The sequence below is a fragment of the Rubrivirga litoralis genome, from assembly GCF_031846415.1.
Taxonomy (GTDB): domain Bacteria; phylum Bacteroidota; class Rhodothermia; order Rhodothermales; family Rubricoccaceae; genus Rubrivirga; species Rubrivirga litoralis.
Map to the genome: position 1 here is coordinate 1 of NZ_JAVRHT010000011.1, position 56,970 is coordinate 56,970.

50 protein-coding genes and 1 pseudogene are annotated in these 56,970 nt (G+C 71.1%); 18 read left to right on the forward strand and 33 right to left on the reverse strand.

Annotation, left to right across the window (positions count from 1 at the left end; genetic code table 11):
- Positions 1-382 (forward strand): annotated as a pseudogene (locus RM540_RS06085) (hypothetical protein); the annotation flags it as partial.
- A gap of 47 nt (positions 383-429) precedes the next feature.
- On the opposite strand, the gene RM540_RS06090 reads toward RM540_RS06085, so the two are convergent.
- The 8 genes from RM540_RS06090 to RM540_RS06125 form a co-directional block, all read right to left on the reverse strand.
- The gene (locus tag RM540_RS06090) at positions 430-990 is read right to left on the reverse strand and encodes a hypothetical protein (RefSeq protein ID WP_311662659.1); all 561 of its coding nucleotides are present in this window, start codon (positions 988-990) and stop codon (positions 430-432) included.
- Between the two features lie 57 nt (positions 991-1,047).
- Positions 1,048-2,034, reverse strand: coding sequence for a hypothetical protein (locus RM540_RS06095; protein ID WP_311662660.1), 987 nt, complete (start codon positions 2,032-2,034; stop codon positions 1,048-1,050).
- Between the two features lie 101 nt (positions 2,035-2,135).
- Positions 2,136-3,317 carry a hypothetical protein gene (locus RM540_RS06100; protein ID WP_311662661.1) on the reverse strand — a complete coding sequence of 394 codons (1,182 nt, stop codon included), beginning with the start codon at positions 3,315-3,317 and terminating at the stop codon, positions 2,136-2,138.
- Between the two features lie 25 nt (positions 3,318-3,342).
- Positions 3,343-3,633 (reverse strand): hypothetical protein, encoded by a 291-nt coding sequence (locus tag RM540_RS06105; RefSeq protein WP_311662662.1) that lies wholly within the window; start codon positions 3,631-3,633, stop codon positions 3,343-3,345.
- Positions 3,634-3,755: 122 nt separating this feature from the next.
- Positions 3,756-4,508 (reverse strand): abortive infection family protein, encoded by a 753-nt coding sequence (locus tag RM540_RS06110; RefSeq protein ID WP_311662663.1) that lies wholly within the window; start codon positions 4,506-4,508, stop codon positions 3,756-3,758.
- Positions 4,509-4,598: 90 nt separating this feature from the next.
- Complete coding sequence (locus RM540_RS06115; protein ID WP_311662664.1) at positions 4,599-4,820, reverse strand: DUF2188 domain-containing protein; 222 nt, start codon at positions 4,818-4,820, stop codon at positions 4,599-4,601.
- A gap of 80 nt (positions 4,821-4,900) precedes the next feature.
- Entirely contained in the window at positions 4,901-5,029 is a 129-nt protein-coding gene (locus RM540_RS06120; protein ID WP_311662665.1) for a hypothetical protein, read from the reverse strand.
- A 215-nt stretch (positions 5,030-5,244) separates the two neighbouring features.
- Positions 5,245-8,277: an Eco57I restriction-modification methylase domain-containing protein gene (locus RM540_RS06125; RefSeq protein WP_311662666.1), complete on the reverse strand. Its 3,033-nt coding sequence runs from the start codon at positions 8,275-8,277 to the stop codon at positions 5,245-5,247.
- A gap of 732 nt (positions 8,278-9,009) precedes the next feature.
- Between RM540_RS06125 and RM540_RS06130 the strand changes: the two genes are divergently transcribed.
- Positions 9,010-10,614: a hypothetical protein gene (locus tag RM540_RS06130; protein ID WP_311662667.1), complete on the forward strand. Its 1,605-nt coding sequence runs from the start codon at positions 9,010-9,012 to the stop codon at positions 10,612-10,614.
- 143 nt (positions 10,615-10,757) lie between these two features.
- Here the strand turns inward: RM540_RS06130 and RM540_RS06135 are convergent, their stop codons facing one another.
- The 3 genes from RM540_RS06135 to RM540_RS06145 all read right to left on the reverse strand — a co-directional run bounded on the left by RM540_RS06135 (position 10,758) and on the right by RM540_RS06145 (position 13,435).
- A complete protein-coding gene (locus RM540_RS06135; RefSeq protein ID WP_311662668.1) occupies positions 10,758-11,840 on the reverse strand; it encodes a tyrosine-type recombinase/integrase in 1,083 nt (360 codons plus the stop codon).
- A 347-nt stretch (positions 11,841-12,187) separates the two neighbouring features.
- Positions 12,188-12,871 (reverse strand): phosphoribosylanthranilate isomerase, encoded by a 684-nt coding sequence (locus RM540_RS06140; protein WP_311662669.1) that lies wholly within the window; start codon positions 12,869-12,871, stop codon positions 12,188-12,190.
- A 6-nt stretch (positions 12,872-12,877) separates the two neighbouring features.
- Positions 12,878-13,435 (reverse strand): rhodanese-like domain-containing protein, encoded by a 558-nt coding sequence (locus RM540_RS06145; protein ID WP_311662670.1) that lies wholly within the window; start codon positions 13,433-13,435, stop codon positions 12,878-12,880.
- 250 nt (positions 13,436-13,685) lie between these two features.
- On the opposite strand from RM540_RS06145, the gene RM540_RS06150 reads away from it, so the two are divergent.
- From RM540_RS06150 to ybeY, 3 genes are all read left to right on the forward strand, one after another.
- Entirely contained in the window at positions 13,686-16,610 is a 2,925-nt protein-coding gene (locus RM540_RS06150; protein WP_311662671.1) for a glycosyltransferase family 117 protein, read from the forward strand.
- 100 nt (positions 16,611-16,710) lie between these two features.
- The gene (locus RM540_RS06155) at positions 16,711-17,166 is read left to right on the forward strand and encodes a hypothetical protein (protein WP_311662672.1); all 456 of its coding nucleotides are present in this window, start codon (positions 16,711-16,713) and stop codon (positions 17,164-17,166) included.
- Positions 17,167-17,313: 147 nt separating this feature from the next.
- Entirely contained in the window at positions 17,314-17,739 is a 426-nt protein-coding gene (gene ybeY, locus RM540_RS06160; RefSeq protein ID WP_311662673.1) for an rRNA maturation RNase YbeY, read from the forward strand.
- A gap of 340 nt (positions 17,740-18,079) precedes the next feature.
- Here ybeY and RM540_RS06165 read toward each other — a convergent pair whose 3' ends face one another.
- From RM540_RS06165 to RM540_RS06235, 15 genes are all read right to left on the reverse strand, one after another.
- Positions 18,080-19,036, reverse strand: a complete 957-nt coding sequence (locus RM540_RS06165) for a methylenetetrahydrofolate reductase (RefSeq protein WP_311662674.1) — start codon at positions 19,034-19,036, stop codon at positions 18,080-18,082.
- Between the two features lie 60 nt (positions 19,037-19,096).
- Positions 19,097-19,405, reverse strand: a complete 309-nt coding sequence (locus RM540_RS06170) for a hypothetical protein (protein WP_311662675.1) — start codon at positions 19,403-19,405, stop codon at positions 19,097-19,099.
- Positions 19,406-19,430: 25 nt separating this feature from the next.
- Positions 19,431-20,057 (reverse strand): cytochrome C oxidase subunit IV family protein, encoded by a 627-nt coding sequence (locus RM540_RS06175; RefSeq protein ID WP_311662676.1) that lies wholly within the window; start codon positions 20,055-20,057, stop codon positions 19,431-19,433.
- Between the two features lie 35 nt (positions 20,058-20,092).
- Positions 20,093-21,304 carry a cytochrome c oxidase subunit 3 gene (locus tag RM540_RS06180; protein ID WP_311662677.1) on the reverse strand — a complete coding sequence of 404 codons (1,212 nt, stop codon included), beginning with the start codon at positions 21,302-21,304 and terminating at the stop codon, positions 20,093-20,095.
- Between the two features lie 72 nt (positions 21,305-21,376).
- Positions 21,377-23,245, reverse strand: a complete 1,869-nt coding sequence (gene ctaD / locus RM540_RS06185) for a cytochrome c oxidase subunit I (protein ID WP_311662678.1) — start codon at positions 23,243-23,245, stop codon at positions 21,377-21,379.
- A gap of 105 nt (positions 23,246-23,350) precedes the next feature.
- Positions 23,351-24,508 carry a cytochrome c oxidase subunit II gene (gene coxB / locus RM540_RS06190; protein WP_311662679.1) on the reverse strand — a complete coding sequence of 386 codons (1,158 nt, stop codon included), beginning with the start codon at positions 24,506-24,508 and terminating at the stop codon, positions 23,351-23,353.
- A complete protein-coding gene (locus tag RM540_RS06195) occupies positions 24,505-25,461 on the reverse strand; it encodes an SCO family protein (protein ID WP_311662680.1) in 957 nt (318 codons plus the stop codon). Before RM540_RS06195 ends, coxB begins: the two co-directional genes overlap by 4 nt.
- 1 nt (position 25,462) lies before the next feature.
- Positions 25,463-26,266, reverse strand: coding sequence for a hypothetical protein (locus tag RM540_RS06200; RefSeq protein ID WP_311662681.1), 804 nt, complete (start codon positions 26,264-26,266; stop codon positions 25,463-25,465).
- A 133-nt stretch (positions 26,267-26,399) separates the two neighbouring features.
- Positions 26,400-27,824 (reverse strand): hypothetical protein, encoded by a 1,425-nt coding sequence (locus RM540_RS06205; protein WP_311662682.1) that lies wholly within the window; start codon positions 27,822-27,824, stop codon positions 26,400-26,402.
- Between the two features lie 31 nt (positions 27,825-27,855).
- Complete coding sequence (locus RM540_RS06210; protein ID WP_311662683.1) at positions 27,856-28,506, reverse strand: c-type cytochrome; 651 nt, start codon at positions 28,504-28,506, stop codon at positions 27,856-27,858.
- Between the two features lie 63 nt (positions 28,507-28,569).
- Positions 28,570-29,250 (reverse strand): DUF3341 domain-containing protein, encoded by a 681-nt coding sequence (locus RM540_RS06215; RefSeq protein ID WP_311662684.1) that lies wholly within the window; start codon positions 29,248-29,250, stop codon positions 28,570-28,572.
- 16 nt (positions 29,251-29,266) lie between these two features.
- Entirely contained in the window at positions 29,267-30,847 is a 1,581-nt protein-coding gene (nrfD, locus tag RM540_RS06220; RefSeq protein WP_311662685.1) for an NrfD/PsrC family molybdoenzyme membrane anchor subunit, read from the reverse strand.
- 94 nt (positions 30,848-30,941) lie between these two features.
- Positions 30,942-34,166, reverse strand: coding sequence for a 4Fe-4S dicluster domain-containing protein (locus tag RM540_RS06225; RefSeq protein WP_311662686.1), 3,225 nt, complete (start codon positions 34,164-34,166; stop codon positions 30,942-30,944).
- A 77-nt stretch (positions 34,167-34,243) separates the two neighbouring features.
- Positions 34,244-34,915, reverse strand: a complete 672-nt coding sequence (locus RM540_RS06230) for a cytochrome c3 family protein (RefSeq protein WP_311662687.1) — start codon at positions 34,913-34,915, stop codon at positions 34,244-34,246.
- Positions 34,916-35,147: 232 nt separating this feature from the next.
- A complete protein-coding gene (locus RM540_RS06235) occupies positions 35,148-36,506 on the reverse strand; it encodes an MATE family efflux transporter (RefSeq protein WP_311662688.1) in 1,359 nt (452 codons plus the stop codon).
- A gap of 260 nt (positions 36,507-36,766) precedes the next feature.
- Between RM540_RS06235 and RM540_RS06240 the strand changes: the two genes are divergently transcribed.
- The 3 genes from RM540_RS06240 (at position 36,767) to RM540_RS06250 (ending at position 40,555) form a co-directional block, all read left to right on the forward strand.
- The gene (locus RM540_RS06240; RefSeq protein WP_311662689.1) at positions 36,767-38,935 is read left to right on the forward strand and encodes a glycosyltransferase family 2 protein; all 2,169 of its coding nucleotides are present in this window, start codon (positions 36,767-36,769) and stop codon (positions 38,933-38,935) included.
- 145 nt (positions 38,936-39,080) lie between these two features.
- Positions 39,081-40,073, forward strand: a complete 993-nt coding sequence (locus tag RM540_RS06245; protein WP_311662690.1) for an acetyl-CoA carboxylase carboxyltransferase subunit alpha — start codon at positions 39,081-39,083, stop codon at positions 40,071-40,073.
- Positions 40,070-40,555 (forward strand): acyl-CoA thioesterase, encoded by a 486-nt coding sequence (locus tag RM540_RS06250; protein WP_311662691.1) that lies wholly within the window; start codon positions 40,070-40,072, stop codon positions 40,553-40,555. The genes RM540_RS06245 and RM540_RS06250 overlap by 4 nt, the downstream gene beginning before the upstream one ends.
- Before the next feature lie 19 nt (positions 40,556-40,574).
- Here the strand turns inward: RM540_RS06250 and RM540_RS06255 are convergent, their stop codons facing one another.
- The gene (locus RM540_RS06255; protein WP_311662692.1) at positions 40,575-41,498 is read right to left on the reverse strand and encodes a cation diffusion facilitator family transporter; all 924 of its coding nucleotides are present in this window, start codon (positions 41,496-41,498) and stop codon (positions 40,575-40,577) included.
- Between the two features lie 196 nt (positions 41,499-41,694).
- On the opposite strand from RM540_RS06255, the gene RM540_RS06260 reads away from it, so the two are divergent.
- The gene (locus RM540_RS06260; RefSeq protein ID WP_311662693.1) at positions 41,695-43,035 is read left to right on the forward strand and encodes a M24 family metallopeptidase; all 1,341 of its coding nucleotides are present in this window, start codon (positions 41,695-41,697) and stop codon (positions 43,033-43,035) included.
- An 85-nt stretch (positions 43,036-43,120) separates the two neighbouring features.
- Here RM540_RS06260 and RM540_RS06265 read toward each other — a convergent pair whose 3' ends face one another.
- Positions 43,121-43,396 (reverse strand): DUF2442 domain-containing protein, encoded by a 276-nt coding sequence (locus RM540_RS06265; RefSeq protein ID WP_311662694.1) that lies wholly within the window; start codon positions 43,394-43,396, stop codon positions 43,121-43,123.
- A gap of 315 nt (positions 43,397-43,711) precedes the next feature.
- On the opposite strand from RM540_RS06265, the gene dinB reads away from it, so the two are divergent.
- The 6 genes from dinB to RM540_RS06295 all read left to right on the forward strand — a co-directional run bounded on the left by dinB (position 43,712) and on the right by RM540_RS06295 (position 49,232).
- Positions 43,712-44,770, forward strand: a complete 1,059-nt coding sequence (dinB, locus tag RM540_RS06270) for a DNA polymerase IV (protein WP_311662695.1) — start codon at positions 43,712-43,714, stop codon at positions 44,768-44,770.
- Between the two features lie 107 nt (positions 44,771-44,877).
- Entirely contained in the window at positions 44,878-45,615 is a 738-nt protein-coding gene (locus RM540_RS06275; RefSeq protein ID WP_311662696.1) for a Nif3-like dinuclear metal center hexameric protein, read from the forward strand.
- Between the two features lie 167 nt (positions 45,616-45,782).
- The gene (locus RM540_RS06280) at positions 45,783-46,820 is read left to right on the forward strand and encodes an LLM class flavin-dependent oxidoreductase (protein ID WP_311662697.1); all 1,038 of its coding nucleotides are present in this window, start codon (positions 45,783-45,785) and stop codon (positions 46,818-46,820) included.
- Positions 46,821-46,834: 14 nt separating this feature from the next.
- Positions 46,835-48,118 carry a BaiN/RdsA family NAD(P)/FAD-dependent oxidoreductase gene (locus RM540_RS06285; RefSeq protein WP_311662698.1) on the forward strand — a complete coding sequence of 428 codons (1,284 nt, stop codon included), beginning with the start codon at positions 46,835-46,837 and terminating at the stop codon, positions 48,116-48,118.
- A gap of 99 nt (positions 48,119-48,217) precedes the next feature.
- Positions 48,218-48,478, forward strand: coding sequence for a GlsB/YeaQ/YmgE family stress response membrane protein (locus tag RM540_RS06290; RefSeq protein WP_311662699.1), 261 nt, complete (start codon positions 48,218-48,220; stop codon positions 48,476-48,478).
- 70 nt (positions 48,479-48,548) lie between these two features.
- On the forward strand, positions 48,549-49,232 hold the full coding sequence (locus tag RM540_RS06295) for a hypothetical protein (RefSeq protein ID WP_311662700.1): 684 nt from the start codon (positions 48,549-48,551) through the stop codon (positions 49,230-49,232).
- A 92-nt stretch (positions 49,233-49,324) separates the two neighbouring features.
- On the opposite strand, the gene RM540_RS06300 is transcribed toward RM540_RS06295, so the two are convergent.
- The 3 genes from RM540_RS06300 to RM540_RS06310 all read right to left on the reverse strand — a co-directional run bounded on the left by RM540_RS06300 (position 49,325) and on the right by RM540_RS06310 (position 53,443).
- Positions 49,325-50,746, reverse strand: coding sequence for a phosphoglucomutase/phosphomannomutase family protein (locus RM540_RS06300; RefSeq protein ID WP_311662701.1), 1,422 nt, complete (start codon positions 50,744-50,746; stop codon positions 49,325-49,327).
- Between the two features lie 316 nt (positions 50,747-51,062).
- Positions 51,063-52,733: an energy-dependent translational throttle protein EttA gene (ettA, locus tag RM540_RS06305; protein WP_311662702.1), complete on the reverse strand. Its 1,671-nt coding sequence runs from the start codon at positions 52,731-52,733 to the stop codon at positions 51,063-51,065.
- Positions 52,734-53,029: 296 nt separating this feature from the next.
- Positions 53,030-53,443, reverse strand: coding sequence for a TerB family tellurite resistance protein (locus RM540_RS06310; protein ID WP_311662703.1), 414 nt, complete (start codon positions 53,441-53,443; stop codon positions 53,030-53,032).
- A gap of 364 nt (positions 53,444-53,807) precedes the next feature.
- Between RM540_RS06310 and RM540_RS06315 the strand changes: the two genes are divergently transcribed.
- The 3 genes from RM540_RS06315 to RM540_RS06325 all read left to right on the forward strand — a co-directional run bounded on the left by RM540_RS06315 (position 53,808) and on the right by RM540_RS06325 (position 56,295).
- Positions 53,808-54,440 (forward strand): NAD(P)-dependent oxidoreductase, encoded by a 633-nt coding sequence (locus RM540_RS06315; protein ID WP_311662704.1) that lies wholly within the window; start codon positions 53,808-53,810, stop codon positions 54,438-54,440.
- Positions 54,441-54,560: 120 nt separating this feature from the next.
- The gene (locus tag RM540_RS06320; RefSeq protein ID WP_311662705.1) at positions 54,561-55,427 is read left to right on the forward strand and encodes an SDR family oxidoreductase; all 867 of its coding nucleotides are present in this window, start codon (positions 54,561-54,563) and stop codon (positions 55,425-55,427) included.
- Between the two features lie 121 nt (positions 55,428-55,548).
- Positions 55,549-56,295 (forward strand): glycosyltransferase family 2 protein, encoded by a 747-nt coding sequence (locus RM540_RS06325; protein ID WP_311662706.1) that lies wholly within the window; start codon positions 55,549-55,551, stop codon positions 56,293-56,295.
- Here RM540_RS06325 and RM540_RS06330 read toward each other — a convergent pair whose 3' ends face one another.
- Together RM540_RS06330 and RM540_RS06335 are read right to left on the reverse strand one after the other, a co-directional pair.
- Positions 56,296-56,478 (reverse strand): hypothetical protein, encoded by a 183-nt coding sequence (locus RM540_RS06330; RefSeq protein ID WP_311662707.1) that lies wholly within the window; start codon positions 56,476-56,478, stop codon positions 56,296-56,298.
- A 158-nt stretch (positions 56,479-56,636) separates the two neighbouring features.
- Positions 56,637-56,774 (reverse strand): hypothetical protein, encoded by a 138-nt coding sequence (locus RM540_RS06335; protein ID WP_311662708.1) that lies wholly within the window; start codon positions 56,772-56,774, stop codon positions 56,637-56,639.
- Positions 56,775-56,970 lie beyond the last annotated feature (196 nt).

The following is a 56,970-nucleotide window of genomic DNA, read 5'->3' on the forward strand; positions in this document are numbered from 1 at the left end:
TCTGGACGCCGAGACGGACCGGGCGGCGTACGAGGAGGCCCTTCGGGAGGCCGAGTCCATCATTCGGGCGGCGACGCCGGTTGACCAGGGCTCTCCTAACTCCAAGTCCGTGCGGGGCCGGAAGTCTGGCCGCCGTGCGTACGTCTCCAAGCCTTCCCCTTCCGCGTCGGGGTTCTGCATCCGGTGTGGGACGGGGACTGACTATGACACGGCGAAGCCGTACTGCGGGAAATGCTTTCGCCAGTGGCTCCGGTTCAAAAGCCCCGCATACGCGGACGACCGCTGCCACGGGTGTGGGGCAGAGAACGAGAAGGCGTTCTCGCTAGAGAAGCCGGAATGCTACCCCTGCTATAAGCGGAACGCGAAGGCTGCTATGGCTTGACGGTATCTGACGAGCCACAGGGTTCTGTGAGGAACGGCTAGCGCCCCTCATTTCCCGTCCGGCTCCGGCGGTTGAACGTGGAGCCTTAGGAGTTCTGCGACTCGTTTGACGACCATGATGAGGCTCAACACGAAGTGGATGAGCCCGGTGAAAAGCACCGCCCTCAGGGTGAGGTCTAGCCAGTAAAGCCCGGTGGCTACCGAGTTGTCCCCTTCCCCCACCCTGGTGTCGGTCACAAGCAGGAGCACTGAGAGGACGATGAGGCCAACGCCGACGATAATGCAGTAGGCGATGTTAGCCTGCGACTGCTGTACCAGTCTTCCCTGATCCCTTGGGTATTTGTACCGCTCGGGCTCCTTCGCCATATTGAACATCACGACGAGCATGTTCAATAGGAGACCCGAAAAAATCGAGAGTGCTGTTACCGTAGTCTGAAGTGCTGGTGTGTTGAGGTCTACCAGGAATGCGAACGCAACCCCTGAGACCAGCGGGAATCCGTAAAACAGGAGCCGGTCACGCCCTAAAACGCGACCATCTCGCTCAGATACGAGCGTTGCGTGGTGTGCCCTGATCAGAGCCGACACGTCGATCTTCTCGATGATCCACATGGAGTCGCTGAGGGCTAAGAAGGGGAGGGGAAGCCTACGACAACCGAGGCGCCCATCCTACTGGGGGATTTCGAGGTCTTCGTAGATGTCGTCAGCGAGGGAGCGGGCGGCGGCAAGGAGGTCTCCGGTGTCGGCGTGCCCGTCCTTCCCCTCGCTCACGTCTTTAGAGACATCCCAGTATGCGTTGACGCTGCGACGACCATCTGTCAGCCTCATCACGCGCTCTCGCCCGCCGAGCTTGATCTTCACGCTTGCTACGTCTGCTTCGACGGTTTCGATTGAGACGAGTTCGGAGACAGGGCGACCGCCCATGACCTTGTTGATCCGGTCCTTCATCGGGAGCAGCTTGCCTTTCTTAGCCTTGACGATGACTTGGACCTCTTGAATGTCGTCCTCGTAGCCTCGAAGTCCGAACTTGCTAGCGAGATCAGCGGGGACCTTGTGTTGCGTCACCCGGAGGTTGCGCACTCCAGCGGTGATCGCCTTCTCGATGAGGCGTTCTGGCACCTCTTGGCCGTAACGGAGAGTGAGGTCTCGCCCGTTCCGGTTCATGAACCAGTCCTGGAATAGCCGGATGAACGTGGACTTGATTCCTCGCCCACCGATTCGCTGGAGGATCATCAAGCCGTGAGCTACATCCTCATGAAAGTCGAAGTAGAAGAAGAAAGGCTCTTCTCTCGCATGGTCCTTCGTCTGTTTGAAATCTACTGTCCTCGCTTGTACATGTGTAATATCATACTCTGCTCCATACTGTGCGTACTGAACCACACCGTATGTAATATGTCGCTTACCTACTTTGGTCACCGTGTGGGAGCCGGTGTAGAACACTTCTTTTGTTCCTGGAACTGAAGGCTGACCAGCGGTTGCCTTTAGGAATACGTCGATCTCACCCGGAAGGCTTCGGCCGTTCTTGAAGTCAAACGGGTTTAGGGGCGTGCGGCCATGTTTCTTATAGACCCGGATCGAGTAGGTAGCCAGTACTGCTGGTGACATTGCCTGTGAGCGAGTGAGCCTCCCAACATACCCGCACGGGTCGGCTCGCACTAGCCGCGAGAGAGGCGACGCTCACAGAGCCCTGTAACTACGGGACGGCTTCCACCGCCCCAAACCCGCTCACCGCGAGCTACAGGGTCCTGTAGGGATAGCTATTGGGCCACTCGGGCGTCTTCCCGTACCCGAGCGGAGAACCGCAGGAGGTTCGACACAGCGAGATCAGCCCGGCTCGCCTCCGGCCTCGGCTCATACCTGTTTCCCTCGGCGTCCAGCCCCTTCCCCCCGGTGACAGCCTGGACGATGGGGTCCCCCGTAACGACGGAGGCCGTACACCCGGCCTCGCGGAGGAGCACCCTTGCCCCCTCCGCCTTCCCCAGGCCGACGCCCACGAGCAGGACGTGCAAGGGCCGCCCCGCCCCGCTCAGGATCTCGATCAGGCCGCCCAAGTGGCGCCTGTAGTCGTCGCCGTCCATCGGGGTCCGGGAGAAGTCCCGCGTGACGCAGTGGACGTTCGGGTTCGCCCTCAGCCACCTCGCCCACGTCTCCCGGTGGTGGGCCGTCAGGTCGTAGAGGTTCGGGATCGGGACGAGCGAGACCCCGGCGGCTTCGGCAACGCACCTGTGGTGGCGGCGGAACATGACCGCCGTGTGAGCGGCCTGGACGGGCCGGAGGTCCTGCACGACCCGGCCGTCCCCCAAGAGTCTGTCGGCCTCTTTGATCTGTTCGTAGACCGAGAACGTGGGGCCGGTACAGGCGACGAACCCGATGTCGGCCAAGTGCCGGAGGAGCCGGGGCCGGTCGGCCCCCCAGAACCCCTCTAGCAGGTCGTCTTTCCCGTTCAGGACCGCCAGCAGGTTGGCCTTCTCGCTGACGCCGAGGAACGACCGGACACCCCGCCCGGACCGGAAGGGGTCGCGGAGCGTGACGGTGCCGTCCTCGCGGAGATGGAAGAGCGTCTTCAGGTCTACGCCCACCCACTCGAACCCGGCGGCGTGCCCTCCTGCCGGTAGCTCGTGCGTGCGGAGCGGGACGAACGCAGGGATGGACCCGAACGCTCTCGGCTGGAAGACCCGGACATCCCCGAGGCCGATCCCGGCCCCCATGTGGCCCGCGAAGGTGTCGGCGTGTACGCCTTCCCTCTCTGTCGTCCGGTCCCGGCAGACGAGAGCGCACCGCTCGCACCTGTGCCGACGGTCCGCCGAGACCCACGTGCAACGGCACGGGGCCGTCTCGTGCCCGAGGCAGTCCCCCGACTGGTGGGCCTCACACTCGGGGCACCCGGCTTCCCAGATGCCGACCTGGCGGGCGGGGATGATGGGGAGGCTCGTGAGCATGGTCTCGTGGGCCTCCCCGGTGGGGTCACTTCGTCAACTGGACGACGGCCCAGGGTCCCGCCGGGCTCACGCTGTAGACCGAGCCCCGTGTGTAGCCGCCCCGGCGGACAGCCTCGGCATCGTCGGGCGAGAAGTCCCCGAGTCTCCGGGACGAGACGAACGCGGAGCCGCCCCGGACGGAGACCGACGCGCCCCGCCCCACGGACCCGGCCACGTCGGCATCGACGTTGACCAGTTCGACCGTGAGAGAGTCGTCGGGTGGGGCGTCGTCCTTGACCGGGAGGCCTCCCCCGCCCGCCCCGCTGAGTTGTGCCACTTCCGGCTTGCCCCCGTCGTTGGCGCGTGCGCTACCTCCCATGTCTCTGCGTGCTGGTGGAACAAGAGGGGCGGGGTGGGCCGCCTTCGCAGAATCTAGGCAGTTGGAGAGACAGCAGGTTGTCACACGCCTTTGCGGGCCTCCCACGTGTCCACGAAGAACGCGGCGACGGAACCGGCGAGGTCCACAGCGAGGCGGGCATGGCGGGGGGCAGGCTTGATAGCCCGAGTCGGCTTCCCGTGGGCGTCGCTGAGCCCGTTGCGGAGGGCGGCGAGACCGCCGACGACGGTGTAGCAGCCGCTGAGGATCTGCTTGAACACAGGCTCCTGGTGCTGTTCCGGGGCGAGGTTCAGTTCCTTGCCCGTCGCCTTGCAGAGGTCCGATAGGCTCGCGTCCGTTTTGTAGACGACGCCCTCTGCGTCGAGGACGTGCTTGCAAACGGTCTCCAGCAGGGCGCGGGCCGACGTGATGGCCCCTTCCGGGTCTTCGTGGCGACGGCTCAGGGCCTTGTCCCACGCCTCGCGCACGTGCTCGGCGTCGAGCTTCTGGAGGGAGGCGGAGACGGGAGCGTCGGCGGGGGAGGTCGGCGTCCCCTCTAGCCTGTCGATCAGCGGGCGAAACGCGCCCCACAGGTAGTCCCGCCGCCCCTGATACGTCCCGTCTTCCCGCTTGACGTGATCCCAAAACTGGGGGAGGCTCCGGCACGTCTTGACGAACCGGGGCAGGTCCGGTCGGATGGTCGGCTCGTTGAGGATCGCTCGGCGTTGCGAGTCGTACAGGTCGCTGGCCTCCTCATCTCTGGAACCGCCAGTGGCGATGTCCACGACAAAGTTTTGGAAGGCCTCCACACGGACGAGGAGTTGATCGTCAGTCACAGGATTCTGTGGGGGAGCCCGGAGAAAAAAAGCCCGCCCCTCCCGAGGGAAGGGCGGACCGTTGCCAGCGGGCGGGTTGTAGGTCAGTCCCTACCCCTTGGGCGGGTGGGGGTCGTTGCCGAAGGAGTCGCGTGCGCGAATCTGCCCTTGGCGGTTGTGGATGAGCATCTCGCTCTGCTGGTTCTGGGCGATCTGCCTCGCGGCGTTGATGGCCTCACCCTGCGTCGCGTGATGCGAAGTGTCGCGGGAGTTGCCCGCTCCACGGACGGCCCAGCCGTCGGACCGCTTGACTACGTGTTGGTTCTTACCCATTTTCTCTGCCCCTTCGGGCTGGCTTGAAGGAATCGTAAGGCTCTGGCGTGCCCATGCTTGGTGGCTGGCACGGCAGGGCCTTACTTGGTTTTCCGCTTCGTGACCTTGACGGTCTCGGTAACGGTCGTCTTCGGGCTCCGCTGGACCTTCCGCTTCGTGACGAAGCGTCCGGTACCGGCGTCGCGGTGAACCTTTCTGGTTTTAGCCATTGGATTCGCGGATGTGCCCGCTAGCACTCCCCACATTAGAGCGCTAAGGGACTGGGGTGCAAGGCCGGTCCGTCCACGGGTTATCCACAGCGTGGACAGAGAGCTATGCCTCCGGTGACAACCGTAATGTCACCCTTCTAGGCCTGGCTGCATTCTAGGCCTAGAGTGGAGGCCTCGCTTCGAGATCAGGCCTAGCCGCCCACAGCATCCTGTGGCTACGGAGCCGCTTCAACAGCCGTTATTTCGGCCGGTGTCAGGCTGTAGACCTCGTAGACGAGTCGGTCCGCCTGCTTGTCAAGCGTCGTGATCTGGCGCGTGTAGAGCGTCTTGTCGCTCGCCGTCTGGACCGACTGGAGCCGGCCGTGCAAGGCCTGGAGCTGTTCCGCGATCCCGGCCAGTTGCGCCCGCCTCGGGTCGTCCGGCCCCGGGTCCACGATGGGCAAGGCCTCCATGTACTGGCTGAAGAGTCGGTACCGGAACCGGCCGTCCCGGACCCCGAATGGTATCGAGAGGTTGCCGATGCAAAACCACGCCAGTTTGCTGTTGAGGATGCCGAGGAGGTATGGATCTCCCGAGTCGAGGACGTATACCGTGTTCGTCCCGTAGACCCCGGACGTGTCGAGGTAGAACCGGGGGGCCTTCGCGATGTCCGGGTACATGATCTTGGGCCGCTCGAACACCCCGTAGTAGTCCACCGTGTCCTGGATCTCGAACCATCCGTAGGCCCCGGCCTTCCTCCCCGGCCACTTACCGTCCCTAGCTGTGTTCCAATCTTTCGGGCGGGGCGCCAGCGTCTCCTTGTGCTCGGCCAAATAGGACTTGATCGCTGGGTAAGCGTCGATGTCGGTTCCCCGCCTCGTGAAGACGAGGTAGTTCGACATTGGGCGGAGGTGATATCTCCTCACGTCTTGGCCCCCGACGAACGGCTTCAACAGTTCGTCGCTCCGGGGGTCTTCGGAGACCATGCGGTCCCGGGTCTCGGGATCAACGACGAACACTTTGTTGGCGCCCGTGACGACGCCTCGGTAAATGCCGCTGACGTGCTCACCGAGTTTCACGCCCTGAGACCGGATCGCGTCGAACGCCTCCATCTCGGGCTCGGGGCGGAGCGACCACCGGCCCGCGTGCTCGGGAGCGAACCGGCCGGACGGGACCTCGTGCCATTGGCCCTCCGTCAGGATCTGGAGGTCGGACGGGACGAGGGCCGGGACCTGGGCCACGTCCACGGTCTCCGGGGCCGCCCCGCCCTTCACCAAGACCGGCACCGTGACGTAGGTGTCCTTCGCGTTCCTGAACACGGGGAGCCCGCCGAAGTCAAGCGCGTGGACGAGAGACGCCCGCTCCGACATCACCCGGCGGAGGGTCTGGGCGTAGTCGGAATACAGGATGCTGGACGAGACGATGACGCCGTAGACCCCACCGTCCCGGAGGAGGTCGAGGCTCCGCTCCACGAAGTAGACGAAGAGGTCCGCCGATCCTGAGAACGTGTCGTAGTGGGACTGGAAGTAGTCCTTCGACGCCTTCAGCGACTCGGCCCGGACGTACGGGGGGTTCCCCGTCACCACGTCGAACCCGGGGCGGGGCCGGTCGAATACGGCCGGGAACTCGGCCTGCCAGTCGAAGGCGTTGACGGACCGGGCGGCGTCGGCGTCGAGCAGGGCCTCGGGCCGCCCGTCGTAGTAGTCCGGCCCGATGAGCGCGTTGCCCGCCTTGACGTTGTGAGAGAGATCGGGCAATACCCGCTCCTCCCCGAACAGGGCGAACTGGCGGACGGTCTCGGCACTCTCGCCTTCCAGGACCTTCAGCAAAAGGGACAGCTTCGTGACCTCCACGGCCTGCCCGTCGAGGTCCACGCCGTACACCGAGTTCAGCAAGACCCGCTTCTTCTCGTCAGTCGTGAGGTGCCAAGTCCCGTCCTGGCCCTGGTAGACCCGGGCGGGCCGCTTCTTCGCCCAGGCCTCGGGGTCGTTCGCCCGGTAGTGCGCAAGGTGCCAGTCCAAGAGGTACTGATACGCCCCGATCAGGAACGTGCCCGACCCGCACGCCGGGTCCACGACGCGGACGGAGGCCACCTGGTCCGGGCTCTTCCCCTCCAGGACCCGCCCCACCGTCTCTTTCACGATGTGGTCCACGACGTACGACGGCGTGTAGTAGACGCCGCCCACCTTCTTGACCTCGGGCTTCTGCTGGACCTCGGCCCGCCCCGTCTTGGTGAGGACGACCGCGGACCCCAGGAACTCCTCGTAGACCCGGCCCAGGATGTCGGCGGGCAGGACTGAAAACTCGTACGGGCTCTCGGGATAGTAGAGGCCCCGGATGATGTCGCGGAGCGGCTTGTCGTCTAGCTCCAGGCCTGGGGTGAGGTCGTCGGGGTGCTCCTCGCGGCCCTTTTCGTCTTGGAAGTGGAAGAGGCCGGAGTTGTACCGGGCGTCGGCGGCCCGGAAGCGTTCGACCAGTCGGCCGTAGACGCCTTTCCCCGTCGTCGCCTCGCGTAGCTCCCCGTACGGTTCGATCCCCCGGTCCTCTGCGATGCGGAGGAAGACAAGCCGGTCAATCGTCCGCTGGACGGCGAAGTTCAGGTCCCGCTCGGACAGGCCCGGGTTGCGGAGGGCCAGGTTCTTCGCCAGCCGCTCGCGCCACCCCTCGATCTCGCGGAGGAAGGCAGAGTCCACTTCGGCTGTGCCCCGCTTCGCCTTGGCGGACTCGGCGTACTTGTCGAAGCTGCCCCGTAAGACGGCCTCCTTGGAAAAGAGCCCGGCGATCTCGTCCCAACGCTCCAGGTACTCGGTGTGCGCGATGTAGAGGACCCGGGCCGTGCTCGCCCGGTCCCCCTTCTTCGGTTGGACGCGCCCGTCATAGACCGCCAGTTCCTCGAAGTCGGTGAGGATGGAGAGCGGGAGCTTCGCGCTCCAGGCGTACCGGCGGAGTTGGAAGGCGGGGTGGGGGTCCCCCTTGACGTTGACGCTCGGCTTCTTGGCCTCCAGGAAGAACTTCCTGACGCCCCCGACGCGGAACGAGTAGTCCGGGGCCTTGGTGGACCCTGCCACCTTGATGGCGTCCTCGTGCACCACGTCTTTGTAGGCCTCGGCGTACCCGGCCGTGTTGTCCACGTCCCACCCGAGGGCCGTGTAGAACGGGTCCAGGAACTCCCGCCTCACTTGGGTCTCGTTGTACTTGCCGGAGCGGTAGGACGCGAGGTTGCGGTCGAACCGCTCAACGAGGTCAACGACGACGGGCGGGGCGGGCATTCGCGGGCGGGGTGGGGGGACGGCTGAGTCTACGGCGGTCCGTCTGCGAGCGGGGTGGGCGTGGGGGGTGCTCGGGCTCACAGAATCCCGTGAGGACCCGGGAGACTTAGCCCAGAGACGAGCAGGACAAAATCGGTCCAGGTAGGTCCAGGAAGGCTGTTTCAGCCCAAGTCCCCAGGGCTGGGTTCTGCTAATAATCGAGGTCTCAGGAGCCGGGCTGTTCATCGCTCGGCCCTGGAACAGATCGTTTCCACCCGTCAATGCAGCATATGCGTTTGCGTCGGTATCGGCACACCCCTAGCACTCCGAGCAGTCCCATTCACGCAGGAAACGGGTGACGGCCGACCGGCCGGGCACCACGGCCTCAAGTCGCTTCGCGCGACACCGACACGAGGCCCGATCATGCCCAGCCGCCGCCCCGCCCGCCCCAACTACGGAGACGTCCCGGACCACGTGTCCGATTGGATGGCCTCCTATTCGTCCCCCGCTGACCTTGGGGAAAACCTACAAGACAGTCTCGATTCCAGCTTTTCCCCTGCGGAGTTGAGCCCGGACGCCTCCGAACGTCGCGCGACCAAAAATCTGGGAGGGGTAGTTGGTGGGGGAGGGAGGACCCGGGGGGTGGGGAGTGGGGCCGAGTCAATGGGGGAACCCAAGTACAGTAATGGAGAGGAAGACGTTCGCGTTGGGAGCGACCCCGAAAACGAGGATTGCGGCACACGCGAGCCGATTTTGGCCGACTCGGAAGAGGACGACGAGGGCGACGATCTTGGCATCTTTCCCCCGCCGGCCCGTCCACACCGGGCCACGTGCAGCCGTGAGTTCAGAGATTGGTTGCTCGACAGGTTCGGGCCGCTCCGTGGACCTGAGGGCGAGGCCTACCGCCGACTCTTCTCCTACCTGGTATTCCCGTCGCACCTGGACAGGAACACGGGGCTCCCCGTCATCTGCGGGCGGACTCTGGCATGGGCTGCTGGGAAGGAGGCTGCGTACGAATCCGGCAACTACCCGACTTGGAGGCTCCTGAAAGGCTTCCGCAAGTACGTCCTCGAAGGGTTTAACTGGAGCGGCTACACCCCCAAGCTGTGCCGCGTCGTGCGGGACCGGGGCTTCCGGGACGACGTGCTGGAGCGGATCGAGGAGGAGGTCGCACGGCCCGTGACGGACACTGAGGACCGGGTGTACTTCGTGAGCGGGAAGCGCTTCAGCCTGACTAAGCAGCGTCGGACCCGGGAACGGGAGCAGCGGCGGGCGCTCGCCAAGATGGCGGAGGCCGGGTGCGAGGAGGCCGCTCAGGTCATGGAGTACATGAACAGCCGGACGCCCAACGTCTTCTCGAAGCTCGTCCGACAAAACAGGCTGGAGGCCTACCGCGTAGCCGCCGACCTGCCTACCGAGGCACGGAGAGCGGCACGCGCCACGCTCCGCCGGATCGAGGACCAGCCGGTCCCGTTCTACTCCCCGAGCACACGGGGGAATACTGTTCGCCTGTTCGACCAGGGGAGCATCGCCGGGCTGAAGAAGGAGGTCCGCCACGCGCTCATGGCCGGGTGCGTCGAGTTCGACCTGAAGTCCGCCCAACTCGCGATCATCGCCAGGCTGTGGGACGTGCCGGTCGTCGCCCGCTTCCTGGAGGGCGGAGGAGACATCTGGGGCGCCCTCTACGCCCACCTCGGGATTGCACCCAAGGACCAGGCCGCGACGAAGCCGACGCTGAAGACGGCCCTCTACGCCCTCTGCTTCGGAGCGGGCGACCGGAGGATCAAGGGGGAACTCACGATGGGCCTGGAGACCTACTGTGAAGCCCCGCACGCCTTCCTGGACCACGAGATCATCCAGGCGCTCCGGGCAGCGAGGGACGCCCAGATAGAGGCTGTCGCGGAGGCCGGGGGAGCCTGGGATGTCTACGGTGTCTGGCGGTCCACGGACTGCAAGGACACGCCAGAGAAGAACGCCCGGTCCGTCTTGGCTCAACTGGCCCAGGCCGCCGAACTCCACCTCGTGTTCCCCGTGATCGAGTTGGCCCGGGAGACCCGGGACTTCCAGGTCGTCTTGTGGCAGCACGACGGGTTCTCGGTCCGGTTCAGCGACGAGACGAAGCGGGAGCGGTGGACAGAGAGGATCGTGGCGGCCGTCCAGCAACGGGCCGACGACCTACGGGTCCCGACCCAACTCGAATACGAGGTCCTGGAGGTCGATCCGTTGTCGGAGCAACGGCGAGAGCGCACCCCTGCCCGGCCCCCCCTTCGGGAGATGGCGTTGAAGGTGAGGGCCATAGCTGACGAAATCGTGCGGGAGCACCGGAGCAGGCTTGAGGCCGGTAGACGAGGCGTGTAGCCTGTCAGGCACCGCCGGGTTAGAAGAGGGGCGTTGGTCTGTCCGGTCACCTCTCCCTAACCCCCTCGGGCTCGCTCGGCTATGGCCCGGAGCCCTGGTGGCGATCTACGGACCGTCTACCGGGGCTCCGTTCCGTAGTGACCTCAGCCGAACGCCGAATCCAACTCGTTCGAGAGCGTCTTGCTCGCCAGCGACACGTAGACCTGAGAGACCGCGATGGACGAGTGACGGCACGCGGCTTGGACGACCCAGGCGGAGGCCCCGTTGTCCGCCAGGTGCGAGGCGAACCCGTGCCGGAGCCCGTGATACGAGACGGGCCGGTCGATCCCCGCCAGGTCCCGGAACGCGGTGAAGTCCTTGTTGGCGCTCGCACAGAAGGCCCGGACGTTCCGCTCTGGCTTCCGCTGGAGGGGCGAGACGAACACGTGCCCCCGGTCGGCCTCCTCTGCGATCTCGGCCAAGACCCCGGCGGCCTTCTGCGAGATCGGCAGGATCGTCGTGCGGCGGTTCTTCTGTTCCGAGATGGTGATCGTCCGGGCGTCGAGGTCCACGTCTCTCCAGTCGAGACGGGCGACCTCAGAGACCCGGAGGCCCGAGTAGAAGGTGAAGCGGTACATCTGAGCTTTCCAGGTGTGCCCGGCCCGCTCCGCCTCTTGGCAGATCGCGTTCAACTCGACTAGGCGGACGGCCTTCCGGTGGACAGACCGGGTGGGGTCTACCTTCCGGGGCGTCCTCAGGAGGGCTCCCACGTTGTCCGTCACGTGGCCCTGTGCCTTGCACCACTTCAACCAGATGCGGACGTAGGCGACCCTTTTCCGCCGGGTCCCCTCTGCGATCTCGGGGGCGAGGCAGAACGGTTTGAGGTCGTCGGCCTTCAGGCGGGCGACGGGCACCGCCCCGCCCACGGCCTCAGTAAAACGCCTCAGCACGGACTCCCGGTCTATGATTGTGGTCGGGCGCAAGGCGTCGGCCCGGTCCCCCAGGTAGTCTGCCACGGCCTCAGAGACGGAGAGGGGGGCGGCGGGGCGCTCGGGCTCCAGGTCATCGAGGCTGCTGACCCAGGGGTCGAACGTCCCCAGGCGGTACGCCTCGTCTGCCCGGTGCAGGAGTTGGCGGGCGAGGCGCTTGTCTCGGGTGCGGAGGGAGAGGCGACGGCGTTTCGGGGTCCGGTCGGCGTCGTCAAACTGAGCGTAGTAGCTGCCGGAGCGGTTGAAGAGGGAGGCCACAGGTACGGAGGCTGTGGCTTCTCTCCCCGGTCTACTAAGGCGTCGGGCGCATCGCGAGGTCACACCTGAGGTCACAGTCGGCCGTCGCTGTGCTCGGAATCGGCCTTAGAGAGCGACTGGCGCACTGAAAGCGCCAGTCGCTCCAGTACTTCGCGTACTACTGCTTTACCGTCGGCGGGCTCGGGCTGGTGTTCATCTAGAGCAGTGTTCGCGTAGGGAGTGAGCACGACCTTGAGCAGGCGCCGTGGGCGAGGTGCCTCGCACTCGGTACCCTCCCGAGAGTTGCTTCAGGGCAGCCTTCTCGCCGTGCCGGGCGGCTGCCGCCCGGCGGGGCGGGAGCCCTGGCTTCACGGGTCCTGCCGCCCCGCCCCACGCACGAACGCCGCCAGCTTCGCCCCATCCAGCGCCCCGCCCGTGCGGACGCCGCTGCACACGTCGAGGCCGAACGGTCCGACCTGCGCGACGGCGCCGGCCACGTTGTCCGGCCGGAGGCCCCCGGCGAGGAACACCGGCACGCTCAGCCGCTCGCGGATCGCCCGGCTCACGGCCCAGTCGTGGGCGCGGCCCGTCCCGCCCAACTCCGGCACCGCCCCGCCCAGGCGCCCCGAGTCCAGGAGCACGGCGTCGACGTGGGGCGCGACGGCTTCGGCTTCGGCGGCCGCCCCGCCCCGCCCATACGCCGCGCCCACGTGGACGACCTGGACGATTCGCCGGCCCGGCAGCGCCTGGCGGAGTCGGGCGTAGACGCCGACGTCGACCCGGTCCATGATCTGGACAGCCGTGACGCCCGCAGCGTCCGCCTGCCGCGCGATCTCGTCCGCGTCCTGGCAGCTCGTGAGCAGCCATGTGGCGATGGGCGGCGGCACCGACCGAGCGATCTGGGCGATCTGCTCGGGCGCAATCACGCCCGGCCCGCTCGGCATCGGCCCGACGAGCCCGAGCGCGTCGGCGCCCAGGCGCACGGCGAGCCGCGCCTCCTCGACGGAGCCGACGCAGCAGACCTTGAGGCGCGGGCGGGGCGGGGCGCCCACGGGCGGCTAGGGGAGCGGCGCGCGGCGCGCGGCGTCCAGCAGCCGCCCCCACACCGCGTCGTACGGGTGGACGAGGTCGGTCGCCGCCCCGCCCGGGCCGACGAGCGGGCGTCCCTCGCCGGCCCACCGGAAGATCGAGCCCTCCAGGTTGCGGACGTCCGCGAATCCGGCGTCGGCGAGGCGCGCGGCCACGGCCGCCGACCGCGCGCCGACCGAGCAGTACACGACCGCGGGGCGGTCCCGGTCCACCCCGCCCAGCGCAGCGGCGAGGGCATCGGCGCTCGCGTCGGGGTCCACGCGCCGGGCGCCTGGCAGGTGGCTCACAGCGTACTCGGCCGGCTCGCGGGCGTCGAGGAGGATCGGGGCGGGGCGGGCGTCGAGCTCGGCGGCGAGCGCGTCCGTCGAGACCGTCCGCACGTCGGGGTAGCGGGCGGCGAGGCTGGCGCCGACGGCTCGCCACGCGGCCGAGTCGGGCCGGGCGGGGCGGGACCGGGCAGTCCACCACGCGCCGCCGGCGACGAGCGCAGCGGCGGCGAGCGCGAGGAGCAGGGCGCGGCGAGGCATGAGGGCGGGGCGGTCTCAGGTGCAGACCCAACGCGCCCGCCCCGCCCAGAGTGTCGCCCCGCCCGTGGCGCCGGACGTGCCCACCCCGCCCCGGGCCGTGGCGGCGAGGGCGGGGCGGAACCCATCACCTGCTCACCCGCCCCGCCCGCGCACCCGAACCGGCGGCCGGACCCGTTACCCGAGCCGCCCCGCCCCCCGGGCTATCTTCGGCCGCCCCGCCTCCGGCGCCCCCGCCCCCGACTCAGACCGCATGACTGGCAAGCTGATCGACCGCCTCGTCGCCGCTGGCGTCTTCCTCTACGCCCTCGTCGTCTACATCGCGACGATGGCCGAGACGACGCCCTTTTGGGACTCGGGCGAGTTTATCGCCATCTCGAACGGGCTCCAGGTGAGCCACCCGCCGGGCGCCCCGTTCTACATGCTCGTCGGGCGGCTGTTCGCCATGTTCGCGCCGCTCTTCGGCGGGCTCAGCCCCGAGCCCGTCGCCTTCGCGGTCAATCTGGTGTCCGTCGTGTGCAGCGCGCTGACGGTGCTCCTCACGCACCTCGTCATCGTGCGGCTCGTGCGCGTGTGGGCGGGGCACCCCGACACCTGGAGCCCCGTCCAGCGGATCGCGACCAACCTGGGCGGGGTGGTGGGCGCGCTGACGTTCGCGGTCACCGACTCGTTCTGGTTCAACGCCGTCGAGGCCGAGGTCTACGCCATGTCCATGCTGTTCACGGCGCTCGTCGTGTGGCTGGCCCTCGTGTGGCGCGACGCGACACGCGCCGAGGAGGCCGCGCTCGTGGCCCGCGGCGAGCACCCGTTCGGGCTCCACGCTGACCGCTACCTCGTGGCGATCGCCTACCTGTTCGGGCTGGCGATCGGGGTCCACCTCCTGAACGTGCTCACGCTGTTCTTCCTCGCGCTCATCGTCTACTTCCAGAAGGTGGACCGGCCGGAGGCGACGACGGGCGAGCGTGTCAAGGGGCTCGCGATCACGGCGGCCGTGTCCATCGCGGCCTTCCTCGTCGTCTACCCCGGCGTCGTGCAGACGCTGCCGACGCTGGCGGGCGCGAGCGGGGCGCCGGCCCTGTTCCTCGTCGCCGTCGTCGCCATCCTCGTCGCCGCCGTCGTGTGGACGCAGCGGCGCGGCCTGCCGGTCGCCAATCTGGCCGCGCTCACGATCACGCTCGTGGTCCTCGGGTACTCGTCGTACGGGCTCATCTTCATCCGCTCCGCGGCCGACCCGCCCATCGACGAGAACGACCCCGAGACGACCGAAGCGATCGTGAGCTACCTCAAGCGCGAGCAGTACGGGTCCACCCCGCTCCTGACGGGCGCGAGCTACGACAACCGGACCGGAGCGATCTCGACGCGCGAGAAGACGTTCCCGCGCCGGCACTCGTCGGCCCCGCAGCACCTCGGCGTCTACGCCGACTACCCGTCGGACGCGGCCTTTTTCTGGCAGTACCAGGTCGGCCACATGTACTGGCGGTACTTCATGTGGCAGTTCGTCGGCAAGGCGGCCGACACGCAGGACGCCGGGTGGATCTCCGGGCTGGGCGGGCGGGGCGACCCGCCCGGGCTCACGCCGTCCGAGGCGGCGGGGCGGAACGTGTACTTCGGGCTCCCGCTGCTGCTCGGGCTCCTGGGCCTGGCCTTCCACGTCCAGCGCGACTGGCGCCGCGCGCTCGCCGTCCTGGCCCTGTTCCTGGTGACGGGGCTCGGGATCATCGTGTACCTCAACCAAACCCCGTTCCAGCCGCGCGAGCGGGACTACTCGTACGTCGCGTCGTTCTTCGCCTTCTCGCTCTGGATCGGGCTCGGTGCCACCGGTCTGGTGGAACTGACGGCGGAGGCGCTGGAGAAAAAGTCGGCCGGGCTTCGGAGGGCCGTGTCGCTCGCGCTCGGCGTAGTCCTGTTTCTGGCCGTGCCCGGCTGGATGCTGGCCGAGAACTACGACGACCACGATCGCTCGGGCCGCCGCATCGCGACCGACTTCGCGCGGAACCTGCTCGAGTCGACGGCCCCCAACGCCATCCTGTTCACGAACGGGGACAACGACACCTTCCCGCTGTGGTACCTCCAGGAGGTCGAGGGCGTCCGCCGTGACGTGCGCGTGGTCAACCTGTCGCTGCTCAACACGCCGTGGTACATCCGCCAGCTCCGCGACCAGTGGAGCCGGACCGCCCCGCCCGTGCCGCTCTCGGTCTCGGACGCCGACATCGACGGGCTCACGCCGCGCGGCGACGACCTGCCGACGGGGGCGCTCGCCCCGCGGCTGTTCGAGGAGCAGGACGTGGCGCTGCCCGTCGACCCGCGCATCTTCTCGAACGAGACGGTCGCCGGCCGCGTCGACCCTGGCGAGGTGCCGGACCGGATGACGTGGCGGCTCCGGGGCTCGCCGCTCGGTGACGGCCGGAGCGTGCTCTACACGTCGGACCTCGCCGTCCTCGACATCCTGCGGTCCGTGGCCGAGGACGGGTGGGAGCGGCCGGTCTACTTCGCCTCGACCGTGGCGCCGTCGTCGGAGCTGGGGCTCCAGCCGTACTTCCAGAACGAGGGGCTCGCCCGGCGCGTGGTGCCCATCGAGCGGGGCGGGTCGGACCCCGACGGCTACGTGGCGCCGGACGTGGCGCTCGACCGGCTGGCCCGGTTCCAGTACCGCGGGCTGAACGATCCCGACGTGTACCTCGACCAGAACGCCCGCAACATGGCCGACGGCTACCGGACGCGCGTGGCGTCGATCGCCGGCGGGCTCGCGCGCGAGGGGCGGGGCGGGGAGGCCCGTGCGCTTCTGGATCAGGTCATGGAGGAGGTGCCGGCGTCGACGGTCCCGGCGTCGTTCGGGTCGCTCTACACGCTGGCTGAGGCGTACCGCGCGATCGGCGACACGGAGCGCATGGCGGAGCTCCTGCGCCAGACCGAGGACGCCGTGCTCGGCGACCTCGCTGCGGCGCGGACGCCGCGCGAGCAGGAGCGGGCGTTCCAGCTCGTCCAGTTTGTCCAGGCGGCGTACCTCCAGGGCGGGGCCTATGACGAGGCGGCGGCATTTACGACCCGGCTCGCGCAGGCCCTCGGCGACCCCCGCTTCGAGCGCTCGGCCGATGACCTCCGCCGCGAGGTGGAGGCCGCCCAGCTGACCGCCCCGCCCGCCGACGCCGCCGAGCCCGCCCCGCCCGCGGGCGGGTAGGGCAGACCCCACGAGCGGATCCTACGGGCAAGGCGGCACCGTGCGGGCGGGGCGGCGTAGCTTGCCCAACGCTCGCTCTCTGGGTCCGCCCCGCCCCGCCATGTCCCGCTCCCTCTCCGACGCTGACCTCGAACGCGCCGCCGCCGTGCTGGGCGTCGACGCCGAGCGCGACGGAACGCTCACGCGGCTGGCCCTCCGCGACGAGGCCAGCGGGCGGCGTCTGGCCGTCGAGGTGACGCGGACCGGCGACGGCTCCGAGGGCGGGGTGGCGCTCGTCAAGGTGTACGGAACCGAGGCGCACCTCGAGCTCCACGACTGCGCCGGCCTCGTGACGTCGGACGAGCTGGGCGAGGTCATCTTTTTCGCGCGCGGCGGCGGCCGCGTCGCCGGACTCGTCGTCGAGCGCGAGGCGGCGTGTTCGCTCTACGCCAACGTCTCGGAGCGCCTGCTCTCGGCCGACTTCCTGACGGTCGCCCCCGAGGTCGCGCAGGCGGCCGTCGTCCTCTCGCTCTCCGAGCCGCTCTTCGAGGGCGACTGGTCGCCGGAGGGCCAGTAGGTCGGAGGTCCAGTAGGATCGGTGAGTCCGTGAGCGGCGGCACGCTGCGAGATCAGCCGCTGGGCGGGGCGGACGATTCCATACCAACTCGCCGCCCCGCCCTCATGCCACGCGGGCGGGGCGGGCACCTTGATCCACCGATCTACCGTGATTGACGTCCACCCCGCCCACGACGTGCGCGTGCTCGACGAGGACGCTGTCCGCCACGTGGCCGAGGCCGTGTGCGAGGGTGAGGGCGTGCGCGTGGCGAGCCTCGGCGTGATCCTGGGCGACCACCGGCTCGTCCACGACCTCAACCGCGAGTGGCTGGGACATGACTACGAGACGGACGTGGTCTCGTTCGTGCTCGACGAGGACGCGCTCGGGCGGGGCGAGGTCGACGGCGAGGTCTATGTCGACCTCGACACGGCGGTCGAGCGGGCGCCCGAGTTCGGGGTGACGTGGGAGCACGAGGCGCTCCGCTACGTGGCGCACGGCGTCCTCCACCTCGCGGGCCACGACGACTCCACCCCGCCCGAGCGGGAGGCGATGCGGGCGCTGGAGGACCGCTACCTCGCGGCGGCGGGCGTCTGAGGGCCGCCCCGCCCTCGACGCGAGGCGCAGGGCGCCGCGTCTGTGAACCCGTCGTCGCACCCACAGAGGGCGGGGTGGTTGACGACGCCACCCAGCCCGACGAGAGGCGGCAGCAGTCCCCCTCCTGGCCACCGCGCAGCGTCGGCGCAGCCAGGAGGGGGGAGGGGTGGTTGTGACGCGGGCGGGGCGGCCCGCCATGGCACCGCCCCGCCCGAGGCCGCCCCGCCCGGATGTCGTTGAAGGCAACGGCGCTACAGCGTCCACCCCGCCCGCAACGCGCGAGGGCGGGGTGGCGCACCTTCGCTGCCCGCTGCCCGCTGCCCGCTGCCCGCTGCCCGCTCTACGCCAGCTTGCGCAGCGGCTCCGCCACGCGGACGGCGTGCTCGGCCGTCGACATGATGTAGAAGTGGATGCCCGGGGCGCCGGCCTCCATCAGTTCCTCGGCCTGCCGCCGCGCCCACTCGACGCCGACATCGGCGACGCGTTCGTCCGCGGCCTCCTCGACCTCGGCGGCGAGCGCCTCGGGGATCTCCGTGTAGAACGTTCGGGGGAGCGTTTGGAGGTGGCGCTTCGTGGTCAGGATTTTGATCCCCGGCACGATGGGCACGCTGATCCCCACGTCGCGGCAGCGCTCGACAAAGTCGAGGTAGTGGCCGTTGTCGAAGAACATCTGCGTGACCACGTAGTCGGCCCCGGCGTCCACCTTCCGCTTGAGGTGGAGGACGTCCCACGTCCGGTTCGGGGCGTCGACGTGTTTCTCGGGGTAGCCGCCCACGCCGACGCAGAAGTCGGTCGGGGCGGCGTCGAGGAGGTCGGCAAGGTAGCGGCCCGCGTTCATGGCCTGGACTTGGGCCACGAGGTCGGCGGCGTATTCGTTTCGGCCGCGCCCCGGCCGCTCCAGCTTCATGACGCCCTTGTCGTCGCCGCGCACGGCGAGGACGTTGTGGATGCCGAGGTAGTTGAGTTCGATGAGCGCGTCCTCGGTCTCCTCCTGCGTGAACCCGCGGCACAGGATGTGGGGCACAGCATCGATCCCGAAGCGGTGCTGGATGGCCGCGCAGATCCCGAGCGTCCCCGGCCGCTTCCGCTTAACCCGTCGCCGGACCGTCCCGTCCGCCATCTCCTCATAGTCCGCCTCGGCCGAGTGGCTCGTGACGTCAATGAACGGCGGGCCGTACGGCGCGAGCGCCTCGACGATTTCGAGGACGTGGCCGACGGACGTCCCCCGCTTGGGCGGGATGATCTCGTAGGAGAGGAGCGGGCCGTCTGCCCGCTCGTAGTGCTCGGTGACGCGCATGGCGGTTGAGTCGGGTCGGGCGGGGCGGCCTACCCGTGGACCTCCCCGCCCTCGGGCGGCCTAATTCCGGCGAAGCCAGAGGTCGTCGGCGAGCGGGTGGCGGTCAGGGAGGTCGCCGTCGGCGGGCGGGGCGGGCACGGGCTGCCGGGCCTGGTCCTCCAGGATGTCCCGGAGGCGGACCGGAACGGACTCTCCCCGTATCCGAGCCCGCTGGCGACGGGCCGCGGCGTCGAACGGGAGCGGGCGCTCGGGGAACAGGATGCGCAGGACTGTCACGACCGTCCACACCGCCATCAGCAGGACTGTGGGGAGCGCGACCAGGACGAACCCGGTCACGATCGCACCCAGCGGGAGGACGACAGCGGTCATGGCGCCAGGAGGCGGGACGGGCCGGTTAGTTCGAGGGCGGGGCGGCCTCTGCGTTCGGAGCGTCGTCGCCGACGGGGCTGTCGGGCACGTCGCGGACGTCGTCGTACTGGCCTGGGTTGTTGAACAGGATCGGGTCGGGCTCGGTCACGAGCGGGACCGCCTCGCGGGCGTCAATGGCTTCCTGGATGGCGGCGGCTTCGTTGGCCTCCTCCTCCAAAATGTCCGTCGGGACCGCCGAGAGCTCCTCGAACGAGTCGCGGAAGGCGAAGTCGAGCCAGGTGAACCCGAAGAAGATGACGAGGAAGATGAGGCTCGACACGAAGACCAGGATGTTGGCGCTCTTCTCGTGCTTCAGCCCCATAAAGTTGGCCGCCACGAAGTACGCCTTTGTCCCCGCGATCCCGAGCGCGATCGGGACGCTGAGCCAGCCGAACGGGATCTCCGGGAGCACGAGGTTCCACCCGAAGATGTCCATGAAGCCGCGTTCGAACCCGGCCAGGACCACCGTCAGCAGCGTGAGGCCGACCAGGATGCCGAACGTCTTCTTGAGCATGCCGGACGAGAACACGTGGTGCCCGCCGTGGCCCGTGTGGTCCTCGGCGCCCTCAGTCGGGCCGTGGTCGATCTGCTCTTTGGTGGGGTGTGCGGCCATGTCTGCGGTGTGCCTGGGGCGGGGTGGGGACCCCACTAGATCAGGTACATGAGGGGGAAGACAAAAATCCAGATGATGTCGACGACGTGCCAGTAGAGGCCCACGTTCTCGACCGGCGTGTACCACACGCTCGAGTATCGGCCCTTGTAGGAGAACCAGGTGAGGAACCCGATGGCGACGATCCCGATGATGATGTGGAGCGCGTGGATCCCCGTCATCACGTAGTAGATGGCGAAGAAGATGCCCGCCCGGCGGTTGGAGAAGATGGCGCCTTCGCGGCCGTGGCCCCCAGAGTCGTCGCCGTGCTCGGTCTCGAGACCTCCGGCTGCCATGCTACCTACGTCCTCGTGGAGCGAGTTGGCGTTGCCCAGAACGGCCTCCGCCGCCGTCGCATCCGCCCCGCCCTCGGCGGCCCCGTCGAGCGTGGCACCGTTGGCGGGAGCCACCCCGCCCTCGTCTAGGGCCGTGCCCGCGAGCGGCTGTGCGCCCTCGGCCTGCGTTTCGGCCTCGGCCTGCACGCCGCCCTCGGTGCCCGTGTCCGGCGCCGCCGGCGCGCCGTCGATGCCCGGGTTCTGGTCGGCGCCGGTGAGCGGGGCGTCGTCGGTCGAAACCGGAGCCGTCTCGTCCGGGATCTGGTTGCCCGCCGCGTCGGCGGCGGCGTCCTCCCGCTGGCTGGGCACGAACAGCGGTGTCGCCGCGACCGAGCCCGTCAGGTCGTTTACGCGGTCGACGCCCTCGTCGAGCTCGAAGTTGTAACCGGGGAAGATGCCGAGCTCGAACTTGTGCTCGTACTCGAAATACTTGACGACGAGGAAGGCCGACGCCAGCGCCATCGTCGCCAGCAGGTTGTAGCGGAGCACCTTCTGGTTGTCCATCTGCGCCCCCCGGATGGCCCACGCCATCGTGAGCGACGACAGCAGGAGGACGAGCGTGTTCGCGGCGCCCAGCGTCGTATCGAGCTGGAGGCTGGCCTCGTCGAACAGTTCGGGGTAGAGGACGCGGAAGATCCCGTAGGCCACAAAGAGCGCCCCGAAGAGCAGGATCTCCGTCGCCAGGAACAGCCACATCCCCAGCTTCGACGACTCGAACTGCTGCTCGGCCGAGACGAAGTGGTGCTGGAGGTTCGACGGGTGCATCTGCCCGTCGTAGCCCTCGAGCATGTGGGCGTGGCCGTCGCCACCGTGCCCGTCGCCGCCCACGGCGTGCGGGTCGTCGACGGTGAGGGCGGGCGGGGTGGGGTTCGCCATGGGTGCGTGCGTCGGTCGAGCGCGTCGGCCGCCCCGCCCTCGCAGGACGGCTCGGGCGGGGCGGGGTGAGAATTAAGAGGTCGGGCTGTCGGTGGCGTCGTCGGGCTGCGCCGTGCCGTCGTCGACCGACTTCTCCATCTCCTGCGGGGCGCCGACGGCGATGTCAGGAATCGGAGCGCCGTCGCCCGCGCTGTCGCCCGAGGTCTGGAACAGGACCTCGTAGTCGTACGGGCCGTGCGTGACGAGCGGGGTCCGGTGGAAGTTGTGGTGGTCCGGCGGGCTCGTCGTGTGCGTCCACTCGAGCGTCGCCCCGCCCCACGGGTTGCCCGGCGCCCGGCGCGCCTTTTTGCGGAGCGAGAGCAGGCCGTTGACGAGGACCACGAGGAGGCCTACGCCCAGCACGTACGACCCGATCGTCGAGAGCTGGTGGAGCGGCTGGAGCCACGGCTGGTCGGGGTAGTCGTAGTACCGACGCGGCATGCCCTGGCTACCCATGACGAACTGGATAAAGAACGTCATGTTGAAGCCGATAAACACGAGCAGCGCCGAGACCTTGCCCAGCGTCTCGTTGTAGAGCCGGCCCGTCATCTTTGGCCACCAGTAGTGGATGCCGCCGAGGAAGGCAATGACCGTCCCGCCCATCATCACGTAGTGGAAGTGGGCAACCACGAAGTAGGTGTCGTGGAGGTGGATGTCGACGGCCAGCGCCCCGACCATGATGCCCGTAACGCCGCCGATCGTAAACAGGAACAGGAACGAGAGCGCGTAGAGCATCGGCGTCTGGAGCCAGACCGAGCCCTTGTACATCGTCCAGGTCCAGTTGAAGACCTTGATCCCCGACGGGATGCCGATCAGGAACGTGATGAGGCTGAACACGATGCTCGACACCGGGCTCTGGCCCGACGTGAACATGTGGTGGCCCCAGACCATGAACCCGAGCAGCGCAATCGCCACCGACGAGAGCGCAACGGCGCGGTAGCCGTAGACGCGCTGCCGGCTGAACGTGCCCATCAGCTCCGAGATCACCCCGAAGCCGGGGAGGATCATGATGTAGACGGCGGGGTGGCTGTAGAACCAGAAAAAGTGCTGGAACAGGACGGGGTCGCCGCCCAGCGCCGGGTCGAAGATGCCGATCCCGAGCGTCCGCTCCAGGACCAGGAGCACGAGCGTGATCCCGATGACCGGCGTCGCGAGGATCTGGACGATGGACGTCGCGTAGATCGACCACAGGAAGAGCGGCATCCGGTTCCAGGTCATCCCCGGCGCCCGCATCTTGTGGATCGTCACGATAAAGTTCAGGCCCGTCAGGATCGACGAGAACCCGAGCACAAAGGCCCCGAGCGCCATCGCGATTACAGCCGTCCCGGTCTCCTTCGAGTACGGCGTGTAGAACGTCCAGCCCGTGTCCACCCCGCCCGTGGTGATCGAGAGCAGCGCGATGCCCGCGCCGAGCACGTAGATGTAGAGGCTGAGCAGGTTCAGGCGCGGGAACGCCACGTCCTTCGCGCCCACCATGATGGGGAGCAGGAAGTTGCCCATCGTCGCCGGGATCGACGGGATGATGAACAGGAACACCATGATCAGCCCGTGCATGGTGAACACCCGGTTGTAGGTGTCCGGTCCCATGATGTTGCCGCCGACGACCGCCCCGCCCGCATCGTAGCTGTTGACGAAGAACAGCTCCGTACGGATGCCGAGCGCGAGGAGCCCGGCAACCGTAAAGAAGAAGCTGACCGCGACCAGGTACATGATCCCGATCCGCTTGTGGTCGACGGTCAGCGCCCACGACTTGACCCACGCCCACGCACGCGCTAGGCCCTGCACGTCATCGGGCGGACGGGGCTCGTGGAGGTAGTTGTGGACCGGCTCGTGGCCGACCGGGTATGCCCGGCCCTCACGCGGCGCGCGGGCGGGGGCGGGGCTCTTCGTGATCGTCGCCATCGGTTCGGGGGCGGGGTGGGGCCGGACGAGCGGACGTCGGGCAGAGGGGGATGTTCGGGCGGGGGACCTTTTCAGGAACCGCCCCGCCCGGGCGGGGCGGCCCGCTTACTCGAGGACCTCCTCGCGGGCCGGGCCGTCGACGGGGTCGGCCACGGGGACGCCGGGGTCGCCCATGCCGCCTTCGGGCGCCTGACCGGCGAGGCTGTCCTCGATGCCTGCGTCGGTCGGGAGCGTGGTGTCGGCCGGGGTCGCCGCTCCGCTCAGGACGCGAATGTACGCGGCGACGCCGGCGATCTGCTGGTCGTTGAGAACGCCGTCGTAGGACGGCATGTTGGCGTTCTCGAAGCCCGGGGCGATGTACGCCTGCGGGTAGAGGATGGAGTTCGCAATGTAGACGTCGTCGACCACGCCTTCGGCGCTTCCGGGTCGGGGCTCCCCCCAGATTCCCTCCCACGACGGACCGACGCCGGGCGTCCCATCGACGGAATGGCAGGCGTTGCACCCGCGGGCGACGTAGACCGACGCGCCCAGGTCGGCCGGGGCCATCGCCGGCGGCTGCTCGCCCGGCAGGTACCCGTTGGCGACGTAGGCGTAATAGTCGCCCCGGCTGACGACGCGGATCCTGGCCCCCATGTTCGAGTGGGACGTCCCACAGTACTCGGTGCAGAGGATCTGGTAGACGCCCTCGCGCGGCGCCTCGAACCAGACGTAGGCAAAGCGGTTGGGGAGCACGTCGTGCTTGATCCGGAACTCGGGGACGTAGAAGCTGTGGAGCACGTCCTGGCTCGTCATCTCGAGCCGGACCGGCTGGTTGACCGGGACCACGAGTTCGGTCGCGTTCGTGCCGTTGGCGTACTCGAACGACCAGTTCCACTTTTGGGCCTTCACGTTCACCGTGATCGCGTTCGACGGCGGGATCGCCGTGCCAACGTAGGCCCGGAACCCCCAGAAAAAGACGCCGAGGACCAGGATCGTCGGGATCACGATCCAGGACACCTCAAGCCACTTGTTCTCGTGGGTCTCCTGCGGCCGGTCGGCGTGGCTCGTCCGCCGGTACTTCCGCACGAAGTACACCATCGCCGCGGCCACGAACAGCGTCAGGATGATGCTGCTGATCATGATAAAGTTGAACAGCGCGTCGATCTGGGGCGCCGTCGTGGACTCGGCCGGCGGCAGCCACAGCCCATTCCGGCCCGTCCAGAACGCCTGGCGGGTGGCTTCGATCACGCCGGCCGAGTCGGCCGCGGGGGTCTGCATCATCATGAGGGAAAGGTCGTGCCGGGGTGCGTCAACGGCGGGTCACCGGGCGGGGTGGAGGACACCCCGCCCCACCGCTCAGCGGTGCTGCGGCCCTCGCGGCGCCAGAACACGAACAGCATGGCGCCGAACACGAGGAGCAGGAGCGCCCCGCCGATCTTGGTCGCCGTCAGAACGGCGAGGGAGTACGACTGCGCGTCGTGGTCGTACTGGAAACACGTTAAGAGAAACCGGTCGAGCGTCGAGCCGACCGTGCCCTGCCCCGCTTCGGTAATCGCGAGGTTGACGTCGAACGGGGCATAGTCGAGGCCGTAGAGGTAGCGCGTGATCTTGCCGTTGGGGCTGAGGAACATGACGGACGCGGCGTGCGCGTACTCCCCCGTCTTCGCGTCGAGCCCGTAGCGGAACCCGACGGCCTCAGCCAGCCGCTCCACGTTCGCCTCGGTCTCCGGCGTGACCGTCCAGAAGTGGAGGGCGCGCTCGGCGGCCGGGTCGTCGATCTGGCGCACGTAGCGGGCCTTGGCCTCGGCCGCCTTTTGCGGCGTGTCGTTGGGGTCGATGGAGACGGCCAGCACCTCGTAGTCCTGCCCCAGCGTCGCCTTCGCCTCGCTCACGGCGTCGGCCACGCCGTCGAGGACGAGGCTGCACAGCATGGGGCAGTTGTGGTAGACGAACGCCAGCAGGACCGGCCGCTCGCCATCGAGGAGCGATGAGAGCGCGACCGGCCGCCCCGCCTCATCAACGAACTGGAGGTCGGTGGGGACCGTCGCACCCAGGTTTTCGTCGATCCCGTATTGCCCGACGAGCCGGTTGGGGACCGCCCCCTGCCCCGCCTGCCCGTCGAGCGGGACAAAGTCCGATGTCGTCGTTACCTGCGCGGCCGCCGGTTGCACCACCCCGCCCAGCGCCACAAACGCGGCGGAGACGGCGACAGCGAGCCGGAGGCGACGCAGCGTCATGCTAATTGCGGTCGAATGGGGCTTCGGCGCCTTCGTCCACGCCGACCTCCTCGCCCGTCTCCACACGGAGCTGGAACGGGGTGGTCTCGGCCTCCTGAATTGTGTCAGGCTCCCCGGTCGGGCTGAGCGGGTTGATCCCGGGCAGGGGTGCCGTGAGCGGGCCGCGGTCGGACGGCACCTGGACGGCGCGGGGCGGGCCGATCGAAATGGGGAGCGTGTTCCACCGCTGGCGCGTGGTCGGCACCTCGGCGGCGCCCGCGCGCGCGGCCCCGTACTCCGCCGCGACCAAACCCATCGCCTGGCTGATGGGGACGCCGTACGTGCTGCTGTCGGCGCGCTCGTAGTCGGTCAGCTTGGCGAGCCCCTCGACGCGGACCTGCAGCAGCTCAGGGTATAGGACGACGTTCTCGGCCTCGGCCCCCACCTGCGCCTGGAACGGAATGACGAACAGGTAGATCAAGCCGACGACCAGCGCGACAATCCCGACGCCGACCGAGATGATGAGCCCGAGGATTTGGCCGGACTCGATTCCCTCCTCCTCGACGCCCATCTGCTCCAGTAGGGCCTCGGCCTCGGGGTCGCCGTCTGGGGTCGCTTCGTCTTCTGCCTCCACGGCTGCCGTGGGGACCAACTCGCCGTACGGGCCGAGCGGCTCGTCGCCCGTCGGGCGCGCTGGCGTGCCAGCGGCCTCGGGGCGGACGCCCTCGTCCTCGGCTGCGGCCGGCTCGCCCCGGTGCGGGTTGGGCATGGGCGTGCCGGGAAGCTCGTCGGGCTCGTCGTTGGGGAGGCGGGGCGGGTCGTCCATCGTGGCAGGGTAACGGCCGAGGGGGGCCGATGGTTTTCAGTATCGATTGAAAGCGCCGTGCAGGTGGGCACCGCCCCGCCCGCACGGCGCCGCTGTTTGAGCGTTGCGCCCCGCCCCGCGACAGACCGCGGAGCTACACGTTCTCGAACCGCAGGGACTCGGCGAAGTAGGGGTCGTTGTACGGCGTGAGCGCGTGGCGCTGCAGGCGGAGGATCGTCACGCCCAGGAAGAGCCCGAACAGCCCGAGCCACACGAGCATCTCGAAGATGGGGATCGCCGGTGGGATCACGTCAAGGTCCATCACGTCGTCCGGCGTCTCGCCTCGGGCCGGCGTGGCCGCGTCTGCGGCGTCCGGGTCGAGCACGCCGTCGAGGTCGTTTACCCCGCTCACGGCCTGCGCCGGGAGGAGCTGGACCGCCCCGCCCTCGTCCATCGCGGGCGGGGTGGCGGCCACCTCCTCGTACTCGGCCTCCATCGCCGGCATCGCGACCCACCACAAGTCGACCCAGTGCATGACCAGGAGCCAGACGGCCATGACGGCCAGGACCGGCGCGATCCGCTTGGTGATACGCGGGAGCAGGATCAGGAAGGGGAGGATAAAGTTGAAGATGACGAGCGACCACGCGACCGTCCCCCACCCGAACGACAGCCGCTTGAGGAACCACACGGTCTCCTCCGGGATGTTGGCGTACCAGTACAGCATGTACTGGCTAAAGGCGATGTACGTCCAGAACACGACGAACGCGAACATGAACTTACCCATGTCCTGGAGGTGCTCGACGGTCACCTCGGGGAGCATCCCCATCTTCTTGAACCAGAGGGCCAGGAACGTGATGAGGCAGAGCGCGCCGAGCCAGCCGCCGGCCCAGAAGTAGATCCCGAACATGGTCGAGAACCAGTGGGGGTCGGTCGACATGAGGAAGTCGAACCCGGCGAACGCCGTCGTGACGGCAGCGAGCGGGATGCCGTAGGCGCTCACCTTGCGGAGCTCGAGCGTCCGGTCCGCGTCGGGGTCAGTGTCGTTGCCGACCGAGATCGCGTAGAGCCGGTGCCCGAGCCACGTCCACGCCACGAAGTACAGGACGTAGCGGACGAGGAAGAACGGCATGTTCAGGTACGCCTTCTTCCCCGCGATGAGCGCGTCGTAGTACGGGCTCGCCGGGTCGTACAGTTCGGCGTGCGTCCAGTGGAACAGATCGTGGCTGCCCAGGAGGACCGGGATGCCGGCCAGCGCGAGGAGCGGGAAGTTGGCCGAGAGCGCCTCGGGGATGCGCCGGATGGTCGTCGACCACCGGGCCTTCGTGATGTGCTGGATCATCACGAAGAACAGCGACCCCAGCGCGATCGAGACGCAGAACGTCCACGCGACGAGGTAGGAGAAGAGCGCCCGCGACGGGTCGCCGAGCAGGAGCACCAGGAAGATGACCACGCCGACCACGCCCACGGCGAGCGGGGCGATCCACGACAGCTGGCCGCCGGTAAAGCGGTGCCGGGGCGGCACGCGGTCGGCCGGGGCGTCGACCGGGTCGAAGAGGAAGCGGGTCAGGGCGTTCGCCATGGGGTCGGAGCCGTCGCGGGGGCGGGGCGGTCTAGTTCGAGAGCCGGATGTTCGGGTTGGCCGTCTCCAACCGCTCGCGCTCGGTGACGGGCACGTCGCCGGCGGTCGCGGCCTGACTCCGCTGGAGGGCGCGGATGTAGGCGACGATGGCCCAGCGGTCGGCGGGGGGGAGCTCGTGGCCGTAGCTGGGCATCGTGTTGATGCCGTTCTGGATCACGTCGTAGAGGTACCCGTCGGGCCGCTCGCGGAGCGCCTCGGTGTGGTACGACGGCACAGCGAACCCGTAGCCCAGCCCGCCGTTGCCGACGGCGACGATGCCGCGGCCGTCGCCGGCGAGCCCGTGGCACGGCGTGCAGTAGATGTCGTACCGCTCCTGGCCGCGCTCGAGGAGCGACGGCGTCACGGGCACGGGGATCTCCTCGACGTAGGAGCCGTCGGCGTTGCGGCCGTAGTAGAACGGCGCGTTCGCGTCGGTCCGCAGCTCGCCGCGCGCGACCGTCCCGGCGACGGGCGGGCGCATGGCCGCGCCGTCGAGGAAGAACTGGCTGGGCTCCTGCGCCTCGAACCTCTGGGTGTAGTCCATGTTGAGGTTCGGGTGGATGGGCGGGGCGTCGCTCGTCATCCCGCGGCAGCCCGCGAGGGCGGCGGCGGCGAGCACGAGCAGGCTGAGGCGCGGGGTCATCGGAAAAACCGGGGCAGGGGGGCGAGGGCGGGGTGGGGGCGGCCGGTGCGGGCCACCCCGCCCCTACAGGTCGCCCGTCGTGTGGGGCGGGGTGACGGGGACCGGCGCACGGTCCGCGTTGGGGGCGGGCGCCGCCAGGTCCGCCCCGCCCACGAGCGTGGCGCCGTCATGGTCGACGTACTCGACGGCCGTGGCGCCGAGCCCGAGGAGGTCGTCCGTCGTCCGGTCCTGGGCGAAGGTGCCGTCGGCGGCGGCGACGTGGAGGAAGAACCCGTCGTCGGTGGCCCGGCCGAAGCGGTCCGAGTAGAACAGCGGGTCGTAGGGGCGGGGCAGCCCGTTCAGCGCGAGCATCGCGCCGACGGCCGTCAGCGCCGAGAACAGAATCGTCAGCTCGAAGATGATGGGGACCGACGCCTCAAAGGCGTAGAGCGGCTTGTTCGAGATGTTGATCGGGTAGTCGACCTCGCTCGTCCACCACTGGAGGAGCCATCCGAGGAAGGCTCCGGTGATGCCGCCGAAAAAGACGAGGTACCCGATCTTGGAGACCGGCAGCCCCATCGCCCGGTCCATCCCGTGGATGGGGAACGGGCTGAACGTGTCGAGCCGGGTGTAGCCCCGCTCGCGGAGCCCCTTGACGGCGTCGTAGAGGGCGCCGGGGTCGGGAAACTCGGCGAGCAGGCCGACGTGCTGGTTCGACCGCTCTTCGAGGCGGGCCGCGATGGCGTTCGGGATCGGCAGGCGCATGGGGGCGGGGCGGGCGCTAGGACGGGTCGCGGTCGTGGGCCACGTCGTCGGGGACGCCGTCGGCGTCGGAGTCGGGAGCGGCCGTCGCGGCGCCCTGGGCGTTCGCGTCGACCTGGTACGGGGCGAGCTCGTGCGCGTCGGCGTGGCCGTCGCCCGCGTGGTGGTAGAAGTGGGGGTCGGCCTGCGGCATCACGCCCTTCACCTCGGCGATGGCCACCATGGGCACGAACCGGAGGAAGAGGAGGAACAGCGTGAAGAAGAGTCCGAACGTCCCCACGTACATCAGGATGTCCCAGATCGTCGGGCTGTAGTAGTCCCACGACGACGGCAGGAAGTCGCGGTGGAGCGACGTGACGGTGATCACGAACCGCTCGAACCACATGCCGATGTTGGTCGTGATCGAGATCGCGAACATGATCGGGATCGACCGGCGGAACTTCTTGACCCAGAAGACCTGGGGGAAGATGAGGTTGCACGCCATCATCGTCCAGTACGCCCAGGCGTACGGCCCGAACGCGCGGTTGGCAAACGCGAACTGCTCGTACTCGACCTGGCTGTACCAGGCGATAAAGAACTCCGTGATGTAGGCGAACCCGACCACCGTCCCCGTCACCAGGATGATGATGTTCATCTTCTCCAGGTGATCGATCGTGATCAGGTTCTTGATGTCGAACACGCTCCGCGCGACGACCATCAGCGTGACCACCATCGCGAAGCCGGAGAAGATGGCGCCGGCGACGAAGTAGGGCGGGAAGATCGTGGTGTGCCAGCCCGGGACGATCGAGACGGCGAAGTCGAACGACACGACCGAGTGGACCGAGAGCACGAGCGGGGTGGCGAGCCCGGCCAGGAGGAGGTAGGCCCGCTCGTAGTGGCGCCACGAGCGGTTCGAGCCGGTCCACCCGAGGCTAAAGAAGCCGAGGATGCGGGCGCGGACCATCTTGCCGGCCCGGGCCGCGCGGTCGCGGATGGTCGCGAGGTCGGGGATGAGGCCGACGTACCAGAACAGGAGCGAGACCGTCCCGTAGATCGAGACCGCGAACACGTCCCAGAGCAGCGGGCTCTTGAACTGCGGCCACATGGCCATCTGGTTCGGGATCGGGAGCGTGTAGTAGATGACCCACACCCGGCCCACGTGGAACGTGGGGAACGTGAGCGCACACGCGACGGCGAAGAGCGTCATCGCCTCGGCCGCCCGGTTGATCGACGTCCGCCAGCGCTGGCGGAACAGGAAGAGCACGGCCGAGATGAGCGTCCCGGCGTGGCCGATGCCGACCCACCACACGAAGTTGACGATGGCCCAGCCCCAGAAGACCGGGTTCGTGAGCCCCCACACGCCCGGCCCGTTCCAGACCTGGTAGGCCACGGCGACCGCGAAGATGGCGAGGCCGGTGAGGGCGGCGCCGAACGCGATCCACCACCCGAGCGGCGTCTTTTTCTCGGTGTGCACCGAGACCATCTCGGTCACGTCGTGGAACGAGAGGTTGCCGCGGACGAGCGGGGCGTCGGCCAGCGTCTTCGGGGTCCCGTCGGCGTAGACCGGGGCGCCGTCGCCGCCGGAGCGGCCGTACGCGTTCTTGGAGGTGACGGTGGCCATAGGGGAGGAGAGGGCGGGGCGGGAAAGAGGGGGAAGAGGCGGTCGGGTCCTTCTTCTCCCCGTCTCTCCTTCTCGTCGGTGGGGGCGGGGCGGTCTAGGCGGCGGGGGCCGCGACGCCGGCGGCGGCGTGCGTCTCGCCGTCGTCCGTGTGCTCGCCGTGGGCCGTGTCGAACGGCGTGGCGAGGTCGGGGTGCGGGTTGCGGAGCCGGGCGAGGTACGTCAGCCGGGGCTTGACGGCGAGCTCGGCGAGGACCGCGTAGTTGCGCTTGTTCAGCTTCTGCTGGTTGACGAGGCTGCCCGGGTCCTTGAGGTCGCCGAAGACGATGGCGTCGGCCGGACACACCTGCTGGCACGCCGTGAGGACCTCGCCGTCGCGGAGCGGTCGGTTCTCGATGTGCGCGTACTGCTGCGTCTGGCGGATGCGCTGGACGCAGAACGTGCACTTCTCCATCACGCCGCGGTAGCGGACCGTGACGTACGGGTTGGACTGCATCTGGACCGTCGTCGGCAGGTGCTTCGTCCAGTTGTAGAAGTTGTACCGGCGGACCTTGTACGGGCAGTTGTTGGCGCAGTACCGCGTGCCGATGCAGCGGTTGTACGTCATCTCGTTGAGCCCGTCCGGCGAGTGGGCCGTCGCGTTGACGGGGCAGACCTGCTCGCAGGGCGCGTTCTCGCAGTGGACGCACATCATCGGCTGCTGGACCATACCCGGGTCCGTTTCGTCGCCGACGTAGTAGCGGTCGAGCCGGAGCCAGTGCATCTCGCGGCCGATCGCGACCTGCTCCTTGCCCACGACTGGCACGTTGTTCTCGGCCTGGCAGGCGACGACGCACGCGTTGCACCCGGTGCAGGCGTTGAGGTCGATGACCATGCCCCACTGGTTCTCCGAGTAGAGCCAGTCGCCGATGCGGGGGTCCTCGGATGCCGAGTTCTCGGCGCCCCAGGCCGGCGGGAAGTTCTCCCACGGCGCGCCCTCGACAAAGTGATCCTCGTCGCGAGCGAACACGGGGTCCGCCTCGTACTCCTCCAGCGTCGCCATGCGGACGATGTGGCGGCCCTCCATCGAGCCGTGGTCCTGCGTCGACGCGAGGAGGTAGTCCTCGGCGACGGCCGCCGCCCCGACCGAGGGCACGACCGCCCCGCCCAGCGGGCGGAGCCGCTCGATGCGCGTCGAGATCGCCCCGCCGTCAAGGTCGCCGCCGACGTACGACGAGACCGGGCCGGGGTAGTAGATGTCGGCCTGGACGTTGAAGAGCCGCTCGATGAGACCACGGTCGCGGATCACGCGCGGCGAGTCGATCTCGCGGCCGTACCCCATGGGCACCGTAATCGAGTTGTCCGGGTGGCCGGGCTGGACCCAGACGGGCACCGTCGCGACGGCCCCGTTCGGGGCCTCAATGCCGATGACGGTCGCGTAGGCCTTGCCCTTGTCCTCCTCGACCGTCCAGCCGTTGGCGAGCGCCGTCGCCGGGCTCACGAGCGCCACCGGGTCCCACGTCACCTTTGTGACCGGGTGCGGCGCCTCCTGCATCCAGGCCACGTTCGAGAACTGGCCGTCGTAGAGCGTCGGGCTGAGGCGAACGACGAGCTCGATCGCGGCGGGGTCGGGCACGTCGAGGCCGGCCAAGCTGGCCGCCCCGCCCCCAGATCCGAGCGACGGGAAGCCCGTGCCCTCGACGAACCCGTCGTGGAGCGCCGTGCGCCAAGCCGTCTCGAAGTCGCCGCCGAGGCGGCCCCGGAGCGACGACCGCAGAAGGTCGTAGCCGGCGACGTTGCGGCCGGTCGCGAGCAGGTTCAGGACCTCGAGGTCCGAGTGCGCGTCGTCGTAGAGCGGGGCGATCAGCGGCTGCACGACCGAGAGCGTCCCGTCGTAGGCGCGGGCGTCGCCCCACGACTCCAGGTAGTGGGCGGCCGGGACGTGCCACGTCGCGCGCTGCGCCGACTCGTCGCGGTAGAAGCCGGTGTGGACCGAGAACGGGACGGCCGCGAGCGCCTCCTCGAAGCGGAGCTCGGCGGGGAGGTGGTAGACCGGGTTCGTGCCCAGCATGACGAGCGCGTCGACGCGCCCGGCGCCCATGTCGCGGACGAGGCCCGCGAGCTCTGGGCCGACCGGCTGGACCGGCCCCTCGCCCGTCGCGAGGTACTCGACCACCCCGCCCCCGAACCGCCCGTTGAGGACGGCCACGAGCGCGTGGAGCTCGGGCGGGGCGGTCGGCCCGGCCACGAACGCGGCGCGGCCGCCGGCGGCCTGCACGTCGGACGCGATGGCGGCCACGAACGGGGCCAGCTCGTCCTCGATCAGGACCTGGGCGCCGGCCGGCACGCCGAGCGCCTCGGCGACGGCGGCGGCCACGAAGGGGACGGTGCCCGCCTTGACGGCTTGGCGGTGGTCGGCCATCCCGCCCGTCATCGTCATCGTCGACTCGACGGCGTACATCCGCGACATCGTGCCGCGCTCGTCGACGCGGCGGCTGGCGGCGTACTGGCGGTTGTTCCAGACCGTGTTCGGGTCCTCGGACGCCAGGAAGTCGGCGTCGAACGTGACGATCACGTCCGCGTCCGCAAAGCGGTAGAGCGGGCGGGCCGGCTGGCCGAGCGCGGACTGCGTCCCGAGCGCCTGCGCGTCGTCGAGGTGCGGCCCGAGCGTGACCCACCGGGCGCCGGGGTAGGTCTGGAGCAGCTGGTCGCGGAGCGCGTCCTGCGTCGGCGACGCGCTGGGCGCGGCGAGGACGGCGAGCCGGGCCGTCCCGCGCTGCGCGAGGAGCCGGTTCGCCTGGCCGACGAACGCGTCCCACGTGCCGCGCGCGCCCACCCCGCCCGTGCCGCGCGTCCACACGTGGCGGCTGCGGTCGGGGTCGTAGAGCTGGAGGACGGACGCCTGCGCGAAGATGTCGGTCGCGCCCTGCACGAGCGGGTGCTCCGGGTTGCCCTCGGCCTTGGTCGGGCGGCCCTCGTGGCTCTGGACGACGAGCGGGCGGCCCACGCCGCCGAGCGGCATGGTCGTCGCGTAGTACTGCGGTACGCCCGGAATGACCTCCTCCGGCTTCCGCACGTAGGGAACGATGGCCTCGACCGGCCGGCGGCAGCCGGAGAGCCCGGCCAGCGCGGCGCTCGCGCCCATGACCTGGAGGAACGTCCGCCGGCTGGTCCCCTCGTGGCCGTCGCTGGCCGGGTCCAGGAACTCGTCGCGGACGACGGACGGGTCCTGCGACCCGTCCTTGCCGGAGAGGCTGCGCCACGGGGCGGGGCGGCCCTGCATGGCCTGGGCGTCGCGGTCGGCTGCCTGGTCGGCGGCGCTCAGGACGTCGAGCTCAATCATGTGCGAGTGTCGGGTATCGGATGGTCAGGTAGCAGGTGAGGGCGCGTAGCCCCCGTCGCCTGCCCACCTGCAACCTCCTAGTAGTGGCAGGCCGAGCAGTTCTGGGGCGGCTTGATCCCCTCGCGCTCGATCCGGGCCAGGTTCGTCTGGACGTACTCGGCGTAGCGCTCGTCGCTCTCGCGGACCTCCTCGGCGTAGCCCATGGTCGTGACCAACTCCGGGTCGCGGAGGTGCTCCTCGGGCGCCCGGTGGCACTCGAGGCACCACCCCATCGAGAGCGGCTCGGCCTGGTAGACCACGACCATCTGGTCGATCCGCCCGTGGCACGACTCGCACCCGACGCCGACGTTGACGTGGGCCGCGTGGCTAAACTGGGCGTAGTCCGGGAGGTGGTGGACCTTGACCCACTGGACCGGGACGCCGGTCGCCCAGCTCTCGCGGACCGGGAGCAGCTTCTCCGACTGCGTCTGCACGACGCCGTGGCAGTTCATGCACGTCTGCGTCGACGGCACGTTCGCGTGCGGGCTCTGCTCGACGTGGTTGTGGCAGTACCGGCAGTCCATCCCGAGCTGGCCCGCGTGGAGCGCGTGGCTGTAGGGGACCGGCTGCTCCGGCATGTACCCGACCTCGTAGAACTCGGGCGAGAGGTAGTACCAGGCGAGCGCGATGACCAGGACGCCGCCGCCGAACGCCCCGAACAGGGACAGCGTGGGCAGCGCGTTGGCCTTGCGCGGGAAAAGCTGGGGCATGGGCCGCGGGGTGGGGAGTCCTCCGAGGGGCGGGAGGGGCCGTTTTCGAAGGTAGACCGGCCCCCTCGGGGGGCCAGCGAAGATAGCTCGAATGGGCCGCCGGAGGGGCCGGGCGGTCAAGGTGCAGATGCCGGGGTGTCAGCGCATCGGGAGGACGCCTAAACGCTCTGCGGCCGGACGGAATCAGGAATCTCCCCGCCCCGCCCCCGTCCTGGGGCGAGGGCGGGGCGGCCTAGGCGAGGGCGGGGCGGACGCGCGTGAGCCGCGCGAACCGGGCCGAGAGCGCGACGGCCGCCGCGGCCAGCCCCAGCGTGAGCCCCCACCACAGCCCGCGCGCGCCCCACCCCGCCCCCACGCCCAGCACGACGCCCGTGGTCAGCCCGACGCCCCAGTAGGCGCCGGCCGAGATGAGCATGGGCACGCGCGTGTCCTTGAGCCCGCGGAGCGCGCCGGCGACGGCGGCCTGCACGCCGTCGAACAGCTGGAACACGGCGGCCACGCTCAGCAGCGACGCCGCGAGCGCCGCCACGACCGGGTCCGGCGACGAGCCGGCGTAGACGGCGACGACGAGGTCGGGGCGGAGCCAGAACAGGAGCGCCGAGCACGCCATGAACGCCGCGCCCAGGCCCGCCGAGGTCCACCCTGCCCGAGCCGCCGCGCGCTCGTCGCCGGCCCCGACCGCCTGGCCCACGCGGACGCCCCCGGCCATCCCGATCCCGAGCGGGACCATGAACGCGACGCTCGCCGCGTTGAGCGCCACCTGGTGCGCGGCGAGCGCCGTCTCGGGGTCGGGGAGGCGCCCGACGAGGAGCGTGGCCGCCGTGAACAGGCCGGACTCCATCCCGAACCCGACGCCGATGGGCCAGCCCAGCGCGAACAGCTCGCGGAGCGCAACCACGTCCGGCCGGCGGAAGTCGGCGAGCACCCCGAACCGGGCGAGCGGCCCGCGCCGGACGTAGAGGGCGAGCGCCGCGGTCATGACCGTCGTCGAGACGGCCGAGCCCCACCCGGTGCCGACGAGGCCGAGGGCGGGGAGGCCCAGGGCGCCGAACATGAGCGCGTAGTTGAGCGGCACGTTCACGGCCACGCCCAGCAGCGTCACGCCGAGGACCGCGCGGGGCCGGCCGTCGCCCTCGGCGAGCCCGCGGAGCGCCGTGAACCACAGGTTGGGCACGAACCCCCAGCGGATCGCGCGGAGGTACGCGCCGGCCAGCGCCGACGTGTCGGGGTCCTGGCCGGTCCACACCAGGACGGGCTCGACGAACCCGAGCCCGATCGCAAACGGGATGCCGAGGATCGTCGCCAGCCACAGCCCCTGCCGCGCGCCGCGCGCCGCCGCGGCGTCGTCGCCAGCCCCGACCGCCTGCGCTACGGTCGGCTGCACGGCCACGAGCACGCCCACGCACACGAGCGAGGCCGTGACGTAGGTCGTCGACGCGAGCACGACGGCCGCCAGCGCCTCGGTCCCCAGCCGGCCCACCATCACGACGTCGATAAAGCTCATCGACATCTGCGCGAGCTGGACGAGCACGATGGGGACGGCGAGCGCGAGCGTGGCGCGGACCTCGCGGCCCAGGGCGGGGCGGGACATCGGGGCGGGAAGGGGGAAACGGGGGGACGAGCAGAGGCGCCACCGGCGCTCCCGGGCCGCCCCGCCCCCGGAGCCGGCCGCGTGGACGGAGTGGGGACGATCGGCCTACGTCTCGGCCCCCACGCCGCGAAGCTACCGGCCGCCTCGCCCGCGCTCGGCCCGCGCCGGGTCTTCACCCGTGGAGGCAGGGCGGGGCGGGGGCGCCGATTTGCACGCCGCCCGTCGCCCCGGGGCGGGGCGGCCGGCTATCTTTTTTCGGCATGTCCTCGCTGTCCCTCTCCTCCGCCCCGCCCGCGCTCGGCCCCGGACCGGGGGCGGCCGTGGTCGACGTCTCGGTGGTGATCGTGACGTACAACGTGCGGGGGTTTCTGGACCAGGCGCTCCGGTCGGTCGAGCGGGCCAGCGCCGGCCTGGCGGTCGAGACGTTCGTGGTCGACAACGACTCGGCGGACGGCTCGGCCGAGATGGTGCGCGAGCGGTTCCCGAACGTCCGCCTGATCGCGAACGAGGAGAACGTCGGGTTCGCGGTCGCCAACAACCAGGCGCTCCGCGAGGCGGCCGGCCGCTACGCCCTCGTCCTCAACCCGGACACGATCCTCCAGGAGGACACGCTCCGCACGCTCGTCGCCTTCATGGACGGGCACCCCGACGCGGGCGCCGTCGGGTGCCGCATCCTCAACCCCGACGGCACGTTCGCGCCCGAGAGCCGCCGCGCGTTCCCCACGCCGGCCGTCGCGTTCTACCGGATCGCCGGTCTGGCCCGGCTGTTCCCCCAGAGCCCCCGGTTCGGCCGCTACAACCTCACGCACCTCCCGGCGGACGAGGTCTGCGAGGTCGACGCCCTCAGCGGCTCGTGCATGATGGTCCGCCGCGAGGCGATGTGGGGCGGGGGGGAGGGACACGGGATGGAGAGGGATGAGGAGGGATGGGCAGAAAAGTCCGCTCCGCACGGTTCTGCTCATCTTCCCATGCCTCCGTCCCTCCATCCCTCCCCCCGCGGAGCGGGACTCCTCGACGAGGCCTTCTTCATGTACGGCGAGGATCTCGACTGGTGCTACCGGATCCAGCGGGCGGGGTGGCGGATCTATTACACGCCGGAGACGCAGATCGTCCACTACAAGGGCGAGAGCACGAAGCGGGGCGACCTCCGCTACGTGGTCCTGTTCTACGGAGCCATGCTCCGGTTCGTCGAGAAGCACGTCGGGGGCGGGGCGGGGTGGGCCGAGCGGGCGGGGACGGGGGCGCTCGCGCTCGCGCTCCGCGTGGGGATCGTGGGCCGGGCGGCCGTGGCGGCGCTGGGCCGGCTGGGGCGCGGGCTGGCAGGTCCGGCCGCCGACGGCGCGCTTGCGTGGGCGGCGCTCGCCGCCGCGGCCTGGGGCTGGTCGCAGGCCGACGGGTTCGCGTTCAGGCCGGGTTTCTACGGCCTCGTGCTCCCGGTGTACGCGCTCGCGCTCGTGGGCGGAGTGGCGCTCGCCGGCGGCTACCCGCGCGGGCGGTGGCCGCTCCGCCCGGTCGCGGTGGGCGCGGCGCTGGCGGCGCTGGCCGTCGCGACGGCCTCGTTTTTCGTCCCGTCGATCGCGTTCAGCCGCGCGGCGCTCGGGCTGGGCTTCCCGGCCGCGGCCGCCCTGCTCCTGGCGCGGCGGGTCCGCCGGCGGGTTCGGACCGCCCCGCCCCGGCGGGCGCTCGTGGTGGGCACGGCGGCCGAGGCCGAGCGGCTCCGGCGGCTCCTCGGCGGCCGGCTCCGCCCCGAGGCCGAGGTCGTCGGCTACGTCGCCGAGGTAGGCGGCGGGGGCGGGGCGGGCACGGACAGCGCGGGCGGGGCGGTGCCCCACGTGGGCCGGCCGCGCCAGCTCCGCGACCTCGCGCGCCTCCAGCACGCCGACGAAGTCGTGTTCGCCGCCGACAGCCTGACCAACACGGTCATCCTGGAGGGGATGCGCGCGCTCCGCGACCTGCCGGTCCAGCTCAAGATCCTGGCCTCGGGCCACGACCGGATCATCGGGAAGGCCTACGTCGAGGACTATGCCGCCCCGCTCCTCGAAGCCGAGCGCGCCGTCGCGCCGCTGCGGGCGGGGTGGAGCCGCCGGGCGGTCGAGGTCCCGGTGGCCTCGCTGTTCACGCTCGCCGCGCCGGCCCTGCGCGTGGCCGCGCGGCTCCGCCCGACGGCGCGGTGGCGGCGGCTGGCCGCGTTCGCCGCGCGGATGCCGTCGGTGCTGGCCGGGCGCCGCGCGCTCGTGGGCTACGACGCGGCCGGCCCGCACCCGCCGCCGGCGTGGGGGCTCCCGCCGGGCGTCGTGTCGGTGCTCGACACGCGCCGGCCGCGCCCGGCGACGATCACCGAGGCGCACCGGGCCTACTGGTTCTACGCCCAGCGGCAGTCGCCGTGGCTGGACGCCGAGATCCTGCTCCGGGCGCTGCTCCACGGGTAGGCCGCCCCGCCCACGGCAAGGGCGGGGTGGTGGTTCAGGGTGGAGGGCGCTCCGCCCGCAGACCCCCCGCCCCGCTCGGCCGCCCCGCTCGGCCGCCCCGTTCGGGCGGGGTGGCGCCGCCGCCGGCGGGCGGTACCTTGCGCGCATGGCTCACCTCCTCGACTTCGAGAAGCCCCTCGCCGACCTCGAAGCGAAGCTCGCAGAGCTCCGCCAGTTCGAGGCCGACGACGGCTCCGTCGACCTCTCCGGCCAGATCGAGGCGCTCCAGACGCGCGTCGACACGCTCCGGCAGTCGATCTACCGCGGGCTCACGCGCTGGCAGCGCGTCCAGATCGCCCGGCACCCCGAGCGGCCCTACACGCTCGACTACGTCGACGCGCTGACGACGGGCTTCGTCGAGCTCCACGGCGACCGCCTGTTCTCGGACGACCGCGCCCTCGTCGGCGGCCCGGCCACGTTCAAGGGATCGGCGTACGGCGGCGACGACCGGACGGTCATGGTGCTCGGCCACCAGAAGGGCCGCGACACGAAGCAGCGCAAGGAGCGCCGGTTCGGGATGCCCAACCCCGAGGGCTACCGGAAGGCCAAGCGCCTCATGGAGATGGCGGCCAAGTTCGGGAAGCCCGTCGTGACCTTCCTCGACACGCCCGGCGCCTACCCCGGGCTGGAGGCCGAGGAGCGTGGGCAGGCCGAGGCCATCGCCCGCAACCTGCTCGTCATGGCCCGGCTGCCGGTCCCCATCGTCGTCGTCGTGATCGGCGAGGGGGCGTCGGGCGGGGCGCTCGGGATCGGCGTCGGCGACCGCGTGCTCATGCTCGAGAACGCATGGTACTCGGTGATCTCGCCCGAGTCGTGCTCGTCGATCCTGTGGCGCTCGTGGGACCACAAGGAGGAGGCCGCCCGCGCGCTCAAGCTGACGGCCCCGGACCTCATCCAGAACGGGATCATCGACGAGATCGTCCCCGAGCCGACCGGCGGGGCGCACCACGACCCGGCCGCCACGTTCGAGGCGACGGGCCAAGCCATCGTCCGCGCCCTCGACGCGCTCCTGCCCCTGGACAGTGAGGCGCTCCTCGACCAGCGCCTCGCCAAGCTCGACGCGCTCGGGGCGTTCCGCGAGGCGGCGCCGGCCGCGTGAGCGGACCGACCCGCTCCGCCCCGCTCGCCGACAGCGCGGCGCTCCGCTACGTCCACCGCCACCGCGTCCGGTACCGCGAGTGCGACCCGATGGGCGTCGTCTACCACGCCCACGTGCTCGACTGGTTCGAGGCGGCGCGGACCGAGGCGCTCCGCTCGGCGGGCCTCCCGTACGCCGAGCTGGAGGCGAGCGGCGTCATCATGCCGGTCGTGGACGTCGCCGTCCGCTACCACGCGAGCGTGCGCTACGACGACGTGGTGGAGGTCGAGACCACGTTCCCCGAGCCGCCGCGCGTCCGCGTGCCCATCGACTACGCCGTGCGGCGCGAGGGCGAGGCGGCCGTGCTCGTCTCGGGCCGCGTGACGCTGTGCTTCGTGGACGCCGAGCGGGGGCGGCCGGTCGCCGCCCCGCCCCTGATCCGCGAGGCTTTGGCTGCGCCGTCTGCTCTGCAGGTTGACCGGGCGGGGCGGGGCGGCGGGTGAGGAGCGGCTCACCCCGCTCTCACGGCGCGGCCGGGGCGCGGCGGTCGGGCGGGGCGGCCTCGGTGAACACGCGCGACACGGCCGGGTGCGCCTCGCGGACCGCCGCCTCGATGCGCACCGACGCCTCGGCCACCTCGGGCGCCGAGAGGCCGTCGCGGAACACGACCTCGACGTTGACGAGCACGTCGTCCGGCCCCATCTGCATCGTCAGCGGGACGTCTGCGTGCGCGACGGCGGGGTCGGCCTGGGCGATCTGGCGGACGGACGCGACGACCTCGGGGGCCGCCGCCCGGCCGGTCAAGAGGCTCCGGCCCGTGGCGACGAGCGAGAGCGAGATGCCGGCCAGGAGCAGGCCGATGGCGATCGACGCGAGCCCGTCCCACATCGGGTTGCCCGTCGCGTGGCCGAGCGCGATCCCGCCCGCCGCCAGGAGGATGCCGACGAGGTCCGCCGTGTCCTCGGCGAGGACCGTGTAGACGGCGGGGTCGGAGCTTTTGCGGAACGCCTCCCACACGCCGACGCCGGGGTGGTCGCGCCGGAGCTCGCGGAGCGCGAGCAGCCACGAGCCCCCGTCGAAGAGGAAGGCGAACCCGAGGACGGCGTAGTTCCACGTCGGGTCCGTCATCTCGTTCGGGTGCTGGAGGTGCGAGACGCCCTCGTAGAACGCGAGCCCGCCGCCGATCCCGAACAGGGCCACGGCGACGAGCAGCGCCCACACGTAGAGCTCCGAGCTGTGCCCGAACGGGTGCCCCGCGTCCGCCGGCCGCTGCCCGCGCTTGACGCCGACGAGCAGGAGCACCTGGTTCCCCGTGTCCACGAGCGAGTGGATCCCCTCGGAGAGCATGGCCGACGAGCCCGTCACGGCCGCGGCCACAAACTTGACGATGGCGATCGCGAGGTTGGCGACGAAGGCGCCGTAGACGGCGATGGGGCGGTCGGCCACGGGCGGGGCGGGGGAGGAGCAGGAGCCGCCTCAAACGCCCGTCGCGGGCGGACGGTCCACCGCCCCGCCCGCAGATCTCGGGGCGGGGCGGGGTAGCACGGGTGAACGCCGCCGAGGCTGCGCTGTTAGACGGGCCCGCGATGGGGCGCCCGGTGCCGGGTGCCTCGGCTCTGCTCGTTCGCCGACCGCCCCGCCCATGCGACGCGTCCTCCTTCTGTTTGGCCTGCTCGCGGTCGGCCCGGCCGTCGCCCAGGCGCAGGTCGAGCGCCCGGCCGTGCTCCCGATGCGCGAGCGGGCGGCCGTCCAGGACCGCTGGCTCGCCGAGCGCCTCGACACGGTCGTCCCCGCCCTCATGCGCCGCCACGGCGTCGACCTATGGGTCGTCCTGGGCCGCGAGTACAACGAGGACCCCGTGCTCGAGACGATGCTGCCGGCCACGTGGCTCTCGGCCCGGCGGCGGACGGTCCTGGTGTTCCACGACCCGGGGGCGGGGCGGCCGGTCGAGCGGTTGGCCGTCGCGCGCTACGACGTCGGCCCGTTCCCGCGGGCGTGGGAGCCGGAGGACCAGCCCGACCAGTGGGCGCGCCTCGCCGAGATCGTGGCCGAGCGCGACCCCCAGCGGATCGCCGTCGACCGCTCGCCCACGTTCGCGCTCGCCGACGGCCTCGCCTCGACCGAGTACGAGGCGCTTCTCGGCGCCCTGCCCGCCCGGTACCGCGACCGCGTCGTCTCGGCCGAGCCGCTCGCGGTCGGGTGGCTCGAAACGCGGACGCCGGCCGAACTCGCCGTCTACCCGACCGTCGTGGCGCTGGCTCGGAGCATCCTGCACGAGGGGCTCTCGACGGCCGCCGTCACTCCCGGCGTCACGACCACGGACGACCTTGCGTGGTGGTACCGCGATCGCGTCCGCGGGCTCGGGCTCCGGTCGTGGTTCCACCCCGGCGTCTCGGTCCAGCGCACGAGCGGGGCGGGGCGGTCGGGCGACTTCTCGGGGCGCCCCGGCGAGACCGTCATCCAGCCCGGCGACCTCGTCTGGGTCGACTTCGGGATCGAGTACCTCGGGCTCCACACGGACACGCAGCAGATGGCCTACGTCCTGCGCCCCGGCGAGACCGCCCCGCCCGCCGGCCTCGTCGCCGGGCTGCGGGCGGCGAACCGGGTCCAGGACCTCCTCACCGGGCAGTTCGCGGCCGGGCGCACGGGGAACGAGGTCCTCGCCGCCGCGCTTGACGGCGCGCGCGCCGAGGGGATCGACGCGACGATCTACACGCACCCCATCGGGTTCCACGGCCACGGGGCGGGGCCGACGATCGGCCTGTGGGACCAGCAGGACGGCGTCCCGGGCGGCGGCGACTACCCGCTCCACCCGAGCACAGCGTACTCGATCGAGCTCAACGCGGCCGTTGCCGTGCCCGAGTGGGGCGGGCAGGCCGTCCGGTTCATGCTGGAGGAGGACGCCGTGTTCGACGGCGAGGCGGTCCGCTACCTCGACGGGCGGCAGGAGGCGCTCCTGCTCATCCCCCGCCCCGCCCGGTAGCGCGGGCGGGGCGGGGGCGATACGGTTGCTCCCGGTGGTTGTGTCTTAAGAACCCGGACGCCCTTTGCCGGTCTGTAGCCGCGAGTCAGTCAGCCCGAACAACGACCTCCGCCGCCTCCAACTCGTGCAGCGCCGTCGGTGCCAGGTCCGCCCCGTTCGGCCACACGACCGTCCCGCACACGGGGGCCACGCTCACCCGGGCGAAATACGACGGGCCCCGGAGTGGCGCGAACACCGCCCCGCCTACCCGCTCGATGAGCGGGAGCACGTTCACCCCGCGGACTTCGCCTGTGCTGAACGTGAGCTGCAGGGTGTGACCGCCGAGCGGGTCCGCGTCGGCGATGCGGAGGACGTCGGCCATGTCAGTGCGGGGGGCGACGACCGATCAGGGCTCTGGGACTGAGGGCGGGGTGGTCGAAGGCTATGGCAACAGTGCCGCCCCGCCCGGAGCGAGAGGGCGTGGTGAAACGAGCATTGGACGGCGTCAGGCCTGATCCGCCCCGCCCGGCGTAGAGACACTACGAGCGCCCGCCCCGCCCCGCAACCACCGCCCCGCTCGCACCCACGGGCGGGGTGGTGGCGCAGGGCCGACCGTAGCCTTCCACCTCGCCCGTACCCGCGGGCGGGGCGGTGGCACGAGACCCGCCGTAGCCTTCCCCACCCCGCCCTGGCCCGCGTGCTCCGCAAGATCCTCCACGTCGACATGGACGCGTTCTACGCGTCGGTCGAACAGCGCGACGACCCCGCGCTGCGCGGGCGGCCCGTGGCCGTCGGCGGGCGGGGCGGGCGCGGCGTCGTGGCCGCGGCGAGCTACGAGGCGCGGCCGTTCGGGATCTCCAGCGCCATGCCGATGGCGTGGGCGCGGCGGCGGTGCCCGGACCTCGTGGTCGTGGCCCCGCGGTTCGACGTCTACAAGGAGGTCTCGGCCCAGGTGCGCGAGGTGTTCGGGCGCTACACCGACCTCGTCGAGCCGCTCTCGCTCGACGAGGCGTACCTCGACGTGACCGAGCCGCTCGACGGGCCGGCGTCGGGGACGCTCGTCGCGCGGCGCATCCGCGCCGAGGTGCGCGAGGCGACCGGGCTCGCGTGCTCGGCTGGCGTCTCGTTCGGGAAGTTCCTCGCCAAGACGGCGTCCGGCCTCGCCAAGCCCGACGGGCTCCGCGTGATCACGCCCGACGAGGCGCCGGCGCTCGTGGCCGCGCTCCCGGTCGAGGACTTCCACGGCGTCGGCCCCGCGACGGCGGCGCGGCTCCGGGCGCTCGGCATCCGCACCGGCGCCGACCTCCAGGCGCGGTCCGAGGCCGAGCTCCGCGCCGCCCTCGGCAAGACCGGCGGGTGGCTCGCGCGCGTGGCCCGGTGCGACGACGCGCGGCCCGTCCGCCCCGACCGCGTGCGAAAGTCGGTGGGCGTCGAGCGCACGTTCGCCCACGACGTGAGCGGGGCGGACGCGCTCCTCGAACGGCTGGCCCCGCTCGCCGCCGAGCTGGCCCGCCGCCTCGACCGCCACGGGACGGCCGGGCGCACGCTCACGCTCAAGCTCAAGAGCGCCGACTTCGAGATCACGTCGCGCTCGGCCACGTTCGCCGCGCCCGTCTGGGCCGAGGCCGACCTCCTCGACCGCGGCGCCGCGCTCCTCCACCGCCCCGCCCCGCCCGCCGAGCCGGTGCGGCTGCTGGGGCTGACCGTTTCGGGGCTCATCAGCGAGGGCCGGCAACTCGTGCTCCCGTTCGACTAGGCGCCCTTCGGGGCGGTACGGGGTACTTGGTGCAGGGTACTCGGTACGGGGTGCGGCTCCGACCCTACCTGTACCTCGTACCAAGTACCCTGTACCCCACCCCGCCCATGCCGCCGACTGTCGCCCAGATCGCCGCTTCGCTCGCCGCCAAGACCGACGCCGACCGCTTGTTCCGCGAGGGCGACCCTGTGGGCGTCTGGCTCGACTCGCCCCGCCCGGTCCGCCGGCTGGGGCTGCGGCTGGAGGCCGGGCGCGCGCCGTACGCCTGGGCCGACGGGCTCGACGCCGTCCTGCTCCACCGGCCGTTCGGGCTGTGGCCGGCGCGGCTCCCCGACGGGCTCGGCGTGCTCGCCTACCACCGCGCCCTCGACGAGCGGTTCGCGGTTGGCCACAACCCCGCCCTCGCCCGCGAGCTGGGGCTGGAGCCCGAAGCCGAGCCCCTCATGCGCGGCGGCAACGTGGTCGGCCTGGTCGGTGCCCTCCCCGCCCCGCTCACCGCCGCCGACGTGCTCGGCCGCGTTGCCGACGTGCTGGGCGGGGTGGAGGAGACGGCGGGAGCGGGCGGAGCCGACGCGGGCGGGGCGGTGGAAGTCTCGCGCGTGGCGCTCGTGGGAGCTATGACGGAAGCGCTGGTCGAGGCGGCGGCCGAGCGCGGCGTCGGCGTGTACGTCACGGGCCAGGTCCGGCGGCCGGGCGTAGCGCCAGCGGAGGCGGCGGGCGTGCTCGTCGCGGCGGTAGGCCAGGAGCGGGCCGAGCGGTGGGGGCTTCGCCACCTGGGCCGCCTCGTCGCTGCGCGGTGGCCGGACGTCGATGTCGTGGACGCGGGCGGGGAGGGCCGCGGGTAGGCGACTCGTCTGCCGCCTCTTCTCTTCCCCTCCTCTTTTCGACCGCCCCGCTCCGCCCTTTGGGTCCGTCCTCTGGGTTCGCCCGTGCGCTCTCCGTGGAGGCAGAATCGGGGCGGGGTGGTGGGCGTTGACCCAAGGCCTATTGAGATCGTCTTCCGAATCCGACCATGCCGCTCCCCCTCTCTGTCCTCGACCTCGCCCCGATCCCCACTGGCGCCGACGCCGGTGAGGCGCTGCGGCGGACGGTCGACCTGGCCCGCCTCGCCGACCGGCTGGGCTACACGCGCCTGTGGTTCGCCGAGCATCACGGGATGCCGAGCGTGGCCTCGTCGGCGCCCGAGATCCTCATCGCCCACACGGCCGCCGCCACCGAGCGCATCCGCGTGGGCTCGGGCGGGGTGATGCTCCCGAACCACGCCCCGCTCCTCGTCGCCGAGCGGTTCCACACGCTGGAGGCGCTGTTCCCGGGCCGCATCGACTTAGGGATCGGGCGGGCGCCGGGGACCGACCCCGCCCACATCCGCGCGCTCCGGTCGTTCGACGCCGAGCAGTTCCCGTACCAGCTCGCCGAGTTGACGGCGCTCTCCGAGGGCGCCTTCGCCGCCGACCACCCGTTCGCGTCGGTCCGCGTGACGCCCGGAGGCGTGGCGCTCCCGCCGATCTGGCTGCTCGGGTCGAGCGGGTCGAGCGCCGCGTTCGCCGGCGCGCGCGGGCTGGGCTACGCCTTCGCGAGCCACTTTAGCCCGACGCCGGCCGCGCCCGCCCTCAACGCCTACCGCGCCGCTTTCGAGCCGTCCGAGGCGTTCCCCGAGCCGCACGCGGTCCTCGCCGTCGCCGCCGTGTGCGCTGAGACCGAGGCCGAGGCCCGGCGCCTCTCGGCCACGATGGAGCTGGCGTGGGCGCGCATCCGCACGGGCCGGTTCGACCCGCTGCCGTCGCCCGAGGAGGCGCTCGCGCACGACTACACCCCGCCCGAGCGCGCGGCCGTCGAGGCGTACCGCCAGATCGCCGTCGTGGGCACGCCCGACGCCGTCCGCGCCGAGATCGAGCGCCGCGCGGCCGCCGCCGGCGCCGACGAGGTGATGGTGACGACGAACGCGCACGGCCACGCCGACCGGCTCCGCTCGTACGAGCTGCTGGCCGAGGCGTTTGGCCTGGCCGCCCCGCCCGCGGAGCGCGCCGCGGACCTCGCCGCCGCCGCGTGAGCGCCGCCCCGCCCGTGTCGAGTCCGCCCGCGTCGGGTCCGCCCCGCGCCGTCGCCGTCATCGGGGGCGGGGCGGCCGGGCTCGTCGCCGCCGTCTTCGCCGCGCGCGCCGGTGCCCGCGTCGTGCTCCTGGAGCGGACCCGGCGGGGCGGCAAGAAGATTGTCGTCTCGGGCGGCGGCCGGTGCAACGTGCTCCCCTCGGCCGTCGACGCCGGCCGGTTCGTGACGGCGGGGTCGCCGCGCCTGCTCCGGCGGATCCTGGACTCGTGGCCGCTCCCCGAGCAGCGGGCCTTTTTCGAGCACGACCTGGGCGTTCCGCTCTCGCTCGAACCCGAGACGGGCAAGCTGTTCCCGACGTCGAACCGCGCGACCGACGTCCGCGACGCGCTCGTCGACGCCGCCCGCGCGGCCGGCGCTGACCTCCGGTTCGATACGCTCGTGACGTCGCTGGAGCCGGGCGAGGCGGACCGCAAACCGGCGGGGTGGCGCGTCGGGCTGAAAGACGCCGCCCCGCTCGACGTCGACGCGGTGGTCCTGGCGACGGGCGGCCTGTCGGTGCCCAAGACCGGGAGCGACGGGTTCGGGCTCCGCGCGGCCGAGGCGCTCGGGCTGCGCGTCGAGCCGACGTACCCGGCGCTCACCCCGCTCACGGCGGGCGACGGACAGGCCGCCCCGCACGCCGACCTCTCGGGCGTCTCGCTCGACGTGGCCGTCCGCGCGCCCGGTGACAAAAAGGCCGGGCGGGGTGGTGTCGAGGCGTCCGGCGGGTTCCTGTTCACGCACCGCGGCTACAGCGGCCCGGCCGTCCTCGACGTGTCGCACCTCGCGACGCTCTCGCGGACCCTGGATGACGGCGGCCAGCCGGTCCTCGTGCGCTGGGCCCACCGCGACGCCGGGGCGTGGGACGCGGCGTTCCAAGCGCCCGGCCCCGGCACGGTCCTGGGCGACCTGCGTGATGCCCTCCCCGCCCGCCTCGCCGAAGCGTTGCTCTCCGAGGCCGACGTGCCTACCGACCGCAACCGGGCCGACCTCCGCCGCGACGAGCGCCGCCGCCTCGTGGCCGTCCTCACCGAGTATCCGCTGCCGTGGACCGGCGACGAGGGCTACAAAAAGGCTGAGGTGACGGGGGGCGGGGTGGCGCTTTCCGAAGTGGCCGCGCACTCGCTCGAAGCCCGCTCGCGGCCCGGCCTGTTCTTGTGCGGCGAGGTGCTCGACGCGTTCGGCCCCATCGGCGGCTACAACTTCCTCTGGGCGTGGGCCACGGGGCGTCTCGCGGGCCGCGCGGCCGGTGCTCCCTGAGCGGGGCGGGGAGGGCGTCTTGAACTTTCCGGGCGCAGGACTCGTTGGACGCACCACCCCGCCCGTTGGGGTCCCCTCTCACACTCGACCCCTGCCCCCATGCTCACCGGACTCATTTTTTGGATTGTCGTCGGCGCGATCGCCGGCTGGCTCGCAGAGAAGATCATGAAGGCCAACATGGGCCTCGGCATGAACATCGTCATCGGCATCGTCGGCGCCCTCATCGGCGGGTTCGTCGTCGGCCTGCTCCCGTTCGTCGACGCCGACGGCGGCTTTTTCTGGAGCATCCTAGTGGCGACGCTCGGCGCCGTCATCCTGCTCTGGGCCGTGAACAAGTTCAAGGAGCACTCGGCCGCCTAGCCCGCCCCGCTCCGTCCTCCGCGGGCGGCCCGTCTCCCGGCGGGCCGCCCGCCTCTGTTTCCCCCCCGCCGTGCTTCGCCCCCTCGCCCTCCTGCTCCTGGCCGCCCTCGCCCTCGCCGCCTGCGGCACCGACGCGCCGGTCGACCCCGACCAGACCGTCGTCGTCCCCGAGGCCGACGTCGAGCGGTTCCGGGCCGACGTGTTCCAGGAGACGTTGGACATCGACGCCGCGCTCGCGCGCCTCGAAGGCGAGGCCGCCGGTGCCGACTCGGTCGTGCAGGCCGCGTACGACCCGGTCCTCGAGCGGCTCCGCGAGCAGCGCCGCCGGTTCCAGGTCCGCGTCGACAGCCTCCGCCCCGCCCCGCGCGCCGCGTTCGACTCGACACAAACGGCTATTCTGGTGCAGGCGCGGGGGCTCCGCGAGGCCGTCCGCCGCGGGCGCTACGACGCCGCCCCGAGCTACGCCGCGCTCCAAGCCGCCGCGGGGCGCGGGATCGCCGAGGTCGACGAGCGCCTCGTCGCGCTCCGCCCGTATGCCGCCGCCGACACGACGGGCCGGTTCGGGCGCGCGCTCGACTCGCTCGCCGCCGACCGCGACCGGCTCCGCGAGCGGCTCCGCGCCTACCCCGACACGTCGGCCGCTCAGTTTCCCCCGTTCCGCGGCGCGTTCACCGACCGGGCGCTCGACCTGGACGCCCGCGTCGACTCGGCCGCCACCGACACCGTAGGCGTGGACCTGGGGGCGGGGCGGTAAGCGACGGGCGGGGCGCCGACCACCCCGCCCTCAACGAAACCGCCCCGCCCGGGCAGACCTGGGCGGGGCGGGGGCTCGGAATCCGCCGTTCGTTATTCCGCCGGAACCTCTTCGTTCACATACGCCACGCCCCACGCCACGAGCGCGTCGGCGGCCTCCTGGCTGTCGGCCTCGGAGTAGACGCGGAGGACGGGCTCGGTGCCGGACGGCCGGAACAGGAGCCACCCGTTCTCGACCCGGAACTTGAACCCGTCGAGCGTCTCGGTCTTCACGACCGGCTGGCCGTCGACCGTCTTCAGGCCGTCCTCGGCCAGCTCCTTGAGGACCGCCTGCTTGCGGGCGTCCGTCGTGTGGAGGTCGTTGCGGGCCTGGAAGTGCGGGCCGAACTCGTCCGACAGCTCGCGCACGAGGCCCGAGAGCGTCCGCTCGCGCTTGACCATCATCTCGATGACCGTCAGGCCGATGTAGAGCCCGTCGCGCTCGTAGATGTGGCCCTTGACGGCCATGCCGCCAGACTCCTCCCCGCCCACGAGCACGTCGCCCTCGACCATCTTGGGGCCGATGTACTTGAACCCGATGGGCGTCGTCTGGACCGTGAGCCCGTACTTCTGGCCCATCTTGTCGAGCATGTCGGTCGTCGAGAACGTCTTGACGACGTCGCCCTTCAGCCCCTTCTCCTCGTGGAGGTACTTGACGAGGAGCGCGAGGATTGAGTGGGAGTCGACGAACGTGCCCTCCTCGTCGACCAGCCCGATCCGATCGGCGTCGCCATCGGTGGCGAGGCCGGCTGCGGCGTTCTTGTCGATGACGGCCTTGAGGAGGCCGTCGAGGTTTTTCTCGATGGGCTCCGGCGCCTGCCCGTGCATGCCCGGGTTGAGCTCGTGGTGGAGCTCGACCACGCGCGTCTTGCCCAGGAGCTCGGTCACGACGCCCTGGCCGGCGCCGTACATGGCGTCGTAGGCCACCTTCGTCCCGGCCTCCTTGATCGCGTCGACGTCGATCCGCTCGCGGAGCAGGTCGACGTACTCGGTCTGGAGGTCGAACGTCTCGATAAGCCCCTCGCCGACGAGGTCGTCGTACGGGCGGGGCGGGGCGGCCTCGCCCAGCGACCCCATTCCGGCCTCGACGGCGGCGATCATGTCGGGCGTGGCCGGGCCGCCAAAGTGGGCCTTGATCTTGAACCCGTTGTAGGCCGGCGGGTTGTGGCTCGCGGTGATGACGATGCCGGCCGTGTGGCCGCCGTCGGCGGTCTTCCAACTCACGGCCGGCGTCGTCGCGAACCCGTCCGCGAGGCGGACGCGGACGCCGTTCGAGGCGAACACGCGGGCCACGAAGCGGGCAAACGCCTCGCCTTGGAAGCGCGTGTCGTGGGCGACGACGACGCTCCCGTCGCCGTCCTCCTGCTGGCCGACCCACGCGGCGGTCGCGCGGGCGACGGTCTCCAGGTTCTCGAACGTGTAGCCGTCGGCGATCACGGCGCGCCAGCCGTCGGTACCAAACTTGATCTCTGACATGGGGGAGGGCAAAACCCGGGGGCGGGGTGGGCGCGCCGCACGGCGCGAGGAACGGGAAAGCTACCGTCGGGCGGGCGGCGGAGCCGTGGGGGAAACTCCGCGACCGCGGTGCCGGACGTGGTGTCAGCGGGCGGGGCGGGGCCGTGGGTGACGAGTGATGGGTGACGAGCGAAAGGCGCCGCCCCGCCCGTCGCGCTACTCGGGGCGGGGTGGCGCGCGAACCTGCCGCCCCGCCCAGCCTATCTCGCTCGTGGCGAGGGCGGGGCGGGAAACGACCACCCCGCCCATTACCCGTCACTCGTACCCCATCACCCGTTCAAGCGCGCGTCAGGCGCCGGTGCGGGCCGGTCGGCTCGTCGTCGGCGACGCCCAGGCGCTCTTTGCGGTCGGCCTCGTACTCGGCGTAGTTGCCGGGGTAGAAGAAGACGCCGCCGTCCTCGAAGGCCAGGATGTGCGTGGCGACGCGGTTGAGGAACCAGCGGTCGTGCGAGATGACGACGGCGCACCCGCCGAAGGCGAGCAGCGCCTCTTCGAGCGCACGCAGCGTGTTGACGTCGAGGTCGTTCGTGGGCTCGTCGAGGAGGAGCACGTTGGCGCCCTCCTTGAGCGTGACGGCCAGCTGGAGCCGGCCGCGCTCGCCGCCGGACAGCGTGCCCACCTTCTTTTGCTGGTCCTGCCCGCCAAAGTTGAACCGGCCCACGTAGGCGCGCGAGTTGACCTCGCGGCTCCCGAGCTGGATAAAGTCCGCCCCGCCCGAGATCGTCTCCCAGACCGTCTTGTTCGGGTCGAGGTCGCGGTCCTGGTTGACGTACCCGATCTGGACCGTGTCGCCCACCTTGAACTCGCCGACGTCGGGCGCCTCGGACCCGGTGATCATGCGGAACAGGGTCGTCTTGCCGGCCCCGTTCGGGCCGATCACGCCGACGATGCCGCCGGGCGGGAGGTCGAACGTGAGGTCCTCGACGAGCGTCCGCCCGTCGTAGCCCTTTTTGACGCCCTCGGCCTGGACGACGACGCGGCCGAGGCGCGGCCCCGGCGGGATGTAGATCTCGAGCTCGTCGCGGCGCTCGTCCGGGAGCCCGGCCTGGAGCTCCTCGTAGCGCGCGAGCCGCGCCTTCGACTTGGTCCGCTGGCCCTTGGCGTTTTGGCGGACCCACTCGAGCTCCTGGTGGATTGTCTTCTGCCGCTTCGAGGCGTCCTTCTCCTCGGCCTTCAGGCGGGCCTCCTTCTGCTCGAGCCACGACGTGTAGTTGCCCTCGAACGGGATGCCCTTGCCGCGGTCGAGCTCCAGGATCCACCCCGCCACGTTGTCGAGGAAGTAGCGGTCGTGCGTGACGGCGATGACCGTCCCCTCGTACTGCGCGAGGTGCTGCTCGAGCCACGCGACGGACGCGGCGTCGAGGTGGTTCGTGGGCTCGTCGAGCAGGAGCACGTCGGGCGCTTGCAGGAGGAGCCGGACGAGCGCCACGCGGCGCTTCTCGCCGCCCGAGAGCGGGCCGACCGCGGCGTCGGCGGGCGGGCAGTGGAGGGCGTCCATGGCCTGCTGGAGGCGGGCGTCGACGTCCCACGCGCCGAGCCGGTCGATGTCCTCCTGGACCTTGCCCTGCTCAGCGATGAGTGCGTCGAAGTCAGCGTCGGGCTCGGCGAAGGCGGCTGAGATCTCCTCGTAGCGCTTGAGGAGCCCGACGGCCTCGGACATCCCCTCCTCGACGACGTCGCGGACGGTCCGCGACGGGTCGCCCAGGTCGGGCTCCTGCTCCAGCATCCCGATCGTGATGCCGGGCTGCTTCTGGATCTCGCCGTCGTACTTGTCGTCCTGGCCCGCGATGATGCGGAGGAGCGTGGACTTGCCGGCCCCGTTCAGGCCCAGGACGCCAATCTTGGCGCCGTAGTAGAACGAGAGGTAGATGTTGTCGAGGATCTTCTTCCCCGTCGGCAGGGTCTTGCCGACGCCGAGCATGGAGAAGATGATTTTCTGGTCGCTCACGGTCGCTGCGTCTGTGTGCCGACCAAGCTAGAGGGCCGCCGCCCCGCCCGCGGTGGATTCGCGGTGGACACGGGGGCGGGGTGGTTGAGAGGTTCGGGGTTCTGTCTCCCTGGCCGCCCCGCCCGTTTGCCAGGGCGGGGTGGAGGGTAGAGCCAGAGCCGCCCCGCCCGGGCGGCCGCGCCTTATGGTGGGCGGGGTGGCACGCCCGAGGACACGACGCATCGTGTCCCTACGGGTGCTCGGACGAGGGCGCGACTCCGGCCCCTCTACCCCTGACCGCCCCGCCCGGGCGTCGCCTACGGGGTCCCGATCGAGGACGGGCTCCCCAGGTGCAGCGCCTCCTCGGTGAGCGCGTGGTAGCGCTCGGCCCAGTCGAGGGCGGCCTCCCAGGTGCCGGCGTCGATCTCGAGCCGGGCGGCCACCTCGCGGAGCGCCTCGACCTCGCGCGGGTCCAGGCGGCCGTCGGCGTAGCCGACCAGGAGCAGGTCGAGGAGCACCACCACGCGCGCGCGCTCGGTCCCGAACAGGAGGTTCAGGTCGCCGACGGCGTGGGGCGCGTCGGCGTGCTCGGCCTCCAGCCCGGACTCGGTGTAGAGGCGGTCGAGCCGCTCGACCTCCTGGATGGAGAGGCGGCGGTCCGCGTCGATCACCTGGCGGGCGAGGACGAGGAAGGCGCGGCGCTGGTCGGCGCTCAGTTCGTGCAGGAACACGGCGGGGCGGGGAACACGGAGCGGCAAAGTAACCGCTCTGGCCCCCCGCTCGTGCCCGGCCCGCAACCGCAACGGCGGGCTAGGGACGGCGCCGCGCCCCGCCCGGGCGGGGTGGAGGCCGGCCGCGGCGAGTGGGGCGGCGACGAGCCGGCGGAGCCCGGCGGCCGGCACCTTCGACGAGGCGGCCGCCCCGCCCGCGCCAACGGCCTCTTCCGCCGGACGCGGCGCGGCGTGACGAGCGAGGGCGGGGCGGACGTCGGGCGACCGCAGCGGGCGGGGCGGGGACCAGGCGGAAACCCGTTCGGGTCCAGGCCGAAACGGTGGGCGTCGCGCCGGCGTCCTCGCCGAAACCTACGGGACCCCTATGACCCTCGCCGTCCTCGGCGCCACCGGCCGCACCGGGCGCCCCCTCGTCCAGCAGGCGCTCGCCGCCGGCCACCACGTCACGGCCCTCGCGCGGACGCCCTCGTCGCTCGGCATCGACCACCCCGCCCTCACCGTCGTCCAGGGCGACGCTTTGGACGCGGCCGACGTCGACCGCGTCGTCGACGGCGCCGACGCCGTGCTCCTCACGCTCGGCCACACGAAGGGGTCGCCGCCGGACCTCATGGCCCGGGCGGCCCAGAACGTGGTCGCGGCCATGAAGGCGCACGGCGTCCGCCGTGTCGTCACCGAAACCGGCGCCGGCGTTACGGACCCCAAGGACCCGGGCGGGTTTGCCCCGCGGCTCGTCGGCGGGATCATGAAGGTGGTCGCCAAAACCCTCCTGGCCGACTCCAAGGCCCACGTCGACGCTTTCCGCCGCTCGGGCCTGGAGTGGACCGCCGTCCGCGCCCCGCGCCTGACCGACGGGCCGCAGACGGGCCGCTACAAAACCGGCTACTTCTCGATGGGCCTGGGCCACAGCGTCTCTCGCGCCGACGTGGCCGACCTGATGCTCGACCTCGCCACGTCGGACCGCTTTGCCGGCGAGGCCCCGATGGTCACGGACGCGTAGCCCACCCCGCCGTCGGCCGCCCCGCTCGGCCCGTTAAAAATGTCCGAGGGCGGGGTGGAGGCGCGGCCTCGGCGGACACCGCCCCGCCCTCGCGCGTAGCCCCGCCTCTGCTGCGCCGCCATGCCCGCCCCGCCCGACCTGTCTTCCCGCGTCGCCCTCGTCGCCGGCGCCAGCCGCGGCGTCGGGCGGGGCGTCGCGCTCGCGCTCGGCGAGGCCGGCGCGACCGTCTACGTCACCGGGCGGACGCTCAAGAGCCAGCGCCGCCGCGACGTGCCCGGTAACATCGACGAGACGGCCTCGGACGTGACGCGGGCCGGCGGGCGGGGCGTGGCCGTCCAGACCGACCACACGCGCGTCGAGGACGTCCGCGCGCTCCTCTCCCGCATCGAGGCCGACGCGGGCGGACTAGACCTCCTCGTGAACGCCGTCTGGGGCGGCCACGAGGGACCGGCGGCTGGCGGACCGTTCTGGGAGCAGCCGCTCGCGCGGTGGGACGCCACCATGCGCTCGGGCGTCTGGGCGGCGCTCCTCACGTCCCGGTTTGCCGCCCCGCTCCTCCGCGACGGCGCGCTCGTGGCGACGGTCACGTTCGAGGACCGCGGACGGTACACCGGCAGCGTGTACGACGACGTGGCGCAGGCGTCGCTCGCGCGGCTCGCGTTCGGGATGGCGCAGGACCTCCGGCCGCGCGGTGTCACGTCGGTGGCCGTCTCGCCCGGCTTCGTCCGCACCGAGCGGGTGCTGGCGGCCTATGGAGCGACGGAGCGGACGTGGGCGCGCGTGCCCGCGCTGGCCGGATCGGAGAGCCCGCGCTACGTCGGCCGTGCCGTCGCCGCGCTTGCCGCCGACCCCACGGCCTTCCTGCGCACGGGGCAGACGCTGCTCGCTGCCGACCTCGCGCGCGAGGTCGGCGTCGTAGACGTCGACGGGACGCAGCCCGGTCCGCTCCGGCTGCCGGACGGAGCCGCCCCGCCCGCGCACGGATGAGCAGGGCGCTTCGCTGTCGGGGAGGGGCGGTGCGCCGGGACCGCGTGCGCCGGGGCCGCGTGCGCCCCCGTTGCGTTTGGAGGGCGGGGTGGGCACCTTCCCCCCAGACCCGCCGCCGCCTGTGACCCTCGACGCCCTCACGCTCGTCGTCCCCACCAAGGACGAGGCCCACAACGTCGGCCCGTTTCTGGCCAGCCTCGACCCGCGCCTCCGCGTGGTCGTCGTCGACGCGAGCACGGACGGGACGGCCGACCTCGTCCGCCGCCTCCGCCCCGAGCGGACGACGGTCCTGGAGGTGCCGAGCTCGATCCCCGAGGCCCGGCAGATTGGGCTGGAGGCGGCCGAGACCGAGTGGATCCTGTTCACCGACATCGACGTGTCGTTCGGCCGCGGCTACTGGTCCGCGTGGGAGGCCCTCGACCTGGGGCCGCGCGTGGGCGCTGTCCAGGGCGGCAAGTACAGCGCCGACGCCGAGTACCGGACGTACTACCGGCTGTTCTCGCTCGGCATCCGCGTGCTCGCGTGGCTCACCGTCCCGGCCGGGTCGGGGTCCAACATGGTCCTCCGGCGCCGCGCGCTCCTCGACGCCGGCGGGTTCGACCCAGCGCTGACGGCGAACGAGGACATCTACGCGCTGTGGACCGTCCGCCGGGCGGGGTGGCGCGTCGTCTACGCCCCGGCGCTCCGAGTCTACGAGCGCGACCACCGCCGGCTTCGGCAGGGCCGCCTGCGAAAGACGCTCCACGGGTGGATCCGCCCGCTCCTGCTCTTCACCGGCGCCGGCGCCGGCTGGGTCCGCGCGTCGAGCTGGGGCTACTGGAAAAACCGGAACGGCCCCGGCGGACCGCCCGCTGGCGAGCGGTCCTGACTACGGGAGCGCCTCGGACGGCTCGACCTGCTCGGGCGCGTCGAGCCCGCCGCCCCCGATGCCGCCCGTCGTCTCGCCGCCCCGCTGGGACAGCAAGAACACGATGAGGAGGAGCGTGAGCACACCCACGACGAGGAGGGCGATGCCGAACGGGCTGCGGCGCTTGGCGGTGTTGTCGGCCATGAGGGGCGGGGTGGGAGAGGGGCAGACGAACGCAGACCGCCCCGCCCCGGGTTTCCCGGACATCGGCCTCTGGAAACGCAGAGGGCGGGGTGGCGCGCTCTGCAGCGCCTCAACGTGGGAGCGGCGAGGCCACCGGCGAACGGCGCGCGCCTCGGGCGCTACGTCCGCGGCAGCGTAAGGCTGGCGTACCAGCCCTGCTCAATCGCCGTCTTTCGCTTGTGGCAGTTCGCGCACCGGACCTCGCACTTGGCAATCTCGGCGTCGAGCTTGGCGAGGCTGAACTGGCGAACGGCCATGTCTGACAGGGAGCCGACCTTCCGCCCTCGCACGTGGTCAAACTCCAAGACAACGGGGTCCGTTTCGCCGCAGTCCACGCACGGGTGCGCGGCGAGGTAGTCTCATAGGTGCCCCGTGTTCCGGACCTTGTATGCGTCGTTCCGAGCGCGCTGGGTACTCCCCCGCCGACGGTACCACTCCCTCTGAACCTCGGCC

Coding starts and splice junctions, on each gene's coding strand:
- RM540_RS06245 (WP_311662690.1), top strand. CDS start 39,081: ATGGCTCACCTCCTCGACTTCGAGAAGCCCCTCGCCGACCTCGAAGCG.
- RM540_RS06275 (WP_311662696.1), top strand. CDS start 44,878: ATGCCGCCGACTGTCGCCCAGATCGCCGCTTCGCTCGCCGCCAAGACC.
- RM540_RS06195 (WP_311662680.1), bottom strand. CDS start 25,461: ATGACGCTGCGTCGCCTCCGGCTCGCTGTCGCCGTCTCCGCCGCGTTT.
- RM540_RS06330 (WP_311662707.1), bottom strand. CDS start 56,478: ATGGCCGACAACACCGCCAAGCGCCGCAGCCCGTTCGGCATCGCCCTC.
- RM540_RS06100 (WP_311662661.1), bottom strand. CDS start 3,317: ATGCTCACGAGCCTCCCCATCATCCCCGCCCGCCAGGTCGGCATCTGG.
- RM540_RS06180 (WP_311662677.1), bottom strand. CDS start 21,304: ATGGCGAACCCCACCCCGCCCGCCCTCACCGTCGACGACCCGCACGCC.
- RM540_RS06235 (WP_311662688.1), bottom strand. CDS start 36,506: ATGTCCCGCCCCGCCCTGGGCCGCGAGGTCCGCGCCACGCTCGCGCTC.
- RM540_RS06120 (WP_311662665.1), bottom strand. CDS start 5,029: ATGGCTAAAACCAGAAAGGTTCACCGCGACGCCGGTACCGGACGCTTC.
- RM540_RS06150 (WP_311662671.1), top strand. CDS start 13,686: ATGACTGGCAAGCTGATCGACCGCCTCGTCGCCGCTGGCGTCTTCCTC.
- RM540_RS06290 (WP_311662699.1), top strand. CDS start 48,218: ATGCTCACCGGACTCATTTTTTGGATTGTCGTCGGCGCGATCGCCGGC.
- RM540_RS06240 (WP_311662689.1), top strand. CDS start 36,767: ATGTCCTCGCTGTCCCTCTCCTCCGCCCCGCCCGCGCTCGGCCCCGGA.
- RM540_RS06155 (WP_311662672.1), top strand. CDS start 16,711: ATGTCCCGCTCCCTCTCCGACGCTGACCTCGAACGCGCCGCCGCCGTG.
- RM540_RS06265 (WP_311662694.1), bottom strand. CDS start 43,396: ATGGCCGACGTCCTCCGCATCGCCGACGCGGACCCGCTCGGCGGTCAC.
- RM540_RS06300 (WP_311662701.1), bottom strand. CDS start 50,746: ATGTCAGAGATCAAGTTTGGTACCGACGGCTGGCGCGCCGTGATCGCC.
- RM540_RS06280 (WP_311662697.1), top strand. CDS start 45,783: ATGCCGCTCCCCCTCTCTGTCCTCGACCTCGCCCCGATCCCCACTGGC.
- RM540_RS06170 (WP_311662675.1), bottom strand. CDS start 19,405: ATGACCGCTGTCGTCCTCCCGCTGGGTGCGATCGTGACCGGGTTCGTC.
- RM540_RS06210 (WP_311662683.1), bottom strand. CDS start 28,506: ATGACCCCGCGCCTCAGCCTGCTCGTGCTCGCCGCCGCCGCCCTCGCG.
- RM540_RS06225 (WP_311662686.1), bottom strand. CDS start 34,166: ATGATTGAGCTCGACGTCCTGAGCGCCGCCGACCAGGCAGCCGACCGC.
- ctaD (WP_311662678.1), bottom strand. CDS start 23,245: ATGGCGACGATCACGAAGAGCCCCGCCCCCGCCCGCGCGCCGCGTGAG.
- RM540_RS06215 (WP_311662684.1), bottom strand. CDS start 29,250: ATGCGCCTGCCGATCCCGAACGCCATCGCGGCCCGCCTCGAAGAGCGG.
- RM540_RS06260 (WP_311662693.1), top strand. CDS start 41,695: ATGCGACGCGTCCTCCTTCTGTTTGGCCTGCTCGCGGTCGGCCCGGCC.
- coxB (WP_311662679.1), bottom strand. CDS start 24,508: ATGATGATGCAGACCCCCGCGGCCGACTCGGCCGGCGTGATCGAAGCC.
- RM540_RS06200 (WP_311662681.1), bottom strand. CDS start 26,266: ATGGACGACCCGCCCCGCCTCCCCAACGACGAGCCCGACGAGCTTCCC.
- RM540_RS06115 (WP_311662664.1), bottom strand. CDS start 4,820: ATGGGTAAGAACCAACACGTAGTCAAGCGGTCCGACGGCTGGGCCGTC.
- RM540_RS06335 (WP_311662708.1), bottom strand. CDS start 56,774: ATGGCCGTTCGCCAGTTCAGCCTCGCCAAGCTCGACGCCGAGATTGCC.
- RM540_RS06145 (WP_311662670.1), bottom strand. CDS start 13,435: ATGCCTCGCCGCGCCCTGCTCCTCGCGCTCGCCGCCGCTGCGCTCGTC.
- RM540_RS06320 (WP_311662705.1), top strand. CDS start 54,561: ATGCCCGCCCCGCCCGACCTGTCTTCCCGCGTCGCCCTCGTCGCCGGC.
- RM540_RS06175 (WP_311662676.1), bottom strand. CDS start 20,057: ATGGCCGCACACCCCACCAAAGAGCAGATCGACCACGGCCCGACTGAG.
- RM540_RS06125 (WP_311662666.1), bottom strand. CDS start 8,277: ATGCCCGCCCCGCCCGTCGTCGTTGACCTCGTTGAGCGGTTCGACCGC.
- RM540_RS06165 (WP_311662674.1), bottom strand. CDS start 19,036: ATGCGCGTCACCGAGCACTACGAGCGGGCAGACGGCCCGCTCCTCTCC.
- RM540_RS06090 (WP_311662659.1), bottom strand. CDS start 990: ATGTGGATCATCGAGAAGATCGACGTGTCGGCTCTGATCAGGGCACAC.
- RM540_RS06315 (WP_311662704.1), top strand. CDS start 53,808: ATGACCCTCGCCGTCCTCGGCGCCACCGGCCGCACCGGGCGCCCCCTC.
- RM540_RS06205 (WP_311662682.1), bottom strand. CDS start 27,824: ATGGCGAACGCCCTGACCCGCTTCCTCTTCGACCCGGTCGACGCCCCG.
- RM540_RS06230 (WP_311662687.1), bottom strand. CDS start 34,915: ATGCCCCAGCTTTTCCCGCGCAAGGCCAACGCGCTGCCCACGCTGTCC.
- nrfD (WP_311662685.1), bottom strand. CDS start 30,847: ATGGCCACCGTCACCTCCAAGAACGCGTACGGCCGCTCCGGCGGCGAC.